The sequence below is a fragment of the Paenibacillus sp. LHD-38 genome, from assembly GCF_031157315.1.
Classification (GTDB): Bacteria; Bacillota; Bacilli; order Paenibacillales; family Paenibacillaceae; genus Pristimantibacillus.
On record NZ_JAVIFU010000035.1, the window covers coordinates 1 to 57671 of the forward strand.

48 protein-coding genes and 5 tRNA genes (1 of these 53 running past the window's edge) are annotated in these 57671 nt (G+C 48.9%); 48 read left to right on the forward strand and 5 right to left on the reverse strand.

Annotation, left to right across the window (positions count from 1 at the left end):
• Nucleotides 1–243: 243 nt before the first annotated feature.
• The 6 genes from RCO25_RS24310 (at nucleotide 244) to RCO25_RS24335 (ending at nucleotide 2594) form a co-directional block, all read left to right on the forward strand.
• Nucleotides 244–320 (forward strand) — tRNA-Met (locus RCO25_RS24310).
• A 40-nt stretch (nucleotides 321–360) separates the two neighbouring features.
• Nucleotides 361–437, forward strand: a tRNA-Asp gene (locus RCO25_RS24315).
• A 30-nt stretch (nucleotides 438–467) separates the two neighbouring features.
• A tRNA-Gln gene (locus RCO25_RS24320) sits at nucleotides 468–542 on the forward strand.
• A gap of 32 nt (nucleotides 543–574) precedes the next feature.
• Nucleotides 575–654: transfer RNA gene (locus tag RCO25_RS24325), tRNA-Leu, on the forward strand.
• 270 nt (nucleotides 655–924) lie between these two features.
• A tRNA-Gly gene (locus RCO25_RS24330) sits at nucleotides 925–999 on the forward strand.
• 998 nt (nucleotides 1000–1997) lie between these two features.
• Complete coding sequence (locus RCO25_RS24335) at nucleotides 1998–2594, forward strand: P-loop nucleotide/nucleoside kinase family protein (protein WP_308998700.1); 597 nt, start codon at nucleotides 1998–2000, stop codon at nucleotides 2592–2594.
• 87 nt (nucleotides 2595–2681) lie between these two features.
• Here the strand turns inward: RCO25_RS24335 and RCO25_RS24340 are convergent, their stop codons facing one another.
• Both RCO25_RS24340 and RCO25_RS24345 read right to left on the reverse strand, forming a co-directional pair.
• Nucleotides 2682–4070, reverse strand: a complete 1389-nt coding sequence (locus RCO25_RS24340; protein WP_308998701.1) for a DUF5808 domain-containing protein — start codon at nucleotides 4068–4070, stop codon at nucleotides 2682–2684.
• Between the two features lie 10 nt (nucleotides 4071–4080).
• Nucleotides 4081–4476 carry a GntR family transcriptional regulator gene (locus RCO25_RS24345; RefSeq protein WP_308998702.1) on the reverse strand — a complete coding sequence of 132 codons (396 nt, stop codon included), beginning with the start codon at nucleotides 4474–4476 and terminating at the stop codon, nucleotides 4081–4083.
• A gap of 196 nt (nucleotides 4477–4672) precedes the next feature.
• On the opposite strand from RCO25_RS24345, the gene RCO25_RS24350 reads away from it, so the two are divergent.
• The 4 genes from RCO25_RS24350 to RCO25_RS24365 all read left to right on the forward strand — a co-directional run bounded on the left by RCO25_RS24350 (nucleotide 4673) and on the right by RCO25_RS24365 (nucleotide 8854).
• Nucleotides 4673–5668, forward strand: a complete 996-nt coding sequence (locus tag RCO25_RS24350) for a Gfo/Idh/MocA family protein (protein WP_308998703.1) — start codon at nucleotides 4673–4675, stop codon at nucleotides 5666–5668.
• Nucleotides 5669–5771: 103 nt separating this feature from the next.
• The gene (locus tag RCO25_RS24355; protein ID WP_308998704.1) at nucleotides 5772–6536 is read left to right on the forward strand and encodes an NUDIX domain-containing protein; all 765 of its coding nucleotides are present in this window, start codon (nucleotides 5772–5774) and stop codon (nucleotides 6534–6536) included.
• A gap of 22 nt (nucleotides 6537–6558) precedes the next feature.
• Nucleotides 6559–7368, forward strand: a complete 810-nt coding sequence (locus RCO25_RS24360) for a ribose-phosphate pyrophosphokinase (RefSeq protein ID WP_308998705.1) — start codon at nucleotides 6559–6561, stop codon at nucleotides 7366–7368.
• A 1-nt stretch (nucleotide 7369) separates the two neighbouring features.
• Nucleotides 7370–8854, forward strand: coding sequence for a nicotinate phosphoribosyltransferase (locus RCO25_RS24365; RefSeq protein WP_308998706.1), 1485 nt, complete (start codon nucleotides 7370–7372; stop codon nucleotides 8852–8854).
• Between the two features lie 69 nt (nucleotides 8855–8923).
• Here the strand turns inward: RCO25_RS24365 and RCO25_RS24370 are convergent, their stop codons facing one another.
• On the reverse strand, nucleotides 8924–9385 hold the full coding sequence (locus RCO25_RS24370; RefSeq protein WP_308998747.1) for an SRPBCC family protein: 462 nt from the start codon (nucleotides 9383–9385) through the stop codon (nucleotides 8924–8926).
• 380 nt (nucleotides 9386–9765) lie between these two features.
• Between RCO25_RS24370 and RCO25_RS24375 the strand changes: the two genes are divergently transcribed.
• The 6 genes from RCO25_RS24375 (at nucleotide 9766) to RCO25_RS24400 (ending at nucleotide 18010) form a co-directional block, all read left to right on the forward strand.
• On the forward strand, nucleotides 9766–11184 hold the full coding sequence (locus RCO25_RS24375; RefSeq protein ID WP_308998707.1) for an RtcB family protein: 1419 nt from the start codon (nucleotides 9766–9768) through the stop codon (nucleotides 11182–11184).
• Nucleotides 11185–11434: 250 nt separating this feature from the next.
• Nucleotides 11435–12217, forward strand: a complete 783-nt coding sequence (locus tag RCO25_RS24380) for a nucleotidyltransferase domain-containing protein (RefSeq protein ID WP_308998708.1) — start codon at nucleotides 11435–11437, stop codon at nucleotides 12215–12217.
• Between the two features lie 46 nt (nucleotides 12218–12263).
• A complete protein-coding gene (locus RCO25_RS24385) occupies nucleotides 12264–13529 on the forward strand; it encodes a methyltransferase domain-containing protein (protein ID WP_308998709.1) in 1266 nt (421 codons plus the stop codon).
• A gap of 5 nt (nucleotides 13530–13534) precedes the next feature.
• Nucleotides 13535–16120 (forward strand): metallophosphoesterase, encoded by a 2586-nt coding sequence (locus RCO25_RS24390; RefSeq protein WP_308998710.1) that lies wholly within the window; start codon nucleotides 13535–13537, stop codon nucleotides 16118–16120.
• A gap of 204 nt (nucleotides 16121–16324) precedes the next feature.
• On the forward strand, nucleotides 16325–17134 hold the full coding sequence (gene speD / locus RCO25_RS24395; RefSeq protein ID WP_308998711.1) for an adenosylmethionine decarboxylase: 810 nt from the start codon (nucleotides 16325–16327) through the stop codon (nucleotides 17132–17134).
• Nucleotides 17135–17140: 6 nt separating this feature from the next.
• Nucleotides 17141–18010, forward strand: a complete 870-nt coding sequence (locus tag RCO25_RS24400; RefSeq protein ID WP_308998712.1) for an SDR family oxidoreductase — start codon at nucleotides 17141–17143, stop codon at nucleotides 18008–18010.
• 8 nt (nucleotides 18011–18018) lie between these two features.
• Here the strand turns inward: RCO25_RS24400 and RCO25_RS24405 are convergent, their stop codons facing one another.
• Complete coding sequence (locus RCO25_RS24405) at nucleotides 18019–18903, reverse strand: SDR family oxidoreductase (RefSeq protein WP_308998713.1); 885 nt, start codon at nucleotides 18901–18903, stop codon at nucleotides 18019–18021.
• Nucleotides 18904–19038: 135 nt separating this feature from the next.
• Here RCO25_RS24405 and RCO25_RS24410 point away from each other — a divergent pair, with 135 nt between their 5' ends.
• The 19 genes from RCO25_RS24410 (at nucleotide 19039) to RCO25_RS24500 (ending at nucleotide 37731) form a co-directional block, all read left to right on the forward strand.
• Nucleotides 19039–19995, forward strand: a complete 957-nt coding sequence (locus RCO25_RS24410; RefSeq protein ID WP_308998714.1) for a helix-turn-helix transcriptional regulator — start codon at nucleotides 19039–19041, stop codon at nucleotides 19993–19995.
• Between the two features lie 128 nt (nucleotides 19996–20123).
• Nucleotides 20124–21356: an aminopeptidase gene (locus RCO25_RS24415; protein ID WP_308998715.1), complete on the forward strand. Its 1233-nt coding sequence runs from the start codon at nucleotides 20124–20126 to the stop codon at nucleotides 21354–21356.
• A 214-nt stretch (nucleotides 21357–21570) separates the two neighbouring features.
• A complete protein-coding gene (locus RCO25_RS24420) occupies nucleotides 21571–22014 on the forward strand; it encodes a prepilin peptidase (RefSeq protein ID WP_308998716.1) in 444 nt (147 codons plus the stop codon).
• An 88-nt stretch (nucleotides 22015–22102) separates the two neighbouring features.
• Nucleotides 22103–22885 (forward strand): Flp pilus assembly protein CpaB, encoded by a 783-nt coding sequence (cpaB, locus tag RCO25_RS24425; protein ID WP_308998717.1) that lies wholly within the window; start codon nucleotides 22103–22105, stop codon nucleotides 22883–22885.
• 4 nt (nucleotides 22886–22889) lie between these two features.
• A complete protein-coding gene (locus RCO25_RS24430; protein WP_308998718.1) occupies nucleotides 22890–24101 on the forward strand; it encodes a CpaE/TadZ family protein in 1212 nt (403 codons plus the stop codon).
• Nucleotides 24067–25410 (forward strand): TadA family conjugal transfer-associated ATPase, encoded by a 1344-nt coding sequence (locus RCO25_RS24435; RefSeq protein ID WP_308998719.1) that lies wholly within the window; start codon nucleotides 24067–24069, stop codon nucleotides 25408–25410. The genes RCO25_RS24430 and RCO25_RS24435 overlap by 35 nt, the downstream gene beginning before the upstream one ends.
• Nucleotides 25403–26344: a type II secretion system F family protein gene (locus RCO25_RS24440; protein ID WP_308998720.1), complete on the forward strand. Its 942-nt coding sequence runs from the start codon at nucleotides 25403–25405 to the stop codon at nucleotides 26342–26344. The genes RCO25_RS24435 and RCO25_RS24440 overlap by 8 nt, the downstream gene beginning before the upstream one ends.
• Nucleotides 26345–26348: 4 nt before the next feature.
• Complete coding sequence (locus RCO25_RS24445; RefSeq protein WP_308998721.1) at nucleotides 26349–27281, forward strand: type II secretion system F family protein; 933 nt, start codon at nucleotides 26349–26351, stop codon at nucleotides 27279–27281.
• Between the two features lie 23 nt (nucleotides 27282–27304).
• Nucleotides 27305–27526: a Flp family type IVb pilin gene (locus RCO25_RS24450; RefSeq protein WP_169083940.1), complete on the forward strand. Its 222-nt coding sequence runs from the start codon at nucleotides 27305–27307 to the stop codon at nucleotides 27524–27526.
• The gene (locus RCO25_RS24455) at nucleotides 27465–27953 is read left to right on the forward strand and encodes a TadE/TadG family type IV pilus assembly protein (RefSeq protein WP_308998722.1); all 489 of its coding nucleotides are present in this window, start codon (nucleotides 27465–27467) and stop codon (nucleotides 27951–27953) included. The genes RCO25_RS24450 and RCO25_RS24455 overlap by 62 nt, the downstream gene beginning before the upstream one ends.
• Nucleotides 27954–27971: 18 nt before the next feature.
• A complete protein-coding gene (locus RCO25_RS24460; RefSeq protein WP_308998723.1) occupies nucleotides 27972–29702 on the forward strand; it encodes a hypothetical protein in 1731 nt (576 codons plus the stop codon).
• A gap of 5 nt (nucleotides 29703–29707) precedes the next feature.
• Nucleotides 29708–30001 carry a hypothetical protein gene (locus RCO25_RS24465; RefSeq protein ID WP_308998724.1) on the forward strand — a complete coding sequence of 98 codons (294 nt, stop codon included), beginning with the start codon at nucleotides 29708–29710 and terminating at the stop codon, nucleotides 29999–30001.
• A gap of 31 nt (nucleotides 30002–30032) precedes the next feature.
• The gene (locus RCO25_RS24470) at nucleotides 30033–30836 is read left to right on the forward strand and encodes an S-layer homology domain-containing protein (protein WP_308998725.1); all 804 of its coding nucleotides are present in this window, start codon (nucleotides 30033–30035) and stop codon (nucleotides 30834–30836) included.
• A 16-nt stretch (nucleotides 30837–30852) separates the two neighbouring features.
• On the forward strand, nucleotides 30853–31653 hold the full coding sequence (locus RCO25_RS24475; RefSeq protein ID WP_308998726.1) for a pilus assembly protein TadG-related protein: 801 nt from the start codon (nucleotides 30853–30855) through the stop codon (nucleotides 31651–31653).
• A gap of 251 nt (nucleotides 31654–31904) precedes the next feature.
• A complete protein-coding gene (desA, locus tag RCO25_RS24480) occupies nucleotides 31905–32960 on the forward strand; it encodes a Delta(5) desaturase DesA (RefSeq protein WP_308998727.1) in 1056 nt (351 codons plus the stop codon).
• Nucleotides 32961–33124: 164 nt separating this feature from the next.
• Nucleotides 33125–34267 (forward strand): sensor histidine kinase, encoded by a 1143-nt coding sequence (locus RCO25_RS24485; RefSeq protein WP_308998728.1) that lies wholly within the window; start codon nucleotides 33125–33127, stop codon nucleotides 34265–34267.
• The gene (locus RCO25_RS24490; RefSeq protein ID WP_054026617.1) at nucleotides 34260–34859 is read left to right on the forward strand and encodes a response regulator transcription factor; all 600 of its coding nucleotides are present in this window, start codon (nucleotides 34260–34262) and stop codon (nucleotides 34857–34859) included. Before RCO25_RS24485 ends, RCO25_RS24490 begins: the two co-directional genes overlap by 8 nt.
• Nucleotides 34860–35029: 170 nt before the next feature.
• Nucleotides 35030–36472, forward strand: coding sequence for a nicotinate phosphoribosyltransferase (locus RCO25_RS24495; protein ID WP_308998729.1), 1443 nt, complete (start codon nucleotides 35030–35032; stop codon nucleotides 36470–36472).
• A gap of 233 nt (nucleotides 36473–36705) precedes the next feature.
• Nucleotides 36706–37731 (forward strand): S-layer homology domain-containing protein, encoded by a 1026-nt coding sequence (locus RCO25_RS24500; RefSeq protein WP_308998730.1) that lies wholly within the window; start codon nucleotides 36706–36708, stop codon nucleotides 37729–37731.
• Nucleotides 37732–38148: 417 nt separating this feature from the next.
• Here RCO25_RS24500 and RCO25_RS24505 read toward each other — a convergent pair whose 3' ends face one another.
• Nucleotides 38149–39015 carry a helix-turn-helix transcriptional regulator gene (locus tag RCO25_RS24505; RefSeq protein WP_308998731.1) on the reverse strand — a complete coding sequence of 289 codons (867 nt, stop codon included), beginning with the start codon at nucleotides 39013–39015 and terminating at the stop codon, nucleotides 38149–38151.
• A 233-nt stretch (nucleotides 39016–39248) separates the two neighbouring features.
• On the opposite strand from RCO25_RS24505, the gene RCO25_RS24510 reads away from it, so the two are divergent.
• The 13 genes from RCO25_RS24510 to RCO25_RS24570 all read left to right on the forward strand — a co-directional run.
• Nucleotides 39249–40937, forward strand: a complete 1689-nt coding sequence (locus tag RCO25_RS24510) for a DUF4091 domain-containing protein (RefSeq protein WP_308998732.1) — start codon at nucleotides 39249–39251, stop codon at nucleotides 40935–40937.
• A 13-nt stretch (nucleotides 40938–40950) separates the two neighbouring features.
• Nucleotides 40951–41916 (forward strand): metallophosphoesterase family protein, encoded by a 966-nt coding sequence (locus tag RCO25_RS24515; protein WP_308998733.1) that lies wholly within the window; start codon nucleotides 40951–40953, stop codon nucleotides 41914–41916.
• Nucleotides 41917–42013: 97 nt separating this feature from the next.
• Complete coding sequence (locus tag RCO25_RS24520) at nucleotides 42014–43261, forward strand: alpha-L-fucosidase (protein ID WP_308998748.1); 1248 nt, start codon at nucleotides 42014–42016, stop codon at nucleotides 43259–43261.
• 99 nt (nucleotides 43262–43360) lie between these two features.
• The gene (locus RCO25_RS24525; protein WP_308998734.1) at nucleotides 43361–44074 is read left to right on the forward strand and encodes a response regulator transcription factor; all 714 of its coding nucleotides are present in this window, start codon (nucleotides 43361–43363) and stop codon (nucleotides 44072–44074) included.
• 26 nt (nucleotides 44075–44100) lie between these two features.
• Entirely contained in the window at nucleotides 44101–45408 is a 1308-nt protein-coding gene (locus RCO25_RS24530; RefSeq protein ID WP_308998735.1) for a sensor histidine kinase, read from the forward strand.
• Between the two features lie 17 nt (nucleotides 45409–45425).
• Nucleotides 45426–46217, forward strand: coding sequence for a hypothetical protein (locus tag RCO25_RS24535; protein WP_308998736.1), 792 nt, complete (start codon nucleotides 45426–45428; stop codon nucleotides 46215–46217).
• 224 nt (nucleotides 46218–46441) lie between these two features.
• Nucleotides 46442–47563, forward strand: coding sequence for an ABC transporter ATP-binding protein (locus tag RCO25_RS24540; RefSeq protein WP_308998737.1), 1122 nt, complete (start codon nucleotides 46442–46444; stop codon nucleotides 47561–47563).
• 75 nt (nucleotides 47564–47638) lie between these two features.
• Nucleotides 47639–50641 (forward strand): extracellular solute-binding protein, encoded by a 3003-nt coding sequence (locus RCO25_RS24545; protein WP_308998738.1) that lies wholly within the window; start codon nucleotides 47639–47641, stop codon nucleotides 50639–50641.
• Complete coding sequence (locus RCO25_RS24550; RefSeq protein ID WP_374992157.1) at nucleotides 50631–51617, forward strand: carbohydrate ABC transporter permease; 987 nt, start codon at nucleotides 50631–50633, stop codon at nucleotides 51615–51617. Before RCO25_RS24545 ends, RCO25_RS24550 begins: the two co-directional genes overlap by 11 nt.
• Nucleotides 51617–52528 (forward strand): carbohydrate ABC transporter permease, encoded by a 912-nt coding sequence (locus RCO25_RS24555; RefSeq protein WP_374992158.1) that lies wholly within the window; start codon nucleotides 51617–51619, stop codon nucleotides 52526–52528. Before RCO25_RS24550 ends, RCO25_RS24555 begins: the two co-directional genes overlap by 1 nt.
• Before the next feature lie 50 nt (nucleotides 52529–52578).
• Complete coding sequence (locus RCO25_RS24560) at nucleotides 52579–54681, forward strand: YIP1 family protein (RefSeq protein WP_308998739.1); 2103 nt, start codon at nucleotides 52579–52581, stop codon at nucleotides 54679–54681.
• Nucleotides 54678–56999: a DUF5696 domain-containing protein gene (locus RCO25_RS24565; protein ID WP_308998740.1), complete on the forward strand. Its 2322-nt coding sequence runs from the start codon at nucleotides 54678–54680 to the stop codon at nucleotides 56997–56999. Before RCO25_RS24560 ends, RCO25_RS24565 begins: the two co-directional genes overlap by 4 nt.
• Before the next feature lie 10 nt (nucleotides 57000–57009).
• Nucleotides 57010–57671, forward strand: partial view of a carbohydrate ABC transporter permease gene (locus RCO25_RS24570; protein ID WP_374992159.1) — the 5' portion only. 199 nt of this gene lie beyond the right edge of the window; 662 of the gene's 861 nt are visible here — the first part of the coding sequence; the start codon lies at nucleotides 57010–57012; its stop codon lies off the right edge, out of view.

Below are 57671 nucleotides of genomic sequence, written 5' to 3' on the forward strand. Positions count from 1 at the left end.
AATGTGTGCAGCTGACGAATACTAATCGGTCGAGGGCTTATCCTAAACACGTTTGAGAAGCAAACTTACATCGTAAGCATACGCTTAAGTTTGCCCCGGACCCATACATCCGGCAGACAACAGCTAAAAAAGGTTTCAGCAAACCTAACTTTCGTATTCAGTTTTCAGGGCGCAATCTGCTAATGTTTACATTAGTAAACGTCCGACTAAGTGGCGTTTGTTCTGATTATAAGCAACAATTGACGCGGGGTGGAGCAGCCCGGTAGCTCGTCGGGCTCATAACCCGAAGGCCGCAGGTTCAAATCCTGCCCCCGCAACCAATCCTTGGTTTTACCTTCGGATTTATCCGAGCATACATATGGAGCTGTGGTGTAGTGGCCCAACATGCCTGCCTGTCACGCAGGAGACCGCGGGTTCGAATCCCGTCAGCTCCGCCATTTTAACAAAAGTGTACGAAATATAGATGTTGGGGATTAGCCAAGCGGTAAGGCAACGGACTTTGACTCCGTCATTCTCAGGTTCGATCCCTGAATCCCCAGCCATTTTCTTTAAACGGCTGGAATTTTTTAATTGCGCGCGTATGGCGGAATTGGCAGACGCACTAGACTTAGGATCTAGCGGGCGACCGTGGGGGTTCAAGTCCCTCTACGCGCATCATACGAAGAAAAAGTCCTTGCTTAGCAGGGGCTTTTTTTTATGCTCTTGGGATGTTTTTTTGGGAACTTTATTATATATCCAAGAAAGAGTTCGACGTATTTACCCCTGCGGGCAACTTCAATTAGAACGATTTTATAATTAACTTGAAAATAATCAATAAAATTAATTATTATTTTTTAGAAAACACTTGTAAAACATTCGTCATAATGATATTATATTTCTTGTCGCCGAAAAATCACATCTGATATACGGTCGATAAAATCACATGCGGAAGTGGCTCAGCGGTAGAGCATCGCCTTGCCAAGGCGAGGGTCGCGGGTTCGATTCCCGTCTTCCGCTCCAATCTTACCATTCAAAACACCTTGCGCTGTAAGGTGTTTTTTTGTTATGTATTTAGAGGGACGAAGTGAAGTGTCCAGGCTAGGATACCTCTAGAAGACAGCTCTTCAGAAGAAGGCTGATGCTTCGTTTTATTTTAGAAGGAATATTTCCATCTAATGATCGTGAAAAGAATCTTTTATTTAAAATAGATGGATTTTCTCCGGTTAATTAAACGGATTTCACTTGCCAGCAGGGAAACGACGTGAATTAGATGGAGTTATTCCTGCTAATTAACTAAATATCAAGAATTACAGTACATTAGCGGGAGAAATTCCATCTAATTGCAAAAACCCTGGCAAAACGAAAATGTAAGCAATATAATCTTCTAAAAGTGTGGAAAGACAGCATTTCCGGGATAGGATGAAGAAATAGTCGAGAGTTGGGGTTATGATATAGGATGAAGGTAAAGTCGAGAGCGGGCCGTATGGAGTTAGGATGAAGGTAAAGTCGGGAGCTGGCCGTATGGAGTTAGGATGAAGGTAAAGTCGAGAGCGGGCCGTATGGAGTTAGGATGAAGGTAAAGTCGAGAGCGGCCGTATGGAGTTAGGATGAAGGTAAAGTCTAGTAGAGCAGGCCGGTTGGAGTTAGGATGAAGGTAAAGTCGAGAGCTGGCTGTATGGAGTTAGGATGAAGGTAAAGTCGAGAGCTGGTTGTTTGGAGTTAGGATGAAGGTAAAGTCGAGAGCTGGTTGTTTGGAGTTAGGATGAAGGTAAAGTCGAGAGCTGGTTGTTTGGAGTTAGGATGAAGGTAAAGTCGAGTGCTGGCTGTTTGGAGTTAGGATGGAGGTAAAGTCGAGAGCTGGCTGTTTATAGTTAGGATGAAGGTAAAGTCGAGAACTGGTGGTTGGGATCAAATGAAGTGATAGTCGAGAGACGATTGTTTTGGGATTTGACGGAGGGATATCCGTATCGTGCTAGTTAGGCATGAATAATGATGCGTTTAGGGAGGAAGGAATTTTTATGCGCAAGCTTGTGTTTTTTGTAGGCGGTGCAGGTGCAGGCAAGACAACGCTTGCGAAAGCTTTGGCGAAGAAGCAGGGCGTTTCGATCATCGACATGGATACGGTGCTGCGACCGGCCGCAGTTGCGCTCATGACGCAGGCGGGTCTGGATCCAAGTGACCGGGATTCCAGCAGCTACAAAGCGTTATGCAGGGATTTAGGCTATCGCATCACGATGGATGCCGCTCTAGAGAATATTGCTAATGACGTCGATATCTTTGTGATTGGGCCGTTTACAAAAGAAACGGAGACCCCGGATTGGATCGAGCAGGAGCTCTCATCAATAGGGACCTCCTTATTGGATGTTGAGGTAAAGGTCGTATTCGTTTATCTCCAAGACGATAAGCTCCACTACGAACGGATCAAGCACAGAGGCTTGCTACTCGACCAGTACAAGCTGGACAACTGGAGCGAGTTTAGCCGATCGCTTGTTAGGCGAGAGCTGAAGTGGCGTATTCCAGCGGCATCGGTGCTTTATTTTGACAACTCCCAAGGCCTAAACGAGCAATCACTGGAAACGCTTGAGCAGTTCGTATATGGCGCCAGCTCCTCCTAGCTTGCAGTGATATGGAGTTCTCCTAACTCATAGTGCTAAAGTGTTCTCCTAACTTGCAGTACTATGGAGTTTTCCTAGCTGGCAGTCTTAGGGCGTTATATGCGCCTTGAGCTCGTTAAAGATTGCTTCAGTCTTTGCTGCATCTTTTTCATTGAAAATGACAGTATGGTCTTCTAACTGAATGAAAATGTACGGCGGCGAATTTTTAAATACATAAAGCTTGGCTGCTCCCAGCTTCTCTAAGGAAAAGCTGCCTCGTGCATATTCTGCCGTCGCTGTGCCATTCGTCCTGAAGCCGTTTGGGAGAGACTCTTCCAGCGTAATCCCCTTTACATCGCTGAGATTAAAGCTGTAATCATACAACGGGTAGTCGATCGATACGGTGCCGCTGTCAGCAATCGTCAGTGCCGGCGACGTATGGTCGGACTGCACGGCAAAAGCAGCAAGCGGAAGGATGATAAGAAGGGCCAACGCCATTCCGCCGTATTGAATCCATTTTCCGCCTCGCGTGGCCATATTCAGTGTCGTACCGACTCCAACGCGTTTGGGTACCATAACGGATTTATCATCCGGGTTGTAATAGGTAGAGCCATTGATCCAGAAGCCGTCGTCGTCGCTTGGAATAGCCTCCCCGTCCGTCTCTGCCAGACTCTCCTCCAAAGCGCGAACCTTATTATGAACAAAAAAGATGCTGCCTAGCGGCACTAACGACACCATCACAATGCCGATCATCCACTGCGTAAAGCTAAGTGAGCTGCTTCCGGTTGTTAAAATCAAATAAGCGACATAAGCGTTGATGCTCTCAAAAGTGGCGAGAATAGGCCAAAGCATCGACCAGTAGCGCCGTGCTGCGCGATTAATAGCTGCATTGATATCGATGTTATCGCTGTAAACCTTCGTTTTCATATTGCCGAAGGCAGCGTATATGACGTATAGGATGACGGTCATCGCAAGCGAAGCGATCCCGGTCATTCTTAATAGAACGTCTTTGTTCTGAAAGGATAGAAGAATGGGGACGATGGATAGCAGTGCGGGAATCAGGAACCAGTATGGCGATACGAGCATCGCTTTTTTTAACTGCGTGATCTTGGTATCAATTCGAATCATTCGTTTCTCACCCACGAACCACTCGTTTTCCCGTTTTAGAGCCGCGGCTTTATAATGGATGCTGTTGAAGGGGAGCTTTGACGTGTAAAGAAATGCGGCAAGCCAAACGATCATATAGATAAGCGATAATGAGAAATATTGGCCGAGAAAGAAAAACGGCACCAGGGAAAGCAGCATGGCAACCCCATAGATGGTGTATGATTTTTTATATTCGGCTTGAAGCTTCTTCATCGTTTCATCCTCTAAGGCATGCGAAGGAAGCGTGACTCCGAATAATATTTGATTGTTTGGCACGGCTTGCTTTAGAAACAGCACAAGAATACTGATATAAGCAATTACGGCTGGAATAACGAAATAAAAATTGTTCATAAAAAGTCTCCTATTCTGGTAGGGGATGATTTTTGCTGGCTGCTGCTGTAAAGATATTCGAGCAAATTTGCATAAACTCCTCTTGCCCGACTCCCTTAAGGCTGGCTTCCGAAATGACAAGCTCTAATTCGCATTCAAGTTTGCTGTTGAAGTCTGCCTGCTTGTTCCATACGGTACAAACCTTAGCGCCGCGCCGCCTGTCAATGGTTATGTAACCCTCGGCTTTCAAAATAGCATAAGCTTTGTTTACCGTCATGGCATTGACCCCTAGATCATCAGCGAGCTGCCTAACCGTAGGCAATCTTTCGCCATAACTGAGCCCGCCTACGCCAATTCCGATGACAATTTGGTTGCGGAGCTGTACGTAGAGCGGAAGGTCACTGTTGTAATCAAGCTTCAAAATCATCGGATCACCCCTTGCAACAATGTATTATTTGTATTGCAAATACTAATACAAAAGAACCGGTAAGTCAAAAATAGAGGGGACAGCCTTTGGACATGCTGTCCCCGGGTTGGCTATAATAAGCAGATGCGGATTTCATATCCAAACTATTAATGAGATTAATGTTTTACCCAATAAAATCGCTCAAGGAGAGAATAAAATGATTAAATTCGGCATTATCGGAACGAACTGGATTACGGAAGCATTTATTGACGCAGCACGTGAAGTGGAGGATTTCGCTCTATCGGCTGTCTATTCGCGTTCAGAGGAAACGGGGGCAGCTTTCGCGGCGAAGCATCAGATTGCTGCTGTATTTACAGATGTAGCGGAGATGGCGGCAAGCGGGCAGATCGATGCCGTTTATATCGCTAGCCCGAACTCGTTTCATGCGGCACATGCTATTACTTGCATGAAGCATGGCGTTCATGTGCTCTGTGAGAAGCCGGTCGCTTCGAATGCCCATGAAATGCGTCAGATGATCGCTGCGGCCAAGGAAAATGGCGTGCTGCTGATGGAGGCGATGAAGTCGACGTTTCTTCCCGGTTTCCAAGCCGTGCAGGAGAACCTGGATAAGCTGGGAGAGGTGCGGCGTTATTTTGCAAGCTACTGCCAATATTCCTCCAGATACGATGCTTACAAGGCAGGAACCGTCCTTAATGCCTTTAACCCGGTGTTCTCAAACGGAGCATTGATGGATCTTGGAATTTATTGTTTGTATCCGCTAGTAGCCATGTTCGGCAAGCCGGACGTTATTAAAGCTACCGGCGTTATGCTGGAATCGGGTGTAGACGGCGAGGGCAGCATCGTACTGCAATACGCGAGCATGGATGCCGTCATCATGTACTCGAAGATTACCCATTCTTCACTGCCATCCGAGATTCAAGGGGAGAGCGGAAGCATTGTCATTGATAAAATCAGTGAGGCCGGAAAGGTTGAAATCCAATATCGGAACGGAACAACCAAGGATATTTCAAAGCCGACAAATCCCAAGTCGATGTACTACGAGGCTAAGGAATTTATGGAGCTGATTAATGCCGGCAGAACCGAATCATCCGTAAATACATACGAAAATTCGTTGATCACGCTGGAGATTATGGATGAGGCAAGAAAGCAGATCGGCCTTATATATCCCGCTGATAAAGCAGGCTCCGAATGACGAAAGGCCTATTTTCACCAAAAAGAATTGACAATGTCATTTAATAATGTCATTATGATAATATCAAATCGAAACAATAATCCTGATCAGGAGAGCGGCAACCATGGTTGAAAATGAATCCAATTATTCCGCAAGCCGTTACCGCACGCCGGATGGCGCGCCGGCAGATATCGTCATCTTTACGATTGTTTCAACGGAAAAGCTGTCTACGAAAAAAGCACTGCCCACCCGCGAGCTGCACGTGATGCTGATTCAGCGGAACATATGGCCCTATGAAGGGAAATGGGCGCTTCCGGGTGGCTTTACCAAGGAGAACGAGACCGTATACGAATGCGCAGCACGCGAGCTGCAGGAAGAGACGGCAGTTGAGGACGTTCACATTGAATATTTTAACGTGTACAGCGCACCTGGGCGTGATCCGCGGGGCTGGATCATCTCGCATGTTTTTCTGGCGCTTGTAAATGAGCGGGCGTTAGCGCATAGGACAGCCGCGGTTGACGCTTCGGATGTGCGATTGTTCACGGTCGAGGAAGCTTTGCAAATGGACCTCGCCTTTGACCATAAGCAGATATTAAATGACGCGCTGCAAGGCATTCGCAAGAAGATGCTCACCACGACGATCGCAAAGGAATTTCTGCCGGAGGACTTTACGCTAAGCGAGCTGTATCAGGTTATCCAGACGGTTGTTCCGGATTTTGAGGAGCCGAACTTCATTCGCAAGCTGACGTCAACGAAAAGCCGCAGCACGATTATCGAGGAATCCACAGACGAGAGCGGAACGCCGATACAATCCAAGCAGTACTCGCAGCGAGCGGCGCAACTGTACCGTTTTACAAAGGAAGAGCCCCAGTTGTCTATCTATAGCTGAATGCTTACGAGGGAGTGACGGCATGATGAAGTTTAATGGAGTGGAGCTTGGTTTGAAGCAGTTTCCGAATGGGGAGACGCTCATTAACGGAGACGAGATTCTTACGCATATGGCGGATTTCAACACCATCGTATGGAAGTATGAGAATGACGGAGATCTCGTGAAGCTTATGTTCGTCAAGAGCTATCTTGATGACCGGAGAGTCAAATGTACGTTAACCGTTTATTATTTGCCTTACAGCCGAATGGATCGGGTGGAAGGGACGTCTGCATTTACGTTAAAATATACGGCTGCTTTCCTTAACAGCCTAAACTTCGAATCCATCACGATTATTGAGCCGCATTCGGATGTATCGCTTGCGCTGATCGACCGCAGCATCGGGAAGTATCCGACGATTCAGCTGCTAGAGCAGGTTGCCGCCGAGGTAGGCTTCCATGCGGAGCAGGATTATCTGTTCTTTCCGGATGCAGGGGCGCAGAAGCGGTACAGCAAGATACAGGGCTATAAGCAATTGGTAGGTTTTAAGGCGAGAGACTTCCAGACGGGGAAAATTAAGAGTCTTGAGGTTGTTGGAAAGGTAGAGCGTACGGGCTTCAAAGCGATCATCGTGGATGATCTCTGCTCCTATGGCGGGACATTTATGCTTAGCGCGGAGAAGCTGAAGGAGATCGGCGCCTCGCAAATTTATCTGCTAGTGGGGCATTGCGAGAATTCGATTTATAAAGGAAAAATATTAGAATCCGATCTCATCGATAAAGTATTTACGACCGACACCATACTCAGTCAAGCCGGGCATGAAAAAATTCATGTATACGAAATGGGAGGCCTTTAAAATGACTCAAACCTTCTTTTATCCCGCAACGCTGCTATGTGATTTTTACAAGGTGAGCCACAAAAATCAATATCCGAAAGGCACCGAGCTCGTTTACTCGACCTGGACTGCGCGCACAAGCCGATTGGAAGGCATGAACGAGGTTGTGGCTTTCGGCTTCCAATCGTTTATTAAACAATATTTGATTGCCTATTTTAACGAGCATTTCTTTGCCAGAACGAAAGCGGAGGTTGCCGCTGAATACAAAAGGCTTATCCTGCATGCGCTTGGCGAGGCGGAGCCCGATGCTTCGCATATCGAGGAGCTGCATGAGCTGGGCTACCTGCCTATTAGAATCAAAGCGATAAAAGAAGGCGCATTAGTGCCGGTAAGAGTACCGATGCTGACAATCGAGAATACGAAACCGGAATTTTTCTGGCTGACGAACTATTTGGAGACGTTGATGTCGTGCCAGCTGTGGATGCCGGCTACGAGCGCGACGCTTGCTTTCGAGTACCGCAAAATATTGGAGGCCTACGCGCTTAAGACGAATGGGGACCCAGCAGGAGTTCCGTTCCAAGGCCATGATTTCTCGATGCGGGGCATGGGCGCGCTCGAATCGGCGCTCGGCAGCAGTGCGGGACATCTCCTTTCGTTTACGGGAACCGACACGATTCCAGCTATTTTCTATTTGGAAAATTATTATAACGCCGATATTGAGAAGGAATTGGTAGGCACGTCGATTCCGGCAACGGAGCACAGCGTGATGTGCGCGCATGGCCGTGACGAGATGGCATCGTACCGCTATTTGATCAAAGAGGTGTATCCTAGCGGCTTCGTCTCGATCGTATCGGATACGTGGAATTTGTGGAGCGTGCTGGATGTCGTTATCCGCGGCTTAAAAGAAGATATTATGAGCAGGGACGGCAAGGTGGTCATTCGCCCGGACAGCGGGGACCCGGTCAAAATCATTTGCGGAGACCCGGATGGGGAGAGCGAATTCGAGCGCATGGGCGTTATCGAAATTTTATGGGATATTTTTGGAGGCACAGTCACCGAGAAAGGCTACAAGCAGCTCGACAGCCACATTGGAGCGATTTATGGCGACGCGATTACGATTTCGCGCTGCAGCGAAATTTGCGAGAAGTTGGCTGCCAAAGGTTTTGCTTCGACGAATATGGTATTTGGCATCGGTTCGTTTACCTACCAGTACAACACCCGCGATACGTTTGGCTTCGCTTTGAAATCGACATTTACCATCGTAGACGGTGAGGAGCGCAAAATCTATAAGGATCCCAAAACCGATAACGGCGTGAAAAAATCGCAAACGGGCCTTGTCCTTGTTACGGAGCAGGATGGAAAGCTTGCTTATACGGACAATCTAAGCGTTGCGGAGTATGAAGCACGCAAAGCGGAGGATCAGCTGGAGATAGTGTTTGAGGACGGAAAGCTGGTACGGGATTTGAATTTGGCTGAGGTACGCGCGAACTTATTGGCTCATTTATAATATAGGATTAGAGATTACAGCGGCAGCTTGGACTAGAAATAGAGTCCTGACTGCCGCTGTTTTATTTGCTTAATATTTAACGTGGGCGTCCGGAGCCTTATCGAATACGAGATTTAAGAGGATGCCATGCTCAAGGAACGCCTTCAGTCCGCAGAGCACGATCGTGAAGCCTCCCATTGCGTCAATGGCTTGTCCTACCGTTTCATCCGCATTTCCAGTGAACCCCGAATTTGTAATCGTGACGAACGTTTCATTTGCTGCCCGGGAAGTGAACGTCCACTCGACCGTATAGCCGAAGTCGATGAGAATACGCTTGTTTTCCACGATATCTTTTACAGCGATGTCTGCGGAAGCGCCATACATTTCCCAATCCCAACGGACCATTTTTCCCGTTTCTAGTTTTCCGCTGCCTTTGGTAAACCAGAATTTCGAAGTAATCTCGGGATCGATAAAAGCTTGAAAAACCTCTTCAACTGGTTTTCTAATTAGCATTTCCGCTTTGGCAATCGGTTCTTGAGTGAGAGCAGCCATCATCATTTCTCCTTTTATCATAAAAGTTTCCTTAAATCATAGCATACTTTTCATTAAAAATAGGAATGGATGGCTCTTCGCAGGCAGCTGCTTAAATTGGGATTTTTATAAAGTGGTTGACAGATGTTGGGTGAGGGGATTATTATGATGTAAATCAAATGAAGGGAGGCCGATGACAATGAATCAGTATTTATTAGAACGAATCGCAGCTTTATATAGCAGGTCCATTTCATCGGCCTCTGCGGGGCCTATGACTGTTTTCTAATCGATTGCATGCCGTATGCTGCAAGGGTTAGGGAATAAAGGCGCAAGCAAAGCCATGGACATCTTAAGGTCCATGGCTTTTTTGTGTTCATTTGATCATGAGGAGATTACCGTTTATGAAAGAAACGTATTATCAAAAAGTACAGCTGCCTTCGGGGCAGGTGCATGTGTATGCAGGGCCCGAGCTATTCGCGTCCTTGGACTATAAAGTGTTTGAAATGGCGAACAACAACTTACAAATTCCGAATCAGGTCTATATGAGCTATACACCGGATGTGCATGTTGGCGTAGGAACCTGCATTGGCACCACAGCGGTGTGGAATGCCGCTGATGGCTTCGTATCCCCTTCGATCGTAGGCAGCGATATCGGCTGCGGGATGCGCGTGCAGCTAACGAGTCTCCACAAGGATGACCTGAAGGAGGTTAAGCTGCGGCGGAAGCTGGTCCGGGCGATTGAGAAGTACCTGCCTGCCGAGGAGCATGCCAGAGGCCATTTCTCCGACATCCGTCTGGAGCATGTTCTGAAGAAGGGGCTGCACGGCCTGCCGAAAAAATATATACCGGATGCTTATACGCCGCGCAAAGCGACCTCGCTCACGCATGTGGAGAGCAGCCAGTTTTATTTTGACGAAGAGGTGCTGGATAAGTTTCCGGAGATGGTCTGGCATCGAGCGCATCGCCAGCTGGGCACGCTGGGCGGCGGCAACCATTTTGTAGAAATACAAGCGATTGAGATTGCGGAGGAAAACCGGGAAATTGCAGAGGCGTGGGGCTTATACGACGGTCAAGTTGTCATTATGATTCATTCCGGCTCCCGCGCCTGGGGAGGAGCGGTCAGTCAGTATTGCGGCACCGATATCGCAAAAATGATGCGTCATGAAGGCATTGGCACGGCTGATCCCAAGCTGCTGTATGCGCCGCTCTCGCATCCGCTTGGTCAAACCTACGTTAATTTGATGTATTCCGCCTTAAATTACGCAGTCGTGAACCGTCACTTGATTGCCTATGCCGTCAGAGAGGCCGGCAAGGATATATTCGGTCCGAAGTTCGAGCTGCGTACGCTGTATGATCTTATGCATAACTATGCATGGGAGGAGAAGCAGGATGAGCACGCCTACTTCGTTCACCGGAAAGGGGCGACAAGGGCGCTTCCGGCAGGGCATCCGGATAACCCTGAGGCCTATCGCAGCACGGGCCATCCGGCGCTTATTCCCGGGTCGATGGGAACCGCGTCGTATATTATGGTCGGCAGCCCGGAAGGGAAGGCGAATCATTATTCCATCTGTCACGGAGCAGGGAGAATTCGTTCGCGTAATGCAACGAAGCAGCTGATTTCGGTAGAAGAGGTTGCGGCGGCGATGCGGGTAGGAACGGATGATGAAATTGTCGTCAACCAGCGCTCCATGGAGTCCCTGGTCGATGAATCGCCTCAAGCCTACAAGGATGTCGATCAAATTATAGAAAGCGTCGTTGGAGCGGGGCTCGCGCAGGTCGTTGCCAAATGCAAGCCGCTGGCTGCAGTCAAAGGAACTTAAAATAAAGGAACAAAGGGGGTCCGGGGAGAATGATAAATCAATATCTAGAAGAAAAGGTATTTTTTGAAAATAATCAATTAGGCCATTTACGTCCCGAAAAAGAAAATAGCTGTACCCATCGGACCCGTTGTTTGATGTAAGGAAAGCCATGCGCTGCGATGATGTTAGCAGAGCGCTGATTATCCTTATCTCAAGACCATGGACGAATCCGTCCATGGTCTTTTTTTTATGAAAGAAAGGAGCTAACGAAATGAACAGCATACATACGGATATTTTAATGGAGCTGCATAAGATCGAGCAGGAGGAGCAGGTCCGGATTGTTTATGCATGCGAATCGGGAAGCAGGGCTTGGGGCTTTCCTTCCAAGGACAGCGATTACGATGTGCGGTTTATTTATGTCAGACCGGTTGAATGGTATTTGTCCATCTTTGACAAAAGAGACGTGATTGAGCGCCCAATCAGCAATCTATTGGATATTAACGGCTGGGACCTGAGAAAAGCGCTTAATTTGTTCCGCAAATCCAACCCGCCGCTGCTGGAATGGCTGCAGTCGCCGATTCCGTATTACACCAAATACACGGTGGCAGCGCAAATCCGCGGCATTTCACCGCTCACCTTCTCGCCGAAGTCATGCATGTACCATTACCTCAATATGGCAAAGGGGAATTACAGGGATTACTTGCAGGGCGAGCAGGTGAAAATTAAAAAATACTTTTACGTGTTGAGGCCGATTCTGGCTTGCGGCTGGATTGAGACCTACAATACGATGCCCCCGATCGAATTTGACCATCTGGTTGATGCGCTCATCCCGAGAGGGAGTGAGCTTCGGATCACGGTTGAGCTGCTTTTGCGCCGTAAGAAGGCAGGGGAGGAGCTTGATTATGAGCCAAGGCTTCACGCCATTAATGATTATTTGGAGGAGCGTATAGCTTATTTCGAAAAGACGGCATCAGCGCTAAGGCTAGGCGAGGGCGCGCGGGATGAACAGCTCGACGAGCTGTTCCGAAACGCGTTAAACGAAGTATGGCGTTAATGATTTAGGTTGTTATTGTTATTTTAGAGGCAGGGGGAAGGTCAAAATGGCTATCGTGCAGTTGAAATCGACGAATCCGAGCTTTTCGTTCGTTATTAGAAAAAATCCGCAATCCGGCATGCTGCTTCGCGCCGTCCGCAAAGGGATGGCTTACGGCTGGTATACGGATGAAGCAACCTTCAATGTCTATTTTAAGGACGCCGACAATGAGGTTTCATACAAGCAGCATAGAGAGGATCAATTCGAATATCTTAACGTGTCCAGGTACAACACGCCGCTCTTTGTACTGGGGGCGATCAATGAATTTTTTGCGTCGCCGCTCAAGGCGCAGCATGCCAGTGACACGGAGGAATATGAGCATACCTTTTTTATCAATATGATTCATATTCAGCTGCTACGTTATATTGATTTTTTCGGGAAGCATCTAACGGACTATACATTTGAAGCGGTGCATCAAGCAAATAAAAGTTATTCGCTTACGATTAAGACGCGAAAATCGCTATACGAGCTTATGCATGTCGTCAATGTGCTGTGTTTGTTCCTATCCATGTTCAGCGATGAATATATCGATATTTCCGATGATATTTTGATCAAATACGTGAAAAGCATCCAAATTATCGACGCGCCTTTCTATATTCGCAGCTTGTTTTCCCGAAACTTCCTGGCTTCGAGGGATCGATTCAAGAAGTACAAGGAGGAGCTGGAGAAGACGGATCGTTACAGTGTCCAGCTTGCCTTCGGAGGAACGGCGCAGCAGCGGAGAAGCTATATCGGAAGCGTGCTCCCATTTGATAAATCGATCGTGGATGTAGGCTGCGGCGAGGGGTTTTATGCGATTCCGTTTGCTTCCAAGATCGAAGCCAGCTACTATGCGATCGATATTGAGGAGCCGTTGCTCGAAATCGTGCATCGGAAGGCAAAGGCGAAGGAGCTCGACAACATTGCGACCTTCCCTTCCATCGACCGCTTTCTGGAGGCGTATAACGGGGAACAGGTGGATGTTGTGCTGACCGAGGTAATAGAGCATATGAGCCTGGATGAGGCGGGTGCGCTTATCCGGCAAATTTGCGAGCAGGTCGACTTTGACCATTTTGTGCTGACCACACCCAATGCGGAGTTTAATGCTTATTACGAGCTAAGCGATTTCCGGCATGATGATCATAAATGGGAGCTTGGACGTACGGCATTTCAAGAATGGCTGCTTGAAGAAGTTAAAGCGCAAAACGTAGAATGCGCTTTTGTGGCCATCGGTGACGGAGTAAACGACGTACAAACGACGCAGGGCGCGATTTTGAGGAAAAGGAGGGGATAGCAGAAATGGAGATTAAAACGAAAGTCCATACCATTTTTATGCTGATCGGCTCGACGGAATGCGGCAAGACGACATTTGCGAACGAGGTTCTAATGCCGCAGCTGCGGTTTCGCGATGAGCTTAAAGGCGTGAATGCCAATGTGCAGTATATATCCTCCGATAGCATTCGGCAGGAGCTGCTGGGCGCTGATTATGATAAATACGATCAAGTGATGCTTGAGGCGAGCGATCAGGCCTTCCGTCTATTGTTCGAGAAGCTTCGCCTCGTGACGACCTTCCCGATCAATGCCGAGTTTGTCGTGGTCGATACGACGGGCTTGGCGGATCACTTCCGGGCGAAGGTGCGGGAAATCGCAAAGGAAAATAATTATAACCTTGAAGTTATTTTGTTCGACTACCGGAAGCGTGATGATTATTATGCCTCGGAGCGCTCGAAGAAGCTGATTACGAGCCATATTAACCGCTTGCGCAAGGAGGTGCTGGGCTCACTCTCCGGGGAAAAGTACGGCAAAATCCATAAAGTACGCGCCAAGGACTTTTATTCGCCTATTGAAAAGCAAGCCAATGCGGACTACAAGGTGGTCATCGAGGATGCTGACGAGTATATGAGCACCATACTGCCGCTTGATCAGAAGACGATCATTGTAGGAGACGTCCATGAATGCGTGGATGAGTTGAAGGCTCTGCTCGTTAGCTGCGGCTTTCAAATAGAAGGCAATCAACTGCTTGAGACAGGCAAGGTGAGCGGGACGAAAATTTTGCTGGTTGGCGATTGGATTGACAAGGGGAACCGTACCAGAGAAATCATCGAGTTTCTTCATGCGAACAATGAAAAGTTTTTTTTCGTATTAGGCAACCATGAGAACTTCGTATACAAGTATCTGCGCGGTGAGATTAAAGGAGTCGAGGAGGAGCTGCTGCACGCGTACTTCGATTCAACGGAGGTGCTTAAAGCGGATGAGGAGCTGCTTCAGCAATTCAATCATCTCGTATCGCTTTCCAAGCCCTTTTATCGAATGATAGGCAAAAGAGGGCCGTCCTTCTATGTCACGCACGCACCCTGCGAGAACAAATATATCGGCAAGCTGGATGTGAACTCGGTAAGGCATCAGCGGAATTTCCGTATAGACCGTTCGGCTCCGTTAGAGGAGCAGCTTCTGTTCCTCAAACGGGATGCAGCAGGGAACCAGCCTTATCATGTATTTGGACATATTGCAGCCAAAAACACGTTCCGGATTAAGAATAAAATCCATCTCGATTCCGGCGCAGTGCACGGCAACCTGCTGACCTCAGTTATGCTTTCGGCGAAGCCGTTTTTCAAATCGCAAAAATCGGCGCATCAGGCGATGAGTGATGAGCTGCATACGCTGTTTAAGGAAGAGCGCAAGGTGTCGCTGCAGGAGCTGGACGATGAGTCGGCTCGCAGATTGCAGTACAGCGGGGGCCATAAGATCAACTTTATATCCGGCACGATGTCGCCGGCGGATAAGGATGAAGCTGCCCAGGAGCTCGAGTCGCTGCGGAAAGGTCTGGACTATTTTGCGGAGCGCGGTGTGAAGGAGGTTGTCCTTCAGCCCAAATACATGGGATCCAGATGCAATGTCTATTTGCATGCTGACGCAGATCGATGTTTTGCGGTTAGCCGCAATGGGTACAAAGTCAATAAGGTTGACCTGTCGGCTGTGTATGAGAGGCTGCTGCAAAGATTCGGGAATTATATGAAGGAAAACGACATCGCGATGCTGCTGCTAGATGGTGAGCTGCTGCCTTGGCAGGCGCTTGGGGAAGGGCTTATCGATCGCCAGTTCAAGCCGATTGAGAAGGCGCTTGAAACGGAGCTGGCTTTTCTAAAAGCGAACGGGTTCGAGGAAGCTTTCTCGAAGCTCTCGCAGGAATATAAGACTAGCGGCTTTGAGAAGGATCAGTATCAGCTTAGCAAATCGGCGCTGAATGAAAAATACGGCCTGACCGTCTATCAGAATTATAAGCATGCCCATACGGTATTGGAGAAGCATGTACCATTAGATGAGCATCTAATGGCATATGAAACTTACAAGAAGCAGCTAGAGCTTTACGCAGAGCCAGGCGAGCTGGAATACAAACCGTTCTCACTGCTCAAAATCGTATATGAGGACGGAAGGGAAATACTTCCGGATTGGAAGACATCGGAAATGTACCGTTTCCTCTCGGATGATCCTTTCATCACGCTTTCGCTGTCTGATCCGGAAAGCTTCGATCAAGCGGAGAAGTATTTCCGAACACTTACGGTAGATAACCATATGGAGGGCGTCGTCATTAAGCCTGAGGTACTAGAGCCCTATACGGTTCCTTATATGAAGGTGCGTAATAAAGACTATATGTCGATCATATACGGCTATGATTATCGCTTTCCGCATAAGTACAATAAGCTGATCAAGCAGAAAAGCATCCATATGAAACTTCGAACCTCCTTGAATGAGTATCGGCTGGGTCAAAGCATGCTCGCGGTTCCCTTTGCGGACATCGCACCGGACAATGAAGGATACATGGGAGCTGTGGCCAATCTATTGTTCGAGGTTGCCAAAGAGAAGGAAATCGATCCGCGCCTGTAAGCTATAATCGTTCTAATTGACCTCCCGCATAGGGAGGTTTCTTTGATTGGAATTTCCTGTATCTCAGTGGAGACAATGAGAAAAAGCATTTTGCGTTCGGCTAAATCCGGGCGTGAAATGTTTTTTTTATTGCGATTAGCAGTTTTGCCGCATCGGTCTTTGGGTAAAAGGAGATAGTAGTTATTGAAAAGGAGGAGTGTGCACTTGAAATTAACGCCGGAACAACGAATTCAACTGCATGGCTTCAATAACTTAACGAAGTCACTCAGCTTTAATATGTATGATGTCTGTTTTACGAGAACGAAGGAAGAACGCAAAGCCTATCTCGCCTATATCGACGAGCAATACAATTCAGATAGGCTGACCAAAATTTTAAATACGGTATCCGATATTATAGGAGCGCATGTGCTCAATATCGCCAAGCAGGATTACGAGCCGCAGGGCGCCAGTGTTACCTTGCTCGTATCGGAAGGTCCCGTCGCTGGCGGTCCGAATGATTCGTTTGAGGAATCGCCCGGCCCGCTGCCTGATACCGTTGTGATGCATTTGGATAAAAGCCATATAACGGTTCATACGTATCCGGAATACCATCCGAATGAAGGGATCAGCACGTTCCGCGCAGACATTGATGTGTCTACCTGCGGCGAGATTTCACCGCTGAAAGCGCTGAATTATTTGATCCATTCCTTTGATACCGACATTATGACGCTCGATTACCGGGTGCGAGGTTTCACTCGTGACATAAACGGTCATAAGTTGTTTATTGATCATGACATTAACTCGATTCAAAATTACATACCGAAGGAAGAGTGCCTTTTGTATGACATGATCGACGTCAACATTTATCAGGAGAATGTATTTCATACCAAATGCAAGCTGAAGCAATTTGACCTGAACAATTATTTGTTCGGCTATACGAAGGATACGTTGTCCGTAAAGGAGCAAGAGGAAATTACGAGAAGATTGAAGACCGAAATGGACGAGATCTTTTATGGAAAAAATATAAGGAGCTGATCCAGCATGCCAAATTCCGCATCGAAAAAACAAGTGAACCCGCCGCAGCACCAAAACCGTCAACCGGGTATTGAATCTGAAATGAATCCGCTTCCTATCTACGAGTCTGACTCGTATAAAGCGGCAGGAAAGCTGAAGGGCAAAACCGCGATCATTACGGGAGGCGACAGCGGTATCGGCAGAGCGGTAGCCGCTGCTTATGCAAAGGAAGGCGCCGATGTTGCGATCGTTTATTTGAATGAGCATGAGGATGCGAAGAAGACGAAGGAGGTCGTGGAGAAAGCGGGCGTGAAATGTCTGCTGATTCCCGGCGATGTAGGAGACGAGTCGTTCTGTAAGAACGTTGTTGAACAGACCATAAACGAATTCGGCAAGCTTGATATCCTGGTTAACAACGCAGCGGAGCAGCATGTGCAGCAGAAGCTTGAGGACATTACGTCCGAGCAGCTGATGTCTACGTTCCGAACGAATGTCTTCAGCATGTTTTACCTGACGATTGTTGCTCTGCCGCATCTAAAGGCATCCAGTTCCATCATTAATACCACGTCGATCACGGCTTACCGCGGTAACCCAACGTTGATCGATTACTCGGCGACGAAGGGTGCTATCGTGTCTTTTACAAGAGCGCTGGCTGTGAATGTAGCAGAGCAGGGCATCCGCGTAAACGGCGTCGCTCCCGGACCGATCTGGACGCCGCTTATTCCCTCAACGTTCGATGATCAGGCGGTAGCGACGTTTGGCTCCGATACGCCGATGAAACGGCCTGGGCAGCCGCATGAGCTAGCGGCTGCTTACGTCTACCTCGGTTGCGACGATTCCAGCTACATGTCCGGCCAAATCATGCATATTAACGGCGGCGAGGTCGTTAACGGTTAACGGTTACGCTAGAGGAAGCCATGCTGCTTCGCATAATTCCCCCAGTGTGGCTGTCTGCCATCGACATCGATGACGTCGAATTCATCGGACAGCTGCCAGCTTGGGAACACCTGCCCAGACCTCTCCATGAGGTCTTTTTTTGCTGCAAGGGCAGCAATTCCGCGGCCGATGTAATAAGGCGTTTCGGATTGGGCGAAATGCTCGGCATCGGGCTTGCCGCTATGCACGGCGTCAAGCCAAGTGGCTTCCGTTACGCCAAAGTGCTCCAGCATTTCTTCCGAGCGGAGAAATCCAGGCGTTACGGCAACGGCGGATACCCCGTGCGGTTTAAGATCCGCTGCCATCGCTGCCGCAAGATGGATGGGCGAGATTTTGGCCAAGCTGTAAAATAAGCTTCCGCGATACCGGTAATCGATTCCGTCGGTTACCTCAATTATCAGACCGCTCTTTCTCTTCACCATGAGCGGTGCTCCATAGTAGCTCGTAATGAGATGCGCTTTTACGGCACGCTCCTGCATAAGCAGCCCCTTGCTCAAGGAATGCTCCCAAAATGGCTTTTTCCATTCCGTCAGCTGCTCGCCGCCCCAAATATTGTTGATAAGGATATCAAGCTGACCATTTTGTTCCTTATTGATTTGCTCGAATAAAGCTTGAACCTCCGCCTCTACCGTATGGTCGACTCTGACTGGAATGCCGATGCCGCCTTTTGCAGTGACTAGTTCAGCCGTTTCTTCAATTGTTTCTGCCCGGTTCAGGTCCGAGGCCTGCCCGCGAATGCTCCTGCCCGTACAATATACCGTTGCGCCCGCTTCACCTAAGCTTGCTGCAATGCCGCGGCCGGCCCCGCGTGTCGATCCGGCAACTACCGCTATTTTCCCGTGTAATGGCTTCATCGTATCTCTCCTGTCTTCTTTCTGTTGTTTACTCTTTGTCAGTTTAGCAAACGATATACGACAGCTACTGTCATATATTCATGCTAGAATGAAATAAACAATGAAACGGATGCAAGGATAAGGGAGGCGGGGGGAATGCGGGCAAGTAGGTTAATCGCGATCGTATTATTGATGCAGAATAATGGGAAAATGACTTCAAAAGCGCTAGCAGAGAAGCTGGAGGTATCCGAGAGGACGATTATCCGCGACATGGAATCGCTGTGCGAGGCGGGCGTTCCCGTCTATGCGGAGAGAGGGCTGCATGGAGGCTGGGTCTTATCGGAGGGCTACCGGACAAATTTGACCGGCATGCAGGCGGATGAACTTGTTTCGGTCCTTTTGGCGAATCAATCCGTCTTGCTGGATGATTTAGGGATCGCGAAACACTACGATGCCGCCATCCAGAAGCTGCTCGCGGCTGCACCCGTTGATGTAAGCAGAGGCGCGGCACTCGCTAGGCAAAAGATTCATATCGACGGAGCGGGCTGGCATCAAGTGCAGGAGTCACAGCCGTTCTTGGCGATTGTGCAGGAGGCGGTATGGGAAGAGAAGCTGCTGCGACTCCGGTATTCGCGCGAGGACGGCATAGCCGAGCGAATCGTCCATCCGCTGGGTCTCGTTGCCAAACGAAGCGTATGGTATTTGATCGGCGAGGCGGGCGGAGAGAAGCGGACATACCGCATTTCAAGGCTGCAAGACGCCGTCATGCTGGAGGAGCGGTTCGAGCGCCCGGTAGGCTTTGATTTGGCCGATTATTGGGAGCAGTCTATGGGTGAGTTTAAGCAAAGCTTGCCGAAGTACCCCGCACTGATTGCTATACAAGAGGGTATGCTTGCCAGACTAACCAAAGAGCGTTATGTCAAAATAATAATTAGCGAGCCTTCCGTGAAGCGACCGGGCTGGCTGTCCGCGCGGGTCGAATTCCAATCGGTAGAATCGGCCTGTGAAATCATCCTGAGCTACGGCTCCCGCATCCAAGTTCTTGAACCTTCCGCGCTGCTGGAACGGGTTAAGGTTGAAGTAAAAGCCATTTATGGGCTGTATGTTTTTTAACAAACCAAGAGCTTTTTTATTCGAGCTCACGGGAAGCGTGAATTTGACTACGGGCTTGTTTATTCGATACAATTTAGACGACAGCATGTATTAGCTTCGAGGCATTCACGAAGGGAGAATGGGATAATATGAGCGGTTTTGAACATTATTTAGATACTTATGCACAATTAATTGTAAAAATAGGCGTGAACGTACAACAGGGACAAGAGGTATTCGTTACAGGGGCCGTTGATCAAGCTGTGCTTGTCAGGCTTGTGGCCAGCAAAGCCTATGAGGCAGGAGCTAGCAATGTGCATGTCGATTGGACGGATGATTCGTTGTCCAGATTGAAATACGAGAAGGCGGCAGATGAAGTTTTTACAAGGTTTCCTGAATGGGAGACAGGCAAGCGCAATTCGTTCGTGGAACGCGGCGCGGCGTTTATCTCGATCGTTTCATCCAGCCCGGACTTGCTCAAAGGCATCGATTCGAGCCGGATTACGAGCTTCCAGAAAGCATCCGGCCAAGGGCTGAAGGAATTCCGCAGAGCGATTCAAGCAGATAAGGTAAGCTGGACCGTCGTCGCAGCTGCGAGCAAGCAATGGGCAGCGAAGGTATTTCCGGAGGCAGGTGAAGAGGAAGCTGTCGAGCTGCTGTGGAAAGCGATATTTGATTCTGTTAGACTGCATGCGGAAGATCCGGTAAAAGCATGGGAAGAGCATAATGCGAACCTACATAACAAAGGCGAGACGCTGAACCAGAACCATTTTCAAAAATTGCATTACACTGCACCCGGCACGGACCTGACGATTGAACTGCCAGAGAAGCATATTTGGGTCGCTGCGGGCAGTACGAACGTAAGCAACATTCCTTTCATGGCGAATATGCCGACGGAGGAAGTGTTTACGGTTCCGCTCAAAACCGGCGTGAACGGCTACGTTTCAAGCACGAAGCCGCTTAGCTACGGGGGAAATATTATTGACCGCTTCAAACTGACATTCGAGAACGGGCGTATCGTGAAGGTCGAGGCGGAGGAAGGCCAAGAAATTTTGCAGAAGCTGGTCGATATTGACGAGGGCTCTCATTATCTGGGAGAGGTTGCGCTTGTCCCGCATGAGTCGCCGATCTCGCAGTCAAACATTTTGTTCTATAACACGCTGTTTGATGAGAATGCCTCGAATCACCTTGCAATCGGCAGCGGCTATGCGTTTAATATCGAGGGAGGCAAGACTATGACTCCGGAAGAACTTGAAGCAAGCGGCGTCAATGCAAGCATTACGCATAATGATTTCATGATCGGTTCGGCTGAGATGGATATTGACGGGATCACGAAGGACGGCAAGGTCGTACCGATTTTCCGCAAAGGGAATTGGGCGATTTAGTTTAACAAGAGATGCTTCACCGTCATGGATTTGACGGTGAAGCATCTTTTTTTGAAAAACTTTATTTTAGGTGTTTCAAAGCTCGTTAATCTGTTTAATAAACAAAAGTCGATCAAGCGTTTTTTGAAAAAACATACATTTATTGTATTTAATTAATATCATTAAATAAAGAGATACATATTGCCTGGGTGCAAGTTAGGATGATGTTTGTTATATGCAAACTGCGATAATCGTGATATTAGTCTGCTTATTAATCATTTGTGTCGTAACCGATTTAAGGAGACGAATGATTTATGATTGGGTGACCCTGCCGGGCACATTGGTCTTTCTTGTTTTACATCTCATAGTGAAGGATATTTCGATGCTTGAGCCGTTCGCAGGGGCAGCCGGCCTGGGTTTGATTGCTTTGCTTGTCGCGGTGATCAGCAAAGGGCAATTCGGCGGCGGTGATATCAAGCTATTTATGATGATCGGCGCCTGCTTAGGCTGGTCGATCGGCATATGGGTCTTTATGCTCGCTTTTTTGGCTGCTGCCTTTTTCGCATGGCCGATCCTGCTGCTGCAGAAGCTGTCGCCGAAAAAACGAAAAGTGAGGGAGCTGCCGATGGCTCCCTTCATCGCCTTCAGTACGATCTTTATGGTTTCTTTGGCATATTGATGCGTTTCTGACAAACAACTAGAATTAATAAGAATTAAAAAAGAGAAGAGATTAAGCTTATTACTAAGGCCAGGAGTGTTGGGAATTTATGTTTGAGTCAAAAAGACGCGCATTTCTATTATTATTCGTATCCATTGCGTTAGGATTAATAGCTGTTATTCTATTCTCCACGTATATGCAGGAAACGAAGGAAAGCATGGGAGAACTGGTTATGGTTCAGGTCGCGGGAAATGACATTCCTGCGGGCCAGCTCATCACCGAGGACCTGCTGACGGAAGAGCAAATTCCCCGCAAGTATATGCTGGATTCTCTTATCCAATCGCCTGCCGAGCTTGTCGGTAAGGTATCGATGGTTCCGATCGCCAAAGGAGCGGTTATCACTTCTGTCATGCTTAGAGACAACAGTCTCGTATCGGGCGAGTACCGCCAAGTTATGCTTCGCGCGCCCATGTCCGTATTCGATGACCAGATCGATGCTTATGACGAGGTTGATATTCTTGTTTCTTACGAACAGGAGGGCGGCGCCAAGGAAGCTGCGGCGGATCGAAGAACGACGAAGGTGCTCCTCAAAGGGGTAACGGTAAGCAGTGTACATAAGAGCGGCGACGAAACGGTTGCAGTAGGCGTGCTCCTGAAGCTCGCTGACACGAAGAGCCTGATATGGGCACTTAATTATGGCAAAGAGGTACGGCTGCTCAAAACAGGCAATGCGAAAGCCTCGCAAGAGACTCTAATGGCCGAGGAGCCTATAGCAGCAGAACCGGCACCAAGTCCGAAGCCAACTGCCAAACCTGCGGCAGCCGCAACCGCTAAGCCGGCAGTAAAACCGACGACGCCAGCTGCCGTTACGCCGCCGAAGGGAGGAGAATAAGCCTGTGAACACTGCCAAAATATCAATCATTACAGACGACAGCCGCCTGATGCAGCAGCTCGTCCAGCATGTCAACTTCCTCAATCTGAGCATTGGAGAAACCATTGATAAGCCGAGAGAGGCTTACATGCATCTGCATCCGCTGGAACCGCGGGTCGTGCTCCTTGCCGAGCCTCTCGAGGAGATGAGCATTCCGCAAATCGTACAGCAATTAAAAAAAGTAAACAGCAGCGCACCTATTATTTTCATGTCGCGCGAGGGACGGTTCGAGCAAATACGCGAGCTGTACCGCTGCGGGGTATCCGACGTTCTCCGCGTTCCGGATGAGCTTGGGCAGCTCGAGCTGCTGTTGGATAAAACCGTGCGCCAAACTACGGATAACCGGGACCGGAGCAGATCCGCCGGATCAACGGGCTCGGAAGGCGGCGAGGTTATTGCTCTTTATAGCGCCAAAGGCGGCTCGGGTACGACAACGGCAGGCATTAATTTGGCGCAAGGGCTAGCGATTCAGTCCGGAGCCCGTGTCCTGCTTATCGACTTAAACATGCAATTTGGCGGTTTACAGCAATATCTCGATATCCAATTCGAGAGAAATTTAGGTGATTTGAAGTCCGTGCTTAGGGAGTTGACTTACAGCCAGTTAGATAATGTCCTGTACAAGCTGGCTCCTTCAGATGTTCATCTGCTGCTGTCGCCGGCTCACCCGCAGGAGGCTGAAAACTTTAAAGGCGAGGATATCGAGCTTTTATTCGCCGCTTGCCGCGCGCATTTTGATTATATCGTGCTGGATTTACCGAAGGAACTGAATGAAATATCGATATGTGCGCTCGGTCAGGCTGATCGCGTGCTGTATCTGCTGCATTTGGACCGGCCGTCGATTGTGAGGATGAAAGGCGTTTTTGATATTTTGGAGCGCTATCATTTGACCCATGAGGAGAAGCTTTCCATTGTGGTGAACAGGCACAGCAAAAAAAATGACGTCACGCTGGAGCATCTGAAGAAAATGACGATGATTCCCGTTGTCGGCGTTTTGTCAGAGGACGTCAAGCGCAACGTACAAACGTCTATGAATCTTGGAAAGCCGCTTTTGACCGAGAAGAAGGTGAAGGGACTAAAGGGCCCTGCGAAGGATTACATGACTCTGGCTGCAGCATTGCTTAAGCAAGAAGGGGGCGTGAACCGTGTCCATCTTCCATCAGCTAAGCAGTCGTCTTGAGGATTCGCCGAAAGTTGAAAAGACCGCGCAGGATTATATTGACTACTTGTTCAACCATTACAAGGAAAGGCTCCTAAAAGAAACGAATCTGGATCAATTAATTAAGCTTCCCAACTTTCAGAAGCGGCGGACGATCGAGAAGCTGATTACCGACATGCTGGAGCAGGAGAAGGTCATTATTACACAGCTCGACAAAACGAAGCTGCTGGATATGATTCTCAATGATTCGGTTGGCTATGGTCCGCTGGAGCCTCTGCTGCAGGATGAGGATATTACTGAAATCATGGTAAACGGTCCGAATGAAGTGTACATAGAGAAAAAAGGCACCATAACGCTTTCGAACATATCGTTCAAAAATCAAGAGCATATTCGTCATATTATTGACCGAATCGTTGCGCCGATCGGCAGACGGATCGATGAAAGCTCGCCGCTAGTAGACGGAAGGCTTGAAGACGGCAGCCGGATTAACGCCGCTATTCCTCCGATTGCTCTGTACGGCCCCGTGCTGACCATTCGAAAGTTCAAGAAGGACCCGTACGTTATGCACAACCTGCTTGAATTTCAATCGCTGTCGAAAAAAATGTCTGAGTTTCTTGAGGCGGCGGCGGCCGGAAAGATGAATATTCTGATTTCTGGCGGTACAGGCAGCGGGAAAACGACGCTTTTAAACGTCGTCTCCGCAGCCATTCCCGTCGGGGAACGCGTCATTACGATTGAGGATATGGCTGAGCTTAGACTAGGTCGTAAAAACTGCGTTTCCTTGGAGGCAAGGCCTGCGAACATGGAGGGAAGCGGCGAAATTACGATACGCCATCTCGTGCGCAACGCGCTTAGGATGCGGCCGGACCGCATTATTGTCGGCGAGGTTCGCGGCGGAGAAGCGATGGATATGCTGCAAGCGATGAATACCGGTCACGAAGGCTCGCTGACAACGATTCATGCCAATACGCCTCGCGATGCGATGTCGCGTTTGGAGGCGATGATTCTGATGAGCAATACCTCGATGACGGCCGAGGTCGTGAGGCCGTTTATTTCCGCCGCGATCCAGATCGTCGTTCAAACGCTTCGATTATCTGACGGCTCGCGAAAGGTCGTATCCATTGCCGAGGCGGTGAATGAAGCGGGCGAGCTGAAGCTCGTGGATATTTTCCGCTATGTGAGAACAGGCACGAGCGTAAACGGAAAAAGCATAGGACGGTATGAAACAACGGGCTACGTTCCGAATTGTCATGAGAAGTTGAAGACATACGGATATGACCTTGGCATTGATTTTTTTGCTGCGGGGCAGGAGGAAGTAACTCATGTCTAACGAGGTTTGGTTATGCATCGTCTTGTTTTTCACCGTAGCGCTCGGCACGCTCGGTATCTATGAGCTAGGCAGCGTGCGCAAACGGATGAATGGCCTTTACCGCAAGCTGGATGAGCTGCATACGGAGGAGGCAAAAGCCTCGCGAGGAACCTATCATCGGCTCTCTCTCCGTTTTAAGCAAACGGAGTACGGACGGAGCCTGGAGGACCGTTTGACAGCCTCTAACTTAAAGCGGAGCCCGCTCGATTGGCTTCTCATTTTGATCGTTTTGTGGGTCTTGCTTTCCATACTCGTAGAACGGCTGATGGGACTGGGCATGCCTTACAATCTGCTTGCTGCATATTTTGTGACCAATTTGGGCTCGAAGCAATGGCTTAAATCCCGAAGCAATAAGTTCAGCCAGCTAATTAACCGGCAGCTGCCCGAAGTATGCCGCATGCTGTCAAGCTGCATTCGCGCCGGTATGAGCGTACAGCAAGGCATCGATATCGTAGCGAAAGAGCTGAAGCCGCCTGCGGGATTATTGTTTCAAACCATGTCCAGGGAGCTCAAAATGGGTACAACGCTGCATTTGGTGCTGGAGCGCGTGCATGAACGTTTTTCGAGCAAGGATATTCGCTTGCTGACGCAGACGATTATCGTGCAGCGGCAGGCGGGAGGCAATCTTGGCCAGGCGCTTGACCATTTAGCGAAAACGCTTGAGGAGCGCGAGCGCATGAACAAAGAGATCAGCAATCAGACAGCGGAATCTCGTTATATTGCGCTCACGCTGGCGTTAATGCCCGTTTTCTTGATCGTCGTATTCAATATGGTGTTTAAAGGATTTATTATGCCCATATTCACTGTACCCGGCATGGTCCTAGTGGCTGTTGTACTGCTGTTGATGACGGCTGGTTTCCTGATGATTCGCAAAGTATCCAATATAAAGGCGTGAAGATATGAATGAGTGGACAGAACCGTTGTTGTATGCGGGATTCGCCGTTTGGTGCTTATCTATGCTGTTATTCTGGCGATACCGCCTACATCGCATAGCATTGCTAAAGCGGCTGGGCTTGATCAAGCAGGAGCGGAAAAAGAAAGAAAAATGGACAAACCGTTTCTCCGTACGCGTTTTCGCTTGGTCCAAGCAGCTTGCGCCGCTTGGGCGCCGCTTTCGGATGTTCTCGAACGAGGAGGAGCTGGAGCGGAAAATAGCGCTAGCGGGCTATCCCGGAGGCTTGCAGCTCGATTCCTATTACGGTTTTCGTTTTTTGTGCCTATTCTCCGGGTTGTTCGGAGGCACGATTTTATCCTGGCTCGGCATTGGCGGCGGCGGTACGATTCTTGCTCTGTTCGCGGCAGGCCTTGTGTTTCCGCCAATGTGGATTCGCTCGGCTGCCGCGCGGAGACAGGAGCAAATCGCGATTGAGCTTCCTGATTTTATGGATGCCATGAGCGTGACGCTGCAAGCCGGCGTGCCGCTGGATCCTGCGATGAAGCAAATCGTGAAGACGATGGATGGGCCTCTGCAGGAGGAAATGAGCCGATTCCAGCAGGAACTGGATATCGGGGTGCCGAGAGAGCAGGCTTATCTGCGCTTAATGCACCGCAATCAATGCAAGGATCTGGAGACGCTTATCCTGTCCTTGATTCAAGGAAGCAAGCTGGGCGTTCCGATAGCCAATACGTTCAAGCTGCTTGCTGAGGACATGCGCGAATCGCGTATCGGACGAATCAAGGAAAGGGCTGCGAAGGCCGGTCCTAAGGTGACGCTTATTACGACCTTTGTTATCCTGCCGGCTGTCATCCTGTGTGTAATCGGACTGCTTGTTCTTAACTTTATGTATAACCCGGAAGGGATTGGAATTTCTTGGGATGCATTCAACATGTAATGATGAGAGGAGGTGAACGGATCATGCTGACGAATTTCGGAATCAAACTATACGGCAAATCAGTTCAAATATGGAATCATACAAAAAATCAGCGCGGCGCGCAAGCCATTGAATATATCGGGGTTGCTGCTCTTGCCGTCGTACTCATTCTCGCGATGATTAAGCTGTTTGGAAGCGACGGTGATGGAATTGCGAAAAAATTGGTCGATAAGCTTAAAGACTTTATCGATAAAATCAGTCTTTAACCGAAAAAGAGGCCGAGAAAACCATCTCGGCCGTTTGAGGCGGCTTGCAGGAAATGAACGGGGCTCCCAAGCGATTGAATTTGTCGGGGTGCTGCCATTATTTTTGTTAATGATACTAATCGTTACCCAATTCGTCTATGCAGGCGTGACCGTCGTCGTTGCTAAGCAAGTCGCAATGGAAGGCGCGCGCGCTGCTATGGTTGAACTTACGTCGGGAGCGAATTACGAGGCTGCGGTTCGCAACGCAGCGGGCAAATATAAGGTGAACAGCCTATCTAAGCATGAGTATATTTCTGGGTCGGATACCTTTGTCACCGTCAAGGTTACGCTGGAATCTCCCATCGTGACAGGAGGATTATTCCGATCCTCCGGCATATCGCTTCCCGTCTCGTCAGAGGTGACGGTGCGCAAGGAAGAGTTGAAATAGCCCGCTGGCTGAGAGGTTGTGATTACGATTCGAAGAAGCTTGAAACAGCGCTTCTTTCTTGCGTTGACAATCCTAATATGGATAGCTGCAGCTGTTCCTTCTGCTTTTGCGGAAGAATCTGATATTGATTCGCAGCTTGATTCCTACACGATTCCGGACAAAAGCGTCCCGGCGGCTCCGATCATTGTGGATACAGCCGTGCCGGATGGCTCCATTGGCAACCCGCCGACATATGAAGTAGGCGATACCGATCCTAGTACTGGCCAGGGTGGATTGCCTGACTCGTCTGGTGGAAGCGGACAAATTCCAGGCTATGATTCGGGCGGCGGTTCGCAAGGAGGATCCGTTGACGGTAAAGGGGATGGGCCTCCGAAAGTCGGCGGTATAGACGGGGCAAACCCTCAATCCCCCGAGAAGCCAGGCAGCGAGGGAACCCCCGATGGAACGAATGATCCTCAGGGTCCTCAGCTGCCGGGAACAGACGGCGGCAGCAGCTCGCCGGGAGGCTCCGATCCGCAGACGGGTGAGGCTGACGGTACGGGTCAAACCGGAACAGAGAATACCGGAACAGAGAATACAGAGACGTCGAATACCGAGACGTCGGATACCGATGAGCAGAGCACAAAGGACCCAGAAAGCAAGCCATGGTATGAGGGCTTCTTTAATCATGTTAAGCAAGCGGCGACGGGTGCATTGGCCGGCGCCATTGGAGCTGCTATCGTCATTGTTGTCGTCGTAGCGGTTGCGGCAGTGCTTGGCGTAACGATTGGCGTACCTTTATTGATTGTGGCGGCAGCCGCGGGAATAATCGCGGGAGCTGTATATGCTTTATATGCAGGAGATTCCTTTAATTTCCTGAAGGGGATCGGGATTGGCGGACTGGCTGCGGTATCGGTTATTTCTATCGGCCAAGCTGGAATTGCCGCGGCCTTCCGCGGCGGTTGGCAGCTCCTTACGAATGTGGGGGTGCGGGGAGCCTTGCGGGCCGCAGGCTCGCGAATAGCCACCTTCGCGCAGGGGGCATTCGGCGCGTTTAGAAACGGCATTGCCGCATTGGCGCGTACGCCGATCACAACGCTTAAATCGGCGATTGTGTCGAAAACGTTTGGTTTTACGGTTTTGCTTAATATGGGAACGAGCGTATTCAGCAAGCTTGCTTTCGAGGGAGAAATGCCCGGCCTGCAGGAAGGGGCTTTGATGCTCGCGGAAAGTGTAGCCGGGGCGCTTATTTTTGATAAAATTGGAGATATCATCGGCAAGCAGGCGCTGAGCAAGCTGGGCAAACGGCTGTCCTCCTTTGTTGCGAGCGCTTTTGAGTCCATGACGATCAATGTGCTGCTTAAGCGCGAGAATGCGGATCCGGGGAGCGCATCGCAGGTTGGCTTTTTCAAAGCATTTATTCTGCAGCCGCTGCTGGGATTTCGTTTGAACCGTTGGCGGACGAATGAACAGGTAGGCACGGCGCTGTCCGATCTTGAGGCCAGAGGCATCACGGTAGATTCCTCGAACATTGGCAACAAAAAAATGACGAATGTACAGCTTGACCGGCTTTGGAGCAACGGCGCGAACCCCAATTCGGTGCGTCACTGGGGGCAAGACGGGCATCAGGTTACCCAAAATCAATATGACCGGCTGCTGGAGAACCAAGATAAGCTGACACAGATGGAGAACAAGCAGGAAATCTTCGAGAAGCTGACAGAGAAAGCGATTGAGGAGCCGGTTAAGGATAAATTCGGACTAGGGAAGTGAATGGGATGCTGAAGCGGATCCGGGAGCTGGAGGATAAGCAGCTGCTTCGCGGCGTGTGGTGGAATACCGGTATTTTTGCAGTTGTATTTCTTATATTATGCTACTTGGCCGGCGATCAGGATTATGTGAGCTTCCAAGCTGCAGTCATTATATTGATTGTCGTTTATATTCCAGGCCTGTTGCTTTTGCTGGCTATGTATATCAAAGCAGATGCTGAAACGCGGAAAGCCTATAACATGCGGATCGGGTTAGTTGCAGCCGCCGGCGTTATTATAACGCTGTGGAGGTATATGAATTAGCGACAGCCGGAGAAAAGGATGTGTATCATCGTTGCATAAAAGAATGGCATTATTATTTTTATCCATGAGCCTCGCTTCCGTTATGCTTGCAGGCTGCTTTGGGGGGGCCGAGTCCACGGAAGGCGGAGTGCCTTCCAACGACATTGTTGCCGAATCGCCGTCCCCGGTTCCTTCGCCGGAGAACACACCATCCAGTGAAGAGGAGCAAAGCACGGAGACACCTGAGGAATCTGCACAGCCAGAGCCTATTCAGGTTAAGGATATCGCAGGGCATACGTCTGAGACATACATAATGCAGCTGCTGCAAAGCGGGAGCATCGAACCGGATACGGACGGCAACTTCCGGCCAAACGAGGCCATTACAAGATCGGAATTCATCCATTGGATGTACGGATATGACAACAAAGGAATTAAGCCTTATAAGCCTTCGGAACCGAGCTTCATCGACGTGCCGAAGGAGCATGCCGACTTTGAGCTGATTGAAGGTTTGCACCAAGCCGGAGTCATTACTGGATTCCCGGATGAATCCATGAAGCTGGATAAGGAGCTTACCCGCGAAGAGCTGTGCTTGCTATGGGCTTGGTATCAAAGCGCGGATAGTGTAATCGACCCGATTATCCCGCTCGCATCCGCGGAGCTTAGCTTGAAGCCTTATGGAGACGGGGATAAGGTGGGCCAAATATTCATCAGGGCCGTCGATCAATATTTGACCAATGAAGATGTTTCCTACACGGCCGTGTTCGGCAAAACGCCGAAGCTGAATCCGCAAGGATCGGTAACAAGGGCGGAAGCGGCACAATGGATCGTATCGTACAGTGATAAGAACGAACAGTAAGAAGGGTGATGCGGTGATGCTTAAAGTGAAAGGAGAATCCTGTTGGAGCGGTATCGTTGCAACCGTGAAGAATGAGCGCGGAAGCATGTCGCTGCTAGCGATAGGCACCTTGGCGCTTGTGATCATCGTCAGCGTTTATCTGTTTTATTTTTTTACTGTTTTTATTGAGAAGCGCCAAGCCCAAAATATCGCCGATGCGGCATCGTTGACTGCCGTTCAGACGATACGCGAGGAATATGAGGAGGCAATGCAGGACAAGGCGGAAAATGAAATTCAAGCCTTTCTTCTGGAATACAGTGAGCTGCTTAAGCCTGCAGTGCCTGACACAGAGGAAGAAACCCCATTGCCTGAGAGTGGAGGCGAAGATGAAGGCGGCCCATCTGGCTCAGTTATCCCGCCGATACCAGCGCTGAAGCTTGAAGACTTGATCGACAGCCCGGAGCTGCGCCGCCTGATTAAGGATGGAACCTTTGATAGGGAAGAGCATTGGCTGCTTGTCGCTAAGGAGAGCTACTTCGCGGATCAATACACAGCGCGAAAGAATGGCGAGCTTCTATACGATGTCATTAGGCGTGAGGCTGGACAGGTTGAAGCGGCTGCCAGAGAAGCTGTTGCGGCAAACAACGGCAAGGCTGGCGGAAGCTTAACCTTTCCCGTAGAGGGCGAGCCTAAATTCCTTCTAAAAGCGACGCGCACGATGAAGCTGGAAAGCATCGGATTCGAAAAGGATATTATAACCGGCGCAGCAGCAGGCATTTCTTCTAAAGAAGTTCCTATTGACGTAAGCGGCAAGCCTCCTTTTACAATATACTGGTAAGGAAAAAGCTGCTGTTGAAAAAGTCCCGTACTTTTCCGACAGCAGCTTTTTTTTGCGAATGAAAAATCCCTTGAATTGTAAATATTAGTTGATGGAAGGCGGCAGACGGTCGCCATACATGACATTTGTCATGCCATCGTATTGACGTTTATGACTACAAGCACCTGACACTTTTCTTTACAATAAAGTTAGAATACTGCGATAGACGTTCGAGATACTCTCCAAGCGTCATATTGAGGAGGAAGAATGCGATGACAGAGCCGAAACATGCTCACCTTAAGAAAGAAGTTGCCCCATTTGAGAAAACGGATTTAAAGTCGAGCATCAGACAGCTTATTAACACCTTAGTGCCACTCGTTCTGCTCTGGTTTGCCGCTTACTATAGTCTCTCGATATCGTACTGGCTTACCGCTCCATTGGTTCTGCTTACTTCTGGTTTCGTTATTCGGACATTCATCATCTTCCATGACTGTTGTCATGGCTCATTCTTCAAAAGCAAAAAAGCAAATGATATCATAGGCACCATCACGGGTGTAATCACACTTGTTCCTTATAGACAGTGGAAAAACTCGCATTCGATACATCATGCAACGAGCAGCAACCTCGATAAACGGGGTGTCGGCGATTTGTGGATACTTACCGTAGAAGAGTATGCAGCAGCGCCGTTGATGCGCCGTATTGCCTATCGTATGTACCGTCATCCTCTCGTCATGTTCGGGCTTGGTCCAATCGGCGTATTCCTTATTCAATACCGCTTTAATGTTAAAGGCGCAAAGCGTAAGGAACGTATGAATACTTATTTAACGAATGCTTTGATCGTAGGCGTCTATGCTCTTCTAATTTGGGCAATCGGCTGGCAATCGTTTCTGCTTGTGCAAGGTCCTGTATTCTTTGTGTCAGGTTTGCTTGGCATCTGGTTGTTCTACGTACAGCATCAATTCGAAGATTCCTACTTTGAAACAGAAGACGAATGGAGCTATGTAAAAGCTGCTGTTGATGGAAGCTCTTATTACAAGCTGCCTAAAGTACTGCAATGGATTACCGGCAACATCGGCTTCCACCATGTTCATCATTTGAGCCCTAAGGTTCCTAACTATAATTTGGAGAAAGCGCATAATGCGACTCCGCCGCTTCACAAAGCAACAACGATTACGATTGGCGAGAGCCTAGAGTCGCTTCAATTCCGCCTATGGGATGAAACCGACAAAAAATTCGTCAGCTTCAAAGGAATCAAGCATCGCCTCCGCAAGATGCAATCGGCTTCAGACAAGGTGAAAGCATCGCAGCCGAGCTTGAAATTCAAATAGCTGTCTCAATCCAATATACCTCAAATGAAGCCATGCCCTCACAGGCTGGCTTCTCTCATGTACAGCCATAAGGAAAATAAATACTTGAACAGATGTATATGATAAAATGGAAATACGCAATGAACCGCAATCTTATCCATGTTTGATAAAAAGGATGGACGACCATGAACAAGTGGTATCAGATTTTTCATAAAAACACAGGTCTCAGCCCTTACGTTTGGGTCGTCTTCTGTATTCTTCCTTTTTACTTTATCTTTCGCTCATCTACGCCCTACGAGGCGGTGTCGGGCATTATCATGATTATCCTGTTTTTTATTTGTTACCGGTTATCCTTTGTATCGAAAGGGTGGCTCGTTTACTTCTGGACGAGTGTGCAAATTGTCATATCGATCGCGATGACTTTGTTGTTCAGCTACGTCTATTTTTCGATTTTTCTCGCTTTTTTCATCGGAAACATTCAGAATCGTGCCGGTTTTTTTACGCTCTATGCGATTCATATCGTCAGTACGTTTATTACCGTCAATTACGGCTTTGCTACGCAAAACACATTGTTTTTCACGCAGTTTCCGTTCATTCTTATAAGTCTGATCGTCGTTATTTTACTTCCTTTCAACACTTACAACAAAATTAAGCAAGGGCAGCTTGAAGGACAGCTTGAGGATGCGAATAAGCGGATTTCAGAGCTGGTTAAGCTGGAGGAAAGACAGCGGATCGCACGGGATTTGCATGATACTCTCGGTCAGAAGCTTTCTCTAATCGGTTTGAAAAGCGATCTCGCGGGAAAGCTGATGATTAAAAATCCAGCGCAAGCGCAGGCTGAAATCAACGATGTCCGCCAAACAGCTAGGACGGCGCTCAAGGAAGTGCGGGAAATGGTAACACAGATGCGCGGCACGAGAATCGAGGACGAAATGTTCCGGGTGAAGCAGATTCTGAAGGCGGCTGAAATCGAATTCGAGCTCGAAGGTGACTTAAAGCTCGGCACGACGGATCTGTTGACTGAAAATGTGCTCAGCATGTGCTTGAAGGAAGCGGTGACGAATGTGGTGAAGCATAGCGGTGCTTCAAACTGCAAAGTAACGATTCAAACCTCGCGCACGGAGCTGCTGCTCAAGGTGAAGGACAACGGAGTAGGCATTCCTGAGGAAGCAAAAAATTACGGGGGACATGGCCTTCAAGGGATGAAGGAACGTCTTGAATTCGTAAACGGCAGCTTGGAAATCGTAAACAATGACGGAGCAGCGCTGGTTATACGGATACCGAACGTAATCAAACAAGCGATAGAAGGGATTGAGGGACATGATTAGAATCGTCATTGCCGAGGATCAGCGCATGCTGCTGGGCGCCCTCGCTTCCTTGCTTGATTTGGAAGAGGACATGAAGGTCGTCGGAAGAGCGAGCAATGGAGAAGACGCCATAAGTCTTGTTCATCAGCATAAGCCTGACATATGTATCATGGATATTGAAATGCCGGCGAAGACCGGACTCGATGCTGCCGAGGAGCTGAAGGGTCAAGGCTGCAAGGTCATTATTTTGACGACCTTTGCGCGGTCTGGCTACTTTGAACGAGCGCTCAAGGCGGGCGTGAGCGGCTATTTGCTGAAGGATAGCCCGAGCGAGGAACTGGCAAACTCGATTCGCAGCGTCATGGCTGGACGACGTATCTTTGCTTCGGAGCTAGTCGACGAGGCTTACGGCCAGGAGAATCCGTTAACGGAGCGGGAGAAGGAAGTTCTGGTTCTCGTCGCAGACGGCAAGAATACGAAGGAAATTGCAAGCGAGCTCTTTATTACGACAGGTACGGTACGCAACTATATATCCGTCATTCTTGATAAGCTTGATGTCAGTAACCGCATTGAAGCGATTACCCGTTTTAAGGAGAAAGGCTGGTTTAAATAATATTAAGGGCCTATGGTCCGATATACCGAAGCTTTATGCGCTATTGAGAGGATTCGTTCGCTCTCGACGGCGCTATTTTTGTTTAAATAGGATTAAGGGGCAGACGTTTACCTTGCTTGGAGTGAAAGGAACGGGTATTGGAAAGAGTACTAAGGAAGGGAGTTAATGGGATGAGCTATACGAATTTGACACTTCATACCGATAAATATCAAATCAATATGATGTACGCGCATTGGCTGCAAGGCAGCTTGAATGAGAAGGCGGTTTTTGAGGTATATTTCCGCAAGCTTCCGTTCGGCAATGGCTTTGCTGTTTTTGCAGGCCTTGAGAGAATTGTTTCTTATATCCGCTCTCTTCAATTCGGCGATGAAGAAATTACATATTTGCGTGCCCAGGAAGAGAGTTACAAAGAAGAGTTTTTGGAAGAACTGCGAAATATCCGGTTCACTGGTAATCTATATGCTGTAGAGGAAGGGACGCTCGTGTTTGCGAACGAGCCGCTGCTCTGCGTGGAGGCACGCATATTTGAGGCCCAGCTTGTGGAGACAGCGATCCTTAACATGATGAACTATCAGACTTTGATTGCGACCAAAGCGGCGCGAATCAAGCAGGTTGCGCCGGATGACGTGCTGCTGGAGTTCGGAACGAGACGCGCGCAGGAGGCGGATGCTGCGATTTGGGGGGCGAGGGCCTCGTATATCGCGGGCTTCCATGCGACATCCAATATGCGCGCCGGCATGCTCTTCGGCATTCCCGCCAAAGGAACGCATGCCCATTCCTGGGTGCAGGGTCATGATTCGGAGGAGGAGGCGTTCCGTCTCTATGCGGAATCGCTGCCTGATCAGGTGACTTTGCTGGTGGATACGTATAATACGCTCAAAAGCGGCGTGCCAAACGCGATAAAGATCGCAGGTTTGCTGGAGCAGCAGGGAAAAAGGATGAATGCGATCCGTCTCGACAGCGGCGATCTAGCGTATCTTTCACAGATGGCGCGGAAAATGTTAGACGAAGCGGGTTATTCCTATGTACAGATCGTGGCATCCAATGATCTCGATGAGGGCATTATATCGAACCTCAAGTCGCAGGGAGCAAAGATTGACGTATGGGGCGTTGGAACGAAGCTGATCACCGCGGCGGACCAGCCTTCGCTGGGGGGCGTGTACAAGCTTGTCGCGCGCGAGAAAAACGGCAGCTATGAGCCCGTCATCAAAATATCGGCTAATCCGGAGAAGGTATCGACGCCTGGCTTCAAGGAGCTTTACCGCATTATTAATACGGAGACGGGTAAAGCAGAAGCGGATTATATTACGCTGAAGGGTGAACAGCATGTCAATAACAGAGAGCGAATTAAGCTGTTTGACCCCGTACATCCTTATATTCACAAATTTATTGCGCAGTACGAAGCCATTCCGCTGTTAAAGCAGATTTTTTCCGATGGCGAGCTGGTGTACGAACTTCCAAGCTTAGAGCAGATCCGCCGCTATCATCTGGAGCAGTTCGAGCTGTTTTGGCCGCAATATCTGCGCAAGCTGAACGCGGAAGCTTATCGGGTCAATTTAAGCGAAGCAGCTTGGGAGCTGAAGAGGGAGCTTATTCAGCGTCATCAGTTCTAAGGTTCAAATCAAATAAAGCTGTCTCTCCAGGCTATATAAGCCTTGGGGAGTCAGCTTTATTTATTTTCATATGCGCTCCGCTTTTTTGCAGATGATCCATGAAGCATTACAAACGCGCACAATCTTGAATTCAGCGCTGGATATAGAGGGAAATTGTCGAAAATGAAGGATTTTCCAACACTATTGTGGAATGGATAGCAGGTACCTATTACAATACACGCGGAGGTAAACGCATGAACAGAAGAAACAAAGCATTTTTTATAATGATGGCTGTATGCTTGATGGCGTTGTCATTCGCAATGCCGGCAGCGGCTGCAGAAATTTCGAAGGATAAGTATACGTATTCCATTTCGAAGAAATTTGGTGAAGTGTCAGAATCGCTAACGATTGATGATCTCGGGGATATTTATGAGGATGTCCAGGTTACTTCGACGCTCGTGCCGGAGAAGGCGATTTTGAGCTACACGGCAAAGGTGAATACGAGCGTAATCGTACTGGGCTACAGCTTGGAGAATGGGATACTCGTTGCGGATCCGGTTCCTTGGACCATTAACGGAAATAAAGAGTTTGTTAATGCGTTATCTGCTAATACGACAGCAACCGTAACCTTTGATTACGGCGTTCCTTATTATGAATTGTTCATCTGGGATGAGGCAACAGGCGATCAAACCAGCTATTTCTTCAAAATTGACAAGGGTGCGGCTTCGGGAGACCAGCCGGATACATGGGCAAAAGCTGAAGTAGATGCAGCTATCGCGGCTGACCTTGTGCCGACTGAACTGCAGGGCAGCTACAAGCAAAAAATAACGCGCGCGGATTTTGCGAAAATCATCATCAGATTGCTTGAGGTTAAAACCGGTCAAACGATTGATGAGATTCTAGTCGGAAATGAAGTTAGCCTCAGCGATAATCCGTTTACGGATACGAACATCAAGGAAGTGATAGCCGCGAATTTGATGGGCATCGTAAATGGCAAAGGAAATGGGATATTTGATCCAAGCGGAAGCATCACAAGACAAGAGGCTGCAGTGATGCTGGCAAATACGGCAGAGGTGCTGGGCTATGATGTGGTGGCCGATGCATCGGCTTTTACGGATAACAAGACGATCGCGAGCTGGGCAAAACCAAGCGTTGATTTTGTTTTCACGTACGGCGTCATGAATGGCACTGGAAATAATACGTTTAGCCCCAAAGGGACGTACACGCGTCAGCAGGCTTACATGACGATTGTGCGACTGAGTGAAGTGCTTGTTGAATAATACAAAGGAATGCTGTAGAAGAGATGTCGTACGGTCTGCAAAGACCGTTCGGCGTCTTTTTTTGATATAGCGCGCCTAGCCAAGCTAGGCACAACTAATTGTTGCAAGTTCAATCGAGGTAAGAGCCAAGTCGCCTCGTAGCTGACAGGCAACTGGCGGAGAGATCCTAAGGTTAAAGCCCTGTGACAAAGTAACTCCGAAAGGAGTGCGAGCAAAACAGCAGGCCGTAACATCAAGTGAACCCTGCCGCGACTCCCACGTCGCTAAGCTTTGAAGTCTTTATTTCAATCATGTTAGTCACCTGCGCGTTCTTTAGTCTATGGAGATCCTCATTCGATTAAGGATTAAATTAATTATTGTAACTGTCTTTTCGTACTATATCAAATTCTTATTTGTCGATACTTATTTCAGAAGCTGCTACTCCAAAAAAACGGTGTTGAAAGGGTAATCCATCTTACGGCTTCGATATTCGCGCGGAGTTAATCCGAGGTATTGCCGGAAAACCTTGCCGAAATAGCTTGGACTATCGAACCCGCACAGCATTCCGACCTCATGAACGCTTACAGCCGTGCTCCGTAGCATCGTAACCGCGGCCTCGATTCTTCGCCGGCGCAAAAATTCCAGAGGGGAAATTTGCTCCTTCTTCTGAAATAAACGGCATAGATAAGCCCGTGATATGCCGCAATGGGAAGCAATATCCTCCAAGGAAAGATGCAATGCGTAATTTTCTTTCATAAAGCTTTCAGCCTTGCAAATCAACGGGTGCGACTCCTGTTCCGGAGCGGAGGCGGTATCGGGAGCCAGCATCGTCAGCAAGAAATGATAAAGCAGGGAGGAGAGCGCGGCGGACTCGGAAACACGATCCACCGATATCGCTCTGTAAAGCTCCCAGAATCGAGCTATCGGTAACGATTTGGGCTTAAAGGTTAGAATGTTGCCGCATCTGTCAAGGATTCGGTCCCACATTCGCAGCGCATCCTCACCCTTGGCGTTTAGCCAGATGAATTCCCAAGGCTCCCCAGCCTCATGGGTGTAGTAGTAGCGATGCGAGCTTGGAATTTTCACTAGAAAAGCAGTTCCTGCACGCAACGGGTATGTTTGTCCGTCGAGGTCAAGCTTGCCTTCTCCGCTTAACGTATACTGAAAGATCACATGACCGTTATCGGTTCTGGTTTGTCCGTCATTCCCGTATTTTTCCGAGTTTGTGGACTGCCAGCCGATCGAGTCGAGGAGCATATAGGGGATGGGTTCGGTATACCGAAACGCAAAGGCGCCGGGATTCATTTGGATACCTCCTAATATCAATCCTGTTTTGTAATTGTACCATAAATAAGCGGATCGTTAGTGAATGTTTGGAATTGCCGAATCCAGTAAAGGTTAATATCGTAATAGTTTGGCTAACAAATTCAGATTGTTGACGCATTTTTGCTTTGTTAGAATGGAGCCATAAACAATCGTTTTCTATGTAATCGCTTGTTGGGATCCGGGAAACGAAATCGATCGACAGAGGAGTTGGCATGGTGACAAAATTGCCTCCCATTTTCGAAACACGCTGTGTAAGCTCGTTGAGTAAAGTATTCGCCGATACGGAGCTTCAAGACTCTGCCGTACGCGAAGGGACGGCGCTTTGGAAGGAGACTTATTCTTTCCAAGTCGCTTACCGTTCCTCTAGATTAATCAAGCCCCTCCAGATCAAGGTCGATTCCCCGCTCTTGCCCTACCTTTCTATCCGGACGGTCGGGTTATCGCCTTCGGAGCTGCCGGTTTACGACAATCCGGACTCCGGTTATCTGCGAACGGCGCCGGGCTTATATCCGGATCCGTTATACCCGCTTTCAGAGGGACTTCGTGCCGTGCCCGGCCAATGGCGCGCGGTATGGGTTACCATATCCCTGCCGTCCAAGGCAGACATCGATTCCGCAATAATAGGTCCAAGCTCATTGTTTACGATCGATCTGCAGTTTTCAGACGTAACCGGGAACCTCTTGGGCGAGGAACGCTTTACTTTGGAGGTCATGCCGGCGGAGCTGCCTGAGCAAAAATTGCTTCACACGGAATGGTTTCATTGCGACTGTATTGCGACGCATTACGGCTGCGAGGTATTTAGCGAGGAGCATTGGCAGCTCATTGACCGTTACATACGCAATGCGGCAGATCATGGAGTTAACATGCTGCTAACCCCTCTGTTTACGCCGCCGCTCGATACGGCTGTGGGAGGGGAGCGTCTGACGGTCCAGTTAGTCGGCGTTGAGCAAATAGGCGATAATCAATACCGTTTCGACTTCAGCAGGCTGGAGCGTTGGGTTTCCATGTGCAAGGACCTGGGCATCCGGTATTTTGAGTTTTCCCACCTGTTCACGCAATGGGGCGCGCATCATGCGCCGAAGATCATGGCCGCTGTGGAAGGCGAGGAGAAACGGATCTTCGGGTGGGAAACGGAAGCGGCAGGCGAACCGTATCGGCAATTTCTGGACCAATTCCTTCCTGAACTCGTGCGTTTTATCCGCTCCCGCGGTTTGGAGAAGCAAGTGTATTTTCATGTCTCGGATGAACCGGTTGCGCATCAACTGGACAGCTATAAGCAGGCAAGCGATATTTTAAAAAGCCATTTATCCGATTTCGCTTTCTTGGAGGCGCTTTCGGATTACGAATTTTACGAACATGGCCTTGTCCCGGTCCCGATTCCCTCTAACGATCATATCGAGCCCTTTCTCGAACACGGCGTCGAGCCTTTATGGACCTACTATTGCTGCGGTCAGCATCGGGAGGTTTCCAACCGATTTTTCAGCATGCCGTCTTCGCGAAACCGGGTATTGGGTGTACAGCTGTATAAATTCGGCATCCAAGGGTTTCTGCACTGGGGCTATAATTTCTGGTACTCGCAATATGCGACGAGGGCGGTCGATCCTTTCCGGGTCACCGACGCGGATTGCGCCTTTGCATCCGGGGATCCTTTCGTCGTTTATCCCGGACAGGACGGACCGATTGATTCGATTCGCTGGGAGGTATTCCGCGAGGCGCTGCAGGATTTGCGCGCATTGGAATTGTTTGAATCACTGGCGGGAAGAAGAAAGGCGATGGCGCTGCTGGAAGAGGATCTGAAGGAAGGATTGACGTTCAAGACATACCCTTCCGATCCGGGCTGGCTGCTTCATACCCGGGAGCAGATTAATCACGCGATAAAGGAAATGTCAGTAAACGGATGAGGAGAGGGATTGTTTGGGGAAAACGATGAAGTTTCATGATGACGGCACATTTGTCATCGTCCAATTTTCCGATGTGGAGTTTATTGATGAAGAGGACCATAACCCGGAAACCCACCAGCATAATCTGATGACGAGGGCTGCGATGGAATGCGTCATCGAGCACGAAAAGCCCGACCTGATCGTATTTGCGGGGGATGTTACCGCAAGCGCCAGGGGAAGGGACCCCATCCAATCCTTTCGTATTGCGGTAGCCGCAGCGGAAGAGCGACGTATCCCTTGGGCAGCGGTTTTCGGAAATCATGATTCAGAGGGAAGCGTGCCGCGTAAACGGATGCATGAAGAACAATTGGCTCATGAATACTGTGTCGCGGAGGCGGATCCACCTCATGTCAGCGGTGCGGGAAACTATATCGTGACGCTGCGGGACCGGAACGATAAACCTGCTGCAGCGCTGTATTTTCTCGATAGCGGAGATTATTCGCCGATCGCATCGGTCGGCGGTTACGATTGGATCCGCAGGGATCAGATCGAATGGTATGTCGCCGAATCTCGGAATATGACAGAGATGAACGGCGGCAAGCCTTTGCCGGCTCTCGCTTTCTTTCACATTCCGTTACCGGAATATTTCGAGGTTTGGAATAAACACGTATGTCATGGGCATTGCGCGGATCAGATCAGCTCGCCTCGAATCAATTCAGGATTTTTTGCCGCGATGGTGGAAATGGGTGACGTCATGGGAACGTTCGCCGGCCATGATCATGCTAACGATTTCTGCGGGATGCTTCACGGTATCCGTCTCTGCTACGGCCGTTCCTCTCGATATGTAAGCTATGTAGACGGCATCCGCAAGGATTGTTTTCCGACAGGAGCAAGGGTTATCCGTTTGCAAGCCGGCGAACGCGATTTCCACACATGGATACGTCAGAATGACGGCACTATTGTCGTACCTCCCGAACATCGGCCTGAGTTGACCGGTTAAGGCGAAATAAATGCAGGAAGCCGAAAAAAGTTTATTGATCTTGATAACGCTTCCACCTAAGATGAAGGCAAGCTTATACGATGAGAGGAGAAATATGATGAATAATACGAAACTCGCACGGCCTACGCCCCAGCAGATGACATGGCAGGATTTGGAACTGGGTATGTTTTTTCATTTCGGCATCAATACATTCTGCGATCAGGAATGGGGGGAAGGGACGGATTCACCGCAACTGTTCAATCCGAAGGAGCTTGATGCCCGCCAATGGATACGCACGGCTAAGGAAGCCGGATTTAAGTATGTGATCTTGACGGCAAAGCATCATGACGGCTTCTGTCTATGGCCGACGAATACGACCGATTATTCCGTGAAGTCAAGCCCTTGGAAGGATGGGAAGGGCGACGTCGTCCGGGAGGTGGCAGATGCTTGCCGTGAGGAGAATATGCTGCTCGGACTCTATGTATCGCCTTGGGACCGGAATGCTCCTTGCTACTGCGATCCGGATGCCTATGACGACTTTTATGCCGAACAATTAACCGAATTGCTGACGGGGTATGGTCCGCTGGTTGAAGTCTGGTTCGACGGGGCGGGGTCGGAAGGGCACAAGTATGACTGGCCGCGCATTATGGGGCTAGTGAAGCGCCATCAACCGGATGCGATGGTCTTTAACATGGGAGCGCCGACGATTCGCTGGGTCGGCAATGAGGATGGCGTCGCCCCGTACCCGTGCTGGAATACCGCTGAAAGCGCCCGAGTCAGCATGTTCACAAGCGACATGAATACTTGGATGGAAGAGACGCCTGCATGGGTCCCTGCTGAATGCGACGTGCCTATTCGCAAGCGTCATTGGTTCTGGCATCCGGGTGATGAACAGAGCCTGCATTCGCTCGAGCATCTATTGGACTTGTATTACCGATCCGTCGGTCACGGCACGACGCTGTTGCTGAATGTGTCTCCGGATAATCGGGGTCTGCTGCCGGAGGCAGATGTAAGCCGGGTGCTGGAATTAGGCGCCGAGATTCGGCACCGTTTTGGCAATCCTTTGTCCGAGACACGGGGCAGCGGTAATGAGATCATTCTTGAATGCGGGAAAGAACAAGAGATCGATCATATCGTGACGATGGAAGACATTGCTTATGGTGAGCGGGTTAGGCTTTACATCGTCGAAGCTGAGATGGCTGGCGATTGGGCGCCTATTGCTGGGGGCAGCGCAATCGGACATAAAAAGATCGACCGTATCGATCCGCCTGTCCGTACGAGCAGAATCAGGCTGCGCGTATTGGAGGCAGTTGAATCTCCTGAGGTGCGTTCGCTGTCTGTCTTTGGTCCTTTAGGCCGAGTGTAGAACCTTATGAAGCATCCAAGCCTCGGTACTGATTCGGTATCGGGGCTATTGTTTTCATATTAGATACAATGATCGCGGATACATCAGAGGAGGATTACATTGGATATTTTACTTGTCGAAGATGATGAATCAATTCGCGATGTACTGAAATCGTACTTTCTGAATGAAGGCTGGAACGTAAAAGAAACCGGAAACGGGAAAAATGCACTGCAATTGATTCAGGATTTTAAAATAGATCTTGTCGTGTTGGATTTAATGATCCGAGGGATGCAGGGGGAGGATGTTTGCGGTAAGATCAGGCAGTTCTCCACCGTGCCGATCATTATGATTACATCCAAGGTGAAAGAAACCGATACGATTAACGGTTTGAATTTGGGGGCTGACGACTATATTACGAAGCCGTTCCGCATGAAAGAAGTGATCGCCCGTATTCACGCTTTAAAACGGCGGATAGATATGTTCTCGAGCGATAAATTAAATCCAATCACGATCAAGCGGTTCAATAGGGGGCGGTTTGTCGTTAACTTTACGACGAATGAAGTGTTTGTGGAGGGGAAGAAGGTTGATTTGACGCATACCGAATTCAAGGTGCTGAACGTGTTGACGAAAACGCCGGGAAAAGCTTACAGCAGGTATGATTTGACGTACGAGGTCCACGGCTACCGCAATATAGACGTTGGCCGGACAATGGACATGCATATACGAAATTTAAGATGTAAAATTGAAGAAGACCCCAAAGCTCCGCTCTACATCGTTACGAAAATAGGTTCCGGGTATAAGTTTGATTTTCAGCCTGATGTGCAGATCTCATGAGACGTTTCATATCCGGGACGCGATTCATGCTTTTTTTTTCCTTTGTTTGTTTGTCAGTTTTTCTGCTGTCGGCCATGTATATCGGGGGATCGGCTGCAAAGGAGCGGTCGCTTCTTGAGTATAGAAAGCAGTATTACAAGGACCAAAGCCACAAGCTTGCGTATGCCGTCCAAACCCATATCAGGTCCGAGCGGTTGTCGAAAGACGAGATTCAGCTTTTGCATCATTTCTCAGCGGTTTATACGTTCGCCTTTCGTTATTATGCAGCTGACGGCAGCATCTTATTGTTCGATTCGGCCGATAACCGTCCATTGGCTGCCGAACCCTATGATTTCGATGTTCCCATTATTGTGGAAGGGAATTTGATCGGCTACATTAAGACTTACTTTGATTTGAGCAGGCATGACTTTTCCTACTACCCAGGCTCGACGATGGAATCATCCCGTCCCAATGCGTACATATTCGCCGGATTGTTGATCTTATCCGTCTTCCTAAGCTTTGTTATGGCCAAGAAGCTATCCAATCCGATCATTGCAAGCAGCAAAGTGGCCGATCATATCGCCGGCGGTATCCGGGGAACGAGGATGCCGGTCACAGGAACAAGCGAAATGAAGCAGCTCGCCAGCACGATTAACGCTTTGGTCACCGAATTTGACCGCCAGGAAGGGTGGCGGAAGCAGATGATGCAGGATTTGACGCATGAATTGAGAACGCCGTTAACCTCGTTGCTTTCCCGTATAGATGCGATTCTCGACGGGATACTTCCGGCTACGGAGGAAAACATGCATAAGATTCATACTGAAATCGACAGACTGTGCAGGCTGGTGGACGATTTGGAAAAACTGTCGGAGGCGGAAGGGGCGCGCTTCGAGCTGAATATCGAGCAGGTCGAAATGACACAGCTCGTGAAGGATGTTTACGATGGTTTTTTGTTTATGAGCAAAGGAAAAGGCATTCACCTTACCTTTCGGAAGCCGCATGTTCCTTGTTATGCCGAAGTTGATCCGGACCGCATTATTCAGATCGTATCGAACATGGTTTCCAATGCGATCAAATACACGCAGGCCGGCGGCTCCGTTGAAATAGGCTTATATCCCGCCGATATCGGTATCATCATATACTGCCAAGACAACGGGATCGGCATCTCGAAAAAGGAACTGTCGCTTGTTTTCAACCGGTTTTATCGGGTGGATAAATCCCGGAGAAGGAAGAACGCTAGCGGGGGGATTGGCGTTGGCCTCAGCATCGCGAAAGCATTGGTCGAGGCGCACGGTGGGACGATCGGAGTAGAGAGCGCGCCCGGAAAAGGCTCGAAGTTTTATTTCAACATTTAAACGGCAGGAGGCTACCCATGTTCGTATTTAAGGCTTTTCCCCGCCTTCACCGGCAGTTACGGCTTGTCATTTATCCGATTATACTTGATGCGGTTTCGTTCATGGCAGGGTGGTATATGATCGGTTTCTCAGGCGAATCCCGGCTTTCATGTCGCGTCATTCTGGAAATGGGGATGCCGTCCGTAACCCACTTGCTCAATACGCCGCTGTTTGCGAATCAGACCGAGTTTCTGAATATCCCCGGAAAACCTTCGTTTGCATGGATTGTGGTCGCGTTGATCATGCTGCTGTCCGCGTTCGCGCAAGGGGGATTTATATCAGCACTATGGAACATGACGGATTCAAAAAGCGTAAATTTCAAATCATTTATTCGTGATGGGCGAAAGCATTGGATACGGTTTATTGGGCTCTATGTGATGATCATGCTGGCAAAAATTGCTGTTACGTCCTTGTTGGTCATGTTATTCGGGATTGCCGGGACGCTTGTTTCACTCCTATTTTTTATCGTCATGAGAGTGCAATTCATTTATTTGGAATTTACGATGGTCATCGACCGCATGAGCATTGACGCCGCACTGCGTCAAAGCCGGCGTTATTTGAAGCAGTCCGGTCTACAGACGATAACCTTGCTGCCGGCCATGTTTATTGTATCAGGCGGTCTTAGCTTGATCATTCATTGGCTCTGGATGCCGCTCGCGATCGCAGCGGGTATTGTCGTTTATGCCTACCTGATGTCCGCCATTCAGCTCGCCTTTATGATTTCCTTCCGTCAAGCCAGGGAACAGGATCCCCCGGGTACGTTCGTTTAGTTATCTGCTGAATATCGTCTTACGAAGAAGTTCACCCTCGCTCCAGCTGATTTGGCTGAAGGATAGGTGAACTTTTTCGACGTGAATCACTATCGTATCGGGTAAAAATCTTGACACTACATTGACACGAAAGTTGTTAATATATATTTATTGAAAGCGTTTACACAAAAGGGTTGCAGACAGCCTTGTCATCATGTATTCAAATTAGCAGGAGGTGTTACCACTTGGCGAAGATACTGTTTAACCATGTATACAAACGATACGGGAAATTCAAGGAGCTGGCCGTCAACGATTTTAACCTGGAAGTGGAGGACCAAGAATTTCTGGTATTCGTAGGCTCTTCCGGCTGCGGGAAATCGACGACACTTCGTATGTTGGCGGGGCTTGAAGATATATCTGAAGGGGAAATCTACATCGGCGACTCGATCGTGAACGATGTTCCGCCCAAAGACCGGGATATTTCGATGGTATTTCAAAACTATGCCCTGTATCCGAACATGACCGTGTTTGAAAATATCGCATTCGGTTTACGGCTGCGCAAGGTGCCGAAGCATGAGATCGAGCTCTCGGTGAAACGTGCGGCGCGCGTGCTGGAAATCGAAAACTTTCTTGAGCGCAAACCGAGGGAATTGTCCGGCGGTCAACGCCAGCGCGTTGCACTCGGAAGAGCGATAGTCCGGACGCCCCAGGCGTTCCTGATGGATGAACCGCTGTCGAACCTGGATGCGAAGCTCCGCGTTCAAATGAGAACGGAACTGATCAATCTGCACAAAAAAATCGGTGTTACGATTGTATACGTGACACATGACCAGGTGGAAGCGATGACCATGGGGAACCGGATTGTCGTGATGGAGAAAGGCGTCATTCAGCAGGTGGATAAGCCGGAAAACGTATATAACAAACCAGCCAACCTGTTCGTCGCGAATTTTATCGGCAATCCTCCGATGAACTTCATTACCGGCAAGCTGCAGGAAAGCAACGGGGTGCTGGAATTCCATACTAACCGGTTCGCTCTTCGAATCCAGGAGAAGCATGCCTATCAGTTAAGAAACGGCCATCAGGTGGTAGGGAGAACGGTCATTATGGGTATTCGTCCAGAGCATATTGGCTTCGAGGAAATCGCGCTCCAGACTAACGAGCATTCGGTCATTAGCGGCGTGCTGCAATTAAACGAATTTATCGGTTCCGATCGTTATTATCACATGGATATCGGATTTCCCAAGATGGTCGTGGCGCGTGCGCATCCGCGCTATCACTTCGATGAGGGAGCGCGGGCCTCATTTGCCATCGATATGAATAAAGCATTATTTTTCCATAAGGATACCGAGAAGCTGCTAATCGATTAACTGATTCTTCCGAAGCGGGTCTTTGCTTTACGATCGCCGGACGAAGAACACAAAAACTTTTAGGAGGACAAGTTGATGGCAGGGGCAAAGAGAAGACATCTTGGTTTCCGATTGATCATCCTTTTTCTTTCGATTACGTTGATCGGTACCTCGAATCTGTCGGATCGGACGGGCAGTGATCGAACCGCTCATGCCGAATCAGAGTCAACTGCAGGCATATCAGCCGATTTGAAAGAGAGCGAACCGCCTTCCCAGAAGGAGCCTTATTATTATGATGTGCGCAAGAAGCAGGAAATCAATAAGATTCCTTTCGGCAAAAATCAGATCGTTATCCAGGCTTCAGACTATTCGAGAAAGTCCGATGATGCAGAGGTAACAGCCGGTACGTACCAAGGTCAGTCCGATGTTCTCCTCTGGTCATCAGCGAAAGGCTGGGTGGAGTATGAAATTGAAGTCGAACAGGGCGGGTTGTACGGGATCGTCACTGATTATTTCCCACTTATGGATAATAACCGAAAAAAACGTCGTTCATCGATTCTGTCAGCGCAGGTAAATGGCGTTTATCCGTTCCGGGAAGCGCGCTCGATGTCGTTCGAACGGGAATTCCAAAACGAGCCTCCTAGGTTCGATGCCGACGGCAATCAGCTTCAATCCTCAATTGATGAAATCGAGGGATGGAAGTCGAAGCCGTTCCGCGATTCTGACGGGGCATACGCGCTTCCGCTGCTCTGGCATTTGCAGAAGGGCCGGAACACAATACGCATTCATGTTTCGCAGCAGCCTATGGCGATCAAATCGTTTACGATTAAACCTCCCGCCGCCGTTCCAGACTACGAGGAAGTGAAGAAGAGCTACCCTGCCGTGGCGTCAATGAGCAAAGAAAGCATCATTATTGAAGCGGAACAATTCATTAAAAAAAATTCGACCTCAATCCAAGCGCAGTATGACCGGGATGCGTTTACGACCCCGAGGTCTTTCAAAAAAAAATCATACAACACCTTGGGAGCCTGGGGCTGGTATAAAGGCGGCCATGCGGTCAGCTGGGAATTTGAAGTGCCTGAGGACGGGCTGTATAAGATCGGCATGCGCGCGAATCAAAATCTTCGGAAAAACTTGTCTGTTTCCAGAACGATTTATATCGATGGGGAAATACCGTTCAAAGAACTGCAATCGTATCAAATTCCGTATGCCTCCGGTTGGCGAGCGTATTCGATCGATAACAGCGACGGGCAGCCGCTCAAGTTCTATTTGAAGAAAGGGAAGCATTCCATCACGATGGAAGCCGGTTATGAGCCTTACATGCCGGTCATCACGAAAGTCGAACAAATGGTTGCCTCGCTGAAAGCAGTGTTGGATCAAATTAAATCCGCTACGGGAAACCGTCAAGACGATCAGTTTCGCGTATGGGATGTCGAGAAGGATATTCCCGGTGTCACGGACAGCTTGAGGCAAATAAAAGATCAGCTTAACGAACAGGTTGAGAAGCTGCGGGAAATCAATAAAGAAGTCGACATCGTTGCACAGACGTATCGCTCCAGCGCAAAGGATATTGAGGAGCTGCTTCATAAACCGGAGAAAATTCCTACCAGCCATTTGACACTGGGAGCCGTGCTTGAACAGCTGCAGGAGCAATACCGGAACTTTATGGATGCTCCACTGCAGATCGATAAGCTTTATGTTACGCCAGTAGAGTCTTCCTTCCCAAGAATGGAAGCCAATTTTTTCGAGAAAGCCAAAGGGATGTTCGCTACGCTGATGTACTCGTTCGAGGACCAAAACCAGCTTGTCGAGCAAAACGGCGACGTATTGAACGTCTGGATGATGATGGGAAGAGACTATGTCGATGAACTGCAGGCGATAGCCGATGAGACGTTCACCCCGGAATATGGCGTGAAGGTAAAGGTGAACCTGGTTCAGTCGCCCGACTTGTTGATTCTTGCGAAAGCCTCGGGAATCTTGCCGGATGTCGCGCTTGGAATTCCGGGAGTCATGCCGTTTGAGATGGCGCTAAGAGGAGCTGCGTTGAATCTTCAAACATTGCCCGGCGGCGATGAGTTGATCGCCAAGTATCATCCAGGCGCGATGCTGCCGTTCTTTTACAATGGGGGGTATTATGGTATTCCCGAAACGACCAGCTTCAAAGTGATGTTTTATCGAAAAGATATTCTAAAGGAGCTTAATCTGCAAGTACCGGATACATGGGATGACGTGTACAAGATGATTCCAACGCTGCTGCAAAAGCAGTACAATTTCCATGTTCCTCCAGAAGACTTCTCGGCGATGTTTTTCCAGAATGGCGCCGAAATTTATACGCCGGACGGGATGTCGACTGCGCTGAACAAACCGGAAGCTTTCGAGGCGTTTAAGAAATGGACGGATTTATTTAATATCCACGGACTCGAGCGGCAGGTGCAAAGTTTCTACAACCAGTTTAGAGTTGGAACGATGCCGATCGGCATCGCAGATTTCAATATGTACATGCAGCTGATGGTAGCTGCGCCGGATATTTTGAACGAATGGGCGATCGCACCGATTCCCGGAACGCGGCAGCCGGACGGATCAATAGTCAGATGGGCCGCGGGAAGCAATCCGACCAGCGCCATGCTGTTTAATGATACGCTGGAGCAAAAACGAGACATCGCTTGGAAATTTCTTCAGTGGTATCTTTCAGATGAAACGCAAACCGAATATGGATTGAATATGGAGCAGTTCCGCGGTGAAGCGTTCCGCTGGAATACGGCGAACATACAGGCCTTTATCAATATGCCATGGAAGAAGGAAGATTTGAAGGTCATCCTCGAGCAGTGGAAATGGATGAAGGACGTCCCGAATGTACCGGGCGGCTATATGTCGGCCCGTGAGCTGGCCAATGCGTGGAATCGCGCGGTCGTACCGGACAGTCAAGCATTGGAGACGCCGCGAATCGCGCTGGAGAAAGGAATTAAAGCGATTACCCGCGAGCTTATCCGAAAACAGCAGGAGTTTCATTTCAGGGATGCAACCGGAAATGTAGTCAGAACGCTTGATCTGCCGCAGATACTGGAGCCATGGAAAGGAGCGGATATCGATGTCGAATAATATGCAAATCCGTTCCCGGCGAAACACCGATACTTCTGTCGGAAAAGGAAGCAAAATTACGCGAAAAATGATGGGCTTAGCGGCTGAGATTTGGAAAAGCCGTCTGTCCTACCTGTTTATCGCTCCGTTTTATGTGATGTTTGTATTATTCATTCTTATACCGATTGTTGCCGGCGTGCTGTTAGGCTTCACTTACTTCAATGCCATTCAGTTCCCTACATGGGTTGGGTGGATGAATTATCAAAACTTGTTTTCCCAAGATGTCATATTTCTACAGCATGTAGTGCCCAATTCTTTTAAGTTTGCCTTATTTGTCGGACCACTAGGCTATATTTGTGCCTTCTTCCTAGCCTGGTTGATCGCGCAGCTTCCAGGTACGATGCGGACCGGATATGCGCTCGCCATTTATGCGCCGTCTTTAACGGCAGGAATCGCGATGACCGTCGTATGGCAAGTCATGTTTACGGGAGATCGGACCGGCTATTTGAACAGTTTTCTGTTGAAGTGGGGAATTATTGAGAAACCGGTCCTCTTCGTGCAAGACAGCGGGTTTTTGATGAATGTTATGATTATCGTCTCGATTTGGGCAAGTATGGGGATCGGGTTTCTGGCCATCCTGGCAGGCATATTGAACGTCGACAAACAAATGTACGAAGCTGGACGAATTGACGGCATATCGAGCAGATTGCAGGAAATTTGGTACATCACCGTGCCGCTAATGAAGCCGCAGATGATGTTTGCCGCCATTATGTCGATCGTTTATACGCTGAAATCGGGTGCCATTGGAACCCAGCTGTCAGGCGTTAATCCGACCCCTGACTATGCCGGACAGCTTATGATCAACCATATCGATGATTACGGTTTTATCCGTTATGAGCTTGGCTACGCCAGCGCCATTTCGGTCGTGCTGCTGGTGGTATGTTATGTATTAAGCCGTCTGTTCGGCTATTTGTTCGCTCCTAAGGAGGGGGAATAATGCGCGAAATCAACAATAAAATGCTGCAGCGCCTTTACTGGAAGCGGAAAGAATGGATGCATTCCGTCAAAAGATTCGACCGTACGCAGCAGTTCATCGTTTTGTTTCTGACGCTCCTCTCTGTCTTCATGCTTCTGCCGATCGTGTATATCTTTAATCACGCCTTTAAGCCGTTGCATGAATTATTTCAGTTTCCGCCTACATTTATCGTGCGGAATCCGACGTTCCAGAACTTTATCGAGCTGCTTTCGCTTACGCAAAGCACGTCAGTACCCGCATCGCGGTATATGCTCAACAGTATTATCGTCACATTCCTCGCTACGGTCGGAATGGTCGCGACAGGCGCCGTGTGCGCGTATGCCTTATCGAAACATCGATTTCCCGGCTCGAAGCTCATATTCGGCTCGATCATAGCCTCGCTCTTGTTTGCCCCGGAGACGATCGCGATTCCCCGGTACGTTATCGTGCAAAGCCTGGGTATTATGAACAGTTATTTCGGGCATGTATTACCGATGATCGCGATGCCGGTCGGTGTCTTTCTAATTAAACAGTTTATCGATCAAGTCCCGAATGAAATGATCGAGGCAGCCAAAATTGACGGCACGACCGAATTCGGCATTTTCATGCGGATTGTCATCCCGATGGTAATGCCTGCGATCGCGACGATCACGATTTTAGCGTTTCAGAACGCGTGGGGGAATGCGGAGACGTCAACATTATTTATGCAGGAAGATGCCATGAAGACGCTGCCCTTCTATATGGGTACGCTAACCTCAAATTTGGCAAACTCGGTTGCCAGACAAGGAGCGGCAGCGGCAGGCGCATTAATTATGTTTTTGCCTTCATTGATCATATTTTTGCTGTCCCAGCGGAAAGTCATCTCCACAATGGCGCATTCGGGAATCAAGTAATGAAGGAAGCAATCGATCGCTGGGCTTGGCGGGATAACGGAGGTTAAACGATGAAACTAAATCTAAGCAAATGGATGATAGGCTTGGGGCTCGTTTGCTTGATTTCAATTGCATTCATACCGGCGAAGGCAAACGCGGATGCGCCTTATAGAACGTTCTTCGAGGATAGTAACGGCCGGGGTATTCCTACGCGGCCGGCTTATATCCCGGCCGGGGTTGTCGCGAAGGATATCTATGTCGATAACGGCAATGGCGAGATGGTTTATTCGCCGCTCAAAAGACCGCAGGACATCTTTATTGACAGGAACGATCACATTTACATCGCAGATACGGATAACGACCGAGTTGTTCATTTTTCCGCAGATGGGATATTCATGCAGGAGATTAAAGTGCCGGAAAGTCCTTTGAAGAGCCCGCAAGGTGTTTTTGCAGCGGATAATGGGGATATCTATATCGCCGATACGGGCAATAAGCGTGTCGTCAAGCTTAATAAGAAGCTGCAGCTTCAACTAGAGTTTACGCGTCCGCAGTCAAGTTTGGTTAATGAGTCCTTCATTTACGAACCCACGAATTTGGTTGTCGACAGCAGAGGTTTTGTTTATGTCGTCTCCAAAGGAAGCTATCAGGGCGTTATCCAATTCGAGCCGAGCGGCCAATTTTTCGGATTTTTCGGAGCGAATGCAACGGAAGTTAAAATGATGGATATGGTTCGAAAGTTGCTATATACCAAGGAGCAGCTTAGCAAACAGGTGAGACTGCTGCCGCCTATTATCCGAAATATTGATATTGACCGGCAGGGCTTCATTTATACGGTATCCGGTTCATCGAAGGAACAAGTGAAAAAGCTGAATATCCGGAGTGAAAATGTATGGAAGGAATTGAGTTTCGGCGAGAAGATCGCATACACGCCGGAAGAAAGAGACAAAGAGGTGCAGCTATCCGATCTTTCGGTCGATGCTAACGGGAACATGACGGTAATCGACAAAAATTTAAACGTGGTGTCTCAATACGATGCCAGCGGAAAACTGCAGTTTTTTTGGAAAAGCCCGCCTTCCTCCACGGCCATTATGGGACTGAATCAAAGCCCCGTTGCCGTAGCAACGAACTCGCGTAATGAGCTGTTTTTTTTGGACGATGCTTTAAATCTGGTGCAGAAATTAAAACCGACGCCGCTCGGAGCCGCAATCCATGAAGCGTTTATGCTTTCGCAAGGCGGCAAATACAAGGAGAGCGAGCAAAACTGGGAAAAGGTGACCAAACTTAATGCGCTCTTCTCGCCAGCCTATTATGGAATGGCGCAAGCGGCTTTTAACGAAGGCGATTATGAGCAAGCGAAAGACTTATATAAGCTTGCCGGGCATGGTCAAGGTTATTCGGATAGTTATTGGCAGCTTCGATTGATATGGTTTCAAAAGCATTTCTCCCTGATCGCCAACAGCCTGGTCATTTCACTCGTCGTATTTTTCATCGCGGTGAGATTGAATCGAAAATACAAGTTCGCCCTGCCTTCCGGCCTTCGCTTTAAATGGCTGCGGCAAACGTTGACCAGACAGCTTAAGCATGCGTTCTACATCTTGAAGCATCCGCTCGAAGGATTCAGCGATCTCCGGTTTTTGAACAGCGGCGGCTATTTAAGCGCATTTGTGCTGCTTGGCTCCACTGTGCTGGTTCTCCTTGTCAAAACGTACTATACCGGGTTTTCATTCAATCCGAAACCGCCTGCTGATATTAACGGAAGTTTCATCATGACGGGGTTTTTGGTTTCCTGGACGTCTTGGGTCGTTTGCAACTACTTGATCGGTACGATCCAACAAGGCGAGGCTCGCTTTAAAGACGTGTTTGTAGGGAGCTCCTATGCGCTATTCCCATTTGTATTGCTTGGGCTTCCATTGGCGCTCGTCTCCAACGTGCTTACGCTGAGTGAAGGCTCGATCTATCAGGCTATCGAGTGGGGCATTTTAATTTGGTGCGGAATGCTCTTCTTCTGGAAAATTCAATCCTTGCAAAATTATAGCGTCGGCGAAACGACCGTCAATATCCTGCTGACGCTGCTTGCGATGATCATTTTATGGGTGCTGATCTTTATCGTATTCGGACTCGCTTCGGAGCTTGTCGGCTTCATCTACACGATTTATCAGGAGGTGTCGAAGTGAAACGATTTTTCCTCTCAAAACGGGGGCTCATGACGGTAGCGGCTTGCATCGTTTCAATTGCCGCTTTGGCAATCTTCGCTATTGCCGTGCCTCTTGCGAATAAACAACAGGATGAAGAGGAGATTCCGGTTCAAGCAGCGGAAGCTAAGGAGACTACAGGAGCCTCCGCGGTCGTCAAACCGACAGCTCCTAATCTCGATAAGGGAGAATATAAACAAATTGCGGTAAGCAAATATTTGACGCTAAAGGCGAATTCGGTTACCGGCCATTTTACAGTTACCGATAAGCGAACGGGGCATGTATGGAAATCGTTCCCGGATGAGAAAGGCTACAACGAGAAGGAAAACCAGGGGAAATGGAAAGCCAATCTGGAATCTCCGCTCCTGTACAGTTACGTGGAATTTAACGTCAGGAAGGATTTGGCAAAGGAAGAAAATTTCAAGGATGGGAAAGGTATCGTCTCCAAATTCGAAACGACCGGTCAAGGCTTTAAGATACAGTACGAGATTCCAGGTCTTGGCTTTGTGATTCCGGCCGAAGTGCGTCTAGGCGACGACTATGTAGAGACCAAAATTTTGCAGGACGGATTGAAAGACGAAAGAGTATTCACAGAGGAAGAGTTAAAAACCAAAAAGGACAATGAAGCCAGGCTTGTCTCCGTGCGGCTGTTTCCATTTCTGGGAGCGCAAACCTCTGAAGAGGAGAACGGATATTTGTTCCTGCCTGATGGCTCCGGTGCAATTGTCGAGTTCAAGAAGGACCGCGGCGGCACGAACAATTACTATAGTGAACGAGTCTATGGCGCAGATTGGGCGTACAGCGCCAACACGGTCTTCTCCATCCGAAAGCCGGTCAGAATGCCCGTCTTTGGCATTAAATCCGGTAATCAGGCCATGATCGGGGTCATTCATGACGGCTCGGAATATGCGAACGTGGTAGCGGCTCCTTCCAAAACCTTCAGCCAATATAACTGGGTTACAGCAGAGCAAAACTTCAGGTTTATGTATTACCAATATACGAATACGAAAAAAACGGCAGGATATGTTTCCTACACCAAAGATATAACGGCGTCGGACCGTTCCGTTCGCTATTATTTGATCGATCAGAAGAATGACGATTATGTCCAAATGGCTGCTCGGTATAGACAATATTTGATCGAAGAGATCGGAATGCGGCCGCTTCAGGTGAACGATAACAAGCTTGGGCTGCAGCTGCATTTGCTTGGCGCTGATTCGGAACGTGGATTTCTATGGGACTCCTATCTGCCGCTTACGACGACCCGCCAAGCGCAAGAAATCGTTCAGGAATTGAATACAATCGGCGTCGATAAGATGTCCATCACCTACTCAGGCTGGCAAAGAAAAGGGTTTAGTCAATACGGCGGCAGCTTTCCTCTGTCAAGCAAGCTGGGCGGAAATGGCGGTATGAAGCAATTCGTCGATTTTGCTCATGCGAAGGGCTACGAAGTTTACTTTGATGCGTCATCCTATTCCTTCAACAATACCGGAAAAGACGGATTTCGAAGGAACAGGGACGGGCTGCGCGATATCGGAGCCTCGGTAATGGATTATTATACGCGCGGTAGTGATAAGAAGAAAACATTCGTCAGTCCCAGGTTCGCGGAGAAGGTCATCGAGGACGAATTGAGCAATGCGCAAGCCATGCATGTTGACGGGTATGTGTTCGGCCAAGGAATAGGCGCCCTTCTGAATACGGACTTCAATGAGAATTATGCCGCAACAAGAGAAGAGACAAAGAACATTCAGCAGCGCATATTCGAAACGACGAAAAATACGCTCGGCCATGTTCAAGTCGAGGACGGTAATGTATACACCCTGAAATATGTTAACCACGTACAAGGGCTGGACGACGAAATTTCCAACGATCTGTTCGTCGATCGCGGGGTTCCGTTCTCTCAAATCGCTTTGCACGGGCTCGTCACGTATTCTGCCGATTTCGCAAACGACAGCGACGATTATGAGACAACCTTCTTGAAAGGGATCGAATATGGAGCTGTGCCGTCATTCATCGCTACGTATGCGAAATCGCAGCAATTGCTAAAAACGAGATCGCTCGGACAGTTTTACAGCACTTATTACAAAGATTGGCTGCAGGAGATGGCCATTCAATACGAACGGTATAATAAAGCGCTGGGGGATGTCCAAGATCAATTTATTACGGGTCATCGCTCGTTAGCGGACGGTGTCTTCGAAACTTCCTATGCGGGAGGCAAACGAATTGTAGTCAATTATAATGCAGAACCGTATGCAGGAAACGGATGGATTGTAAAGCCGAAAGACTTTGCCGTCGTCAAGTAGGGGGGATAGAGTGGCTAAAAAACGGGTTATGACAACGAAGGTTTACAGTCGATTGGAAGGCATGCTGTTTATGGCTCCATGGCTGCTCGGTTTCATGATCTTCATGGCGTTTCCGCTTATATTCTCTCTGTATATGAGCTTCAACAATGTGAAGGTGCTTCCGACCGGGATGAGATACGAATTAGTAGGCGTTCAATTTTATAAAACGATCTTGATGGGGAGCGCCGAGTTTTACGATCAACTCATCCCTTTTTTACAGGAAGTCGTTATCATGGTTCCGGTTATCGTTATTTTTTCTTTGCTAATCGCCATTTTTCTAAATCAAAAGCTTAAGGGACGGTTTATGTTCCGCGCCATCTTCTTTCTTCCCGTCATTTTCTCGACAGGCGCTGTTCTGCAGCAATTTATGGACCAGGAAGAAAGCGGACTCGGCTTCATGAAGAGCGAAATGATTGGCGGCTTTATGGATGCCTATATCGGGGGAAGCCCATGGGGCAAACCGGTACTTGCCGTTCTTGAACACTTTGTGTTGGTGTTATGGTATTCAGGCGTGCAAATCGTAGTGTTTTTGGCGGGACGCCAGACGATTCCCGCTTCCGCCTACGAATCCGCCAGAATTGACGGAGCCTCGCCGTGGGAGGTGTTTTGGAAGATTACGCTTCCGGCCATGTC

Excerpts from the sequence above, each read along its gene's own strand:
- RCO25_RS24495 (WP_308998729.1), top strand. The coding sequence starts at position 35,030 with ATGAGCTATACGAATTTGACACTTCATACCGATAAATATCAAATCAAT.
- RCO25_RS24440 (WP_308998720.1), top strand. The coding sequence starts at position 25,403 with ATGTCTAACGAGGTTTGGTTATGCATCGTCTTGTTTTTCACCGTAGCG.
- RCO25_RS24530 (WP_308998735.1), top strand. The coding sequence starts at position 44,101 with ATGCTTTTTTTTTCCTTTGTTTGTTTGTCAGTTTTTCTGCTGTCGGCC.
- RCO25_RS24345 (WP_308998702.1), bottom strand. The coding sequence starts at position 4,476 with ATGATTTTGAAGCTTGATTACAACAGTGACCTTCCGCTCTACGTACAG.
- RCO25_RS24380 (WP_308998708.1), top strand. The coding sequence starts at position 11,435 with ATGAACAGCATACATACGGATATTTTAATGGAGCTGCATAAGATCGAG.
- RCO25_RS24450 (WP_169083940.1), top strand. The coding sequence starts at position 27,305 with ATGCTGACGAATTTCGGAATCAAACTATACGGCAAATCAGTTCAAATA.
- RCO25_RS24375 (WP_308998707.1), top strand. The coding sequence starts at position 9,766 with ATGAAAGAAACGTATTATCAAAAAGTACAGCTGCCTTCGGGGCAGGTG.
- RCO25_RS24410 (WP_308998714.1), top strand. The coding sequence starts at position 19,039 with ATGCGGGCAAGTAGGTTAATCGCGATCGTATTATTGATGCAGAATAAT.
- RCO25_RS24360 (WP_308998705.1), top strand. The coding sequence starts at position 6,559 with ATGATGAAGTTTAATGGAGTGGAGCTTGGTTTGAAGCAGTTTCCGAAT.
- RCO25_RS24560 (WP_308998739.1), top strand. The coding sequence starts at position 52,579 with ATGAAACTAAATCTAAGCAAATGGATGATAGGCTTGGGGCTCGTTTGC.
- RCO25_RS24485 (WP_308998728.1), top strand. The coding sequence starts at position 33,125 with ATGAACAAGTGGTATCAGATTTTTCATAAAAACACAGGTCTCAGCCCT.
- RCO25_RS24335 (WP_308998700.1), top strand. The coding sequence starts at position 1,998 with ATGCGCAAGCTTGTGTTTTTTGTAGGCGGTGCAGGTGCAGGCAAGACA.
- RCO25_RS24520 (WP_308998748.1), top strand. The coding sequence starts at position 42,014 with ATGAATAATACGAAACTCGCACGGCCTACGCCCCAGCAGATGACATGG.
- RCO25_RS24490 (WP_054026617.1), top strand. The coding sequence starts at position 34,260 with ATGATTAGAATCGTCATTGCCGAGGATCAGCGCATGCTGCTGGGCGCC.
- RCO25_RS24390 (WP_308998710.1), top strand. The coding sequence starts at position 13,535 with ATGGAGATTAAAACGAAAGTCCATACCATTTTTATGCTGATCGGCTCG.
- RCO25_RS24415 (WP_308998715.1), top strand. The coding sequence starts at position 20,124 with ATGAGCGGTTTTGAACATTATTTAGATACTTATGCACAATTAATTGTA.
- RCO25_RS24365 (WP_308998706.1), top strand. The coding sequence starts at position 7,370 with ATGACTCAAACCTTCTTTTATCCCGCAACGCTGCTATGTGATTTTTAC.
- RCO25_RS24350 (WP_308998703.1), top strand. The coding sequence starts at position 4,673 with ATGATTAAATTCGGCATTATCGGAACGAACTGGATTACGGAAGCATTT.
- RCO25_RS24545 (WP_308998738.1), top strand. The coding sequence starts at position 47,639 with ATGGCAGGGGCAAAGAGAAGACATCTTGGTTTCCGATTGATCATCCTT.
- RCO25_RS24370 (WP_308998747.1), bottom strand. The coding sequence starts at position 9,385 with ATGGCTGCTCTCACTCAAGAACCGATTGCCAAAGCGGAAATGCTAATT.
- RCO25_RS24340 (WP_308998701.1), bottom strand. The coding sequence starts at position 4,070 with ATGAACAATTTTTATTTCGTTATTCCAGCCGTAATTGCTTATATCAGT.
- RCO25_RS24420 (WP_308998716.1), top strand. The coding sequence starts at position 21,571 with ATGCAAACTGCGATAATCGTGATATTAGTCTGCTTATTAATCATTTGT.
- RCO25_RS24555 (WP_374992158.1), top strand. The coding sequence starts at position 51,617 with ATGCGCGAAATCAACAATAAAATGCTGCAGCGCCTTTACTGGAAGCGG.
- RCO25_RS24500 (WP_308998730.1), top strand. The coding sequence starts at position 36,706 with ATGAACAGAAGAAACAAAGCATTTTTTATAATGATGGCTGTATGCTTG.
- RCO25_RS24385 (WP_308998709.1), top strand. The coding sequence starts at position 12,264 with ATGGCTATCGTGCAGTTGAAATCGACGAATCCGAGCTTTTCGTTCGTT.
- desA (WP_308998727.1), top strand. The coding sequence starts at position 31,905 with ATGACAGAGCCGAAACATGCTCACCTTAAGAAAGAAGTTGCCCCATTT.
- RCO25_RS24465 (WP_308998724.1), top strand. The coding sequence starts at position 29,708 with ATGCTGAAGCGGATCCGGGAGCTGGAGGATAAGCAGCTGCTTCGCGGC.
- RCO25_RS24455 (WP_308998722.1), top strand. The coding sequence starts at position 27,465 with ATGGAATTGCGAAAAAATTGGTCGATAAGCTTAAAGACTTTATCGATA.
- RCO25_RS24405 (WP_308998713.1), bottom strand. The coding sequence starts at position 18,903 with ATGAAGCCATTACACGGGAAAATAGCGGTAGTTGCCGGATCGACACGC.
- RCO25_RS24400 (WP_308998712.1), top strand. The coding sequence starts at position 17,141 with ATGCCAAATTCCGCATCGAAAAAACAAGTGAACCCGCCGCAGCACCAA.
- RCO25_RS24550 (WP_374992157.1), top strand. The coding sequence starts at position 50,631 with ATGTCGAATAATATGCAAATCCGTTCCCGGCGAAACACCGATACTTCT.
- RCO25_RS24475 (WP_308998726.1), top strand. The coding sequence starts at position 30,853 with ATGCTTAAAGTGAAAGGAGAATCCTGTTGGAGCGGTATCGTTGCAACC.
- RCO25_RS24535 (WP_308998736.1), top strand. The coding sequence starts at position 45,426 with ATGTTCGTATTTAAGGCTTTTCCCCGCCTTCACCGGCAGTTACGGCTT.
- RCO25_RS24505 (WP_308998731.1), bottom strand. The coding sequence starts at position 39,015 with ATGAATCCCGGCGCCTTTGCGTTTCGGTATACCGAACCCATCCCCTAT.
- RCO25_RS24355 (WP_308998704.1), top strand. The coding sequence starts at position 5,772 with ATGGTTGAAAATGAATCCAATTATTCCGCAAGCCGTTACCGCACGCCG.
- cpaB (WP_308998717.1), top strand. The coding sequence starts at position 22,103 with ATGTTTGAGTCAAAAAGACGCGCATTTCTATTATTATTCGTATCCATT.
- RCO25_RS24510 (WP_308998732.1), top strand. The coding sequence starts at position 39,249 with ATGGTGACAAAATTGCCTCCCATTTTCGAAACACGCTGTGTAAGCTCG.
- RCO25_RS24445 (WP_308998721.1), top strand. The coding sequence starts at position 26,349 with ATGAATGAGTGGACAGAACCGTTGTTGTATGCGGGATTCGCCGTTTGG.